The organism is Brevibacillus sp. NPDC058079, assembly GCF_042885155.1.
Lineage (GTDB): Bacteria > Bacillota > Bacilli > Brevibacillales > Brevibacillaceae > Brevibacillus.
Map to the genome: position 1 here is coordinate 57672 of NZ_JBHVSO010000014.1, position 57439 is coordinate 115110.

A 57439-nucleotide genomic window follows, 5' to 3' on the forward strand; every position below is an offset into this window, starting at 1 on the left:
CTGTTTCCATATGTGATACCACTTGGTGATATGTTCGTTTACAGCAGAGCCGAGTTCAATCTCCCATCGAGAGGTCAAGAGTTGATACTGCTCTTCTACAGCCGCATGATCGTCCAAGGAAGCGTACAACTGCATCAGGAACATGTAGCTGTCCTCTTCAAGCGGGTGCAAATGCTGAATGCGTTGATTGACGTTGATCGCCTGTTGGACTCTGCCGTGTCCCAAATAGAAGCTGCTCATTGTTTTGGCGAGCTGCAGCCACATCCTGCGGAGTCTTTCTCGCTCGTACTCTGCCCACAAATAGTCGTAGTCTCCGAAATAATCGCCCGTATACGTCGCGAGCACTTGCTCATACTCTTGCATATTGGCAAGAGAGAGGGGGGGTAACTGTTTGAGACGATTTTCCCATTCTTCCACATCGATCGCAGCTGAATCGATCGTCAACCTATAGCCGCCTTCTAAATTGCCTTTGTTGATCGATATCGTTTGGAGACCATAGCGTTTCAAGGTTTGCCGGATGAGGTAAATCGTCGTATATAGTTGGGTCACGCCTTTGCTTCCATCATAGTCCGGCCACAAAAGCTCGATAATCGAATCCTTGTCGATCATCTTGTTGCGGTGATGCAACAAATACGCAAACAGCTCGCGGGCTTTATTCGTACGCCACTTGATCTCCTGTGGCTCCTGATTCGACTGGTGAAACAAAATACTATTGAAGCATTGGATGGAAACGACTGATTCTTCTTTAACAGGCTCGACTTCTTGCGCGGACTTGATTCTCTCACGAAGACGGTCCATTGTTTTTTGCAAGCGTTGAAGCTGTACGGGCTTCATGATGTAATCCAGCGCGCACAGCTCAAAAGCATCAACGGCGTACTTATCGTACCCTGTGACAAAAACGATCTCTGGGGAGTTATCGATTCCTTGCAGACGTTCTCCGATCTCCAGTCCACTGATGCGCGGCATATTAATATCTAAAAATACGACATCTGGTTGAAGGGATATTGCTTGGTCGATCGCTTCGAGAGGATTGGTGTAGGCTCCGACTACCTTAACGCCGCCAACATCTTTTTCTAGCAATCGTTGCAGATGCATCAAGGGTAGTTGCTCGTCGTCTACCAATAAGGCTCTCATCCACTGTCTCTCCTTCAAAAATCGATAAAATACAACAGATTGTCTTACGAATCTGATTTATCCATACTCTCTACTCTATCATCAAAAGAGAGGTTATCCAAACGTTTACAGTGGAGGGAAATGTGAATTTTTAACAAGTGATGGAGGTCAGAACACGCTCTAGCTCGTCAAATGATACAAACCGGGCTTGCCGAAATACTTCCTTTCCGTCCATAAACAGCAGGATCGCCGGAGCAGTAAATACGAGAAACTCACCGGAAATGTTGGGTATTCTCTCCATAGATACCACGATGCTTTTCACTTGTGGATACTGTTTCAGCAGTTCTATCGTTCTTGCGTAGGTGACATCGCAAACACCGCAGTTTGCCGTTTTTATAAACAACAGACTAGTCGGATGACGTTCAATCTCTGCAAGTAGTTCAGTCAGTTCGAGATACTCCTGCACGGTTCGGTACTCCCACCTTTCGTCGCCGTATTTTTCTACTAGAATAGCACAAAAAAATGTTTGCCTCATGAAACGACAACGGATGTAATCTCCAAGACAATGAAAGCGCTTTTCCAAAAAACACACAAAAATATTGGATATTTTTGCAACAAATTTCCTTAATATACAGTCTGTAATGGTGAAATTTTCCTCAAAAAGCAGGAAGGAGGACATATGGTGTTATCTTGGTATGTCATCATTCCCATTCTTTTCGTAATGGCAGTCGCTATGTATACCGACCTACGCCGCCGTCTCATTTACGACTGGCTGACGCTTCCGGGAATTGTATATTTTCTCGTTCTGCATGCATACCTTCATCCAGAGAAATGGCTGACTTATGCGATGGGAGTTATTGTGCTGGGAGGAATTTCGTTACTGATGGCGGTGATCAGCAACGGCCAAATGGGCGGAGGAGATATTAAGCTGCTCGCTCTGGTTGGCGCAGCGGTTGGATGGCAAGCGGGGTTGGTCGTGCTCATGCTTACGTATTTGCTTGCGGGAGTCAGCGTGCTTCCCATGTGGGCCATCGCCAAAATGACAGGCAGGATAAAGCTGGGGCGAGAAATCCCGTTGGCTCCATTTGTTGCGGGTGGGACCAGTCTCATGCTGGTCATAATCATGTATTCCTAGTGCTTTTCTTATAAGTTGATTGATTCGCAATCTTGGCAATAAAACGACAAAGTATGAACATGAATGGATTTTTCGAAAAAGAGAGGGAATCTTCTGATGTTGGAATCAAAACGTAGGGCAATTATTTTCCTTGTACTATCGTTCCTACTTGCTGCACTTGCGGGCTTTCTATTTCTGCAAAAAATCAAGGATTTGAATGCGCAACTGGGCGAAATGGTGGAAATATACGAAGCAAATGCAGATATTCCATCTCGGGCACTAATTCAACCTGACCAATTGACGGTAAGGGAAATCCCAAAAAAGTACGCGGATGATTCATACGTCATCGATAAAGCTAGTTTGAAAAATCAGGTCACGATCGTTCCCTTGTCAAAGGGAGACATCATTACCAAAAACATCATGAAGCCAGCCAATGTTGTACGGGACCAGAACAACAGGCTCGTAACGGTGTTTTCATCAACCAATGTCGTCTTCGACCAGGAGCTGGAGGCGTTAGACCGGGTGGACATCATCATCTCGCATGAGGTGAACGGGAAGCCGGTGACGGAAGTGTTCATGAAAGACGTGCCAGTCGCCATGGTGGCCAAATCGGAGAACAGCTTCAAGGGGGTAGCTCTTGAGCTGCCGTTCGAGGAAGCGCCGAAATTCATTCACCAGCAGCATTATGCCCAGATGGTTCGCATTTTGAAAGCGAATGTGGGCAAAGGAGACTTGGGTATTCCCGATCCGTTTGTGGAGCCCAATCCGGAACAGACAAAACCGCCTGGCAAATCTGCTGAAGCGAAGCCTGCGACACCGCCTTCAGCAGGGCAGCCAGCAGTACAGACACCACCGACAGTTCCGGCCCAGCCTCCAACGAAACCAACTTCGGTACCACCGCAGCCAACTAATCAACCACCGAAAACCGGAGGGTAAGTCATGAACAAAGATATGAAAATTCTCGTCGTTGCGGATTACGACTCTGTAAAAGACCTGCTGAGGGACATTCTGACCCCGTATGAGCAAGTACGCTATACGACTTCCAGCGAAGTGAAAAAAGAAATTGACCGGATTGGACCCGATGTCGTTTTGCTTGTGCAGCCGGAAGATGGAGCAGGAGTAGAGCTGGTGCAGTACATACAAGGCGAGCTTCCAGAGGGCATACTCATTTATCTCACGGAAAGACAGGACTTTGTCTTGCTGCGAGATGTCGTCCGCGCGGGCGCGGTGGAATACATCGTGATGCCTGATGAGCTCAACCTGTTATCCGATCGTCTGGACAAAATATCAGATTTATCCCAGATCAAACAGAGAAAAAAGGGCACGGATGCATCCAGCAAAGCTTTCGTGCGAGGTCGGGGAAAGGTGTACTCCTTTTACAGTGGAAAAGGGGGAAGCGGACGAACACAGCTGGCAACGGGCTTTGCGCAAGCATTGAAGCTGGAATCTACGGCCAGTGTGCTGCTCATTGATCTCAATCTCCAATACGGTGGAATCGAAACCTTCTTGTCCTTTGACAACAACCGTACATTGGGCGATCTCATGCCGGTTATGGACGAGATCAACGAATTTCATATTCGCAATGTGGCTCAGAGGGAGAACCATTCCAAGCTGGAGGTGCTGGTCAGCCCGCGAGATGCCGAGACGGCGGAGAATATATCCGAGGCATTTGTCACCAGGTTGATCCGCGCTAGCCGCCGCAGTTATGACTTTGTGATTATCGACCTGCCAACGCATATGAACGAGCTTACCTTTGCCGCTTTGTCAGAGTCGGACATGATTTATTACGTGATGAATCTAGACACACCGTCCGTTCAAATTTACCAACTCGTTGAAGACTTGTTCAGACGTCTGCGCATTGATACCGCAGGCAGGCTAGAAGTGGTCGTCAACCAGATAGGAAGGGATAACGAACTGAATGTGTCTGATTTGAAAGGGTTATTCACCGCACCGATTACCGCTGAAATCAGCAGAGATCATCAAGGAGTGCAAGCGGCTGTCAATCAAGGCCGACCGTTGCAAAAGGAAGCGAATGAGAAGAAGCTCTCCCCTGCTGCGAAAGACATCCGAAAATGGGTACTCAAGAAACTGTCATAAAGAGCAAGTTCAAAAAGGTGGGAGTTAGATGGCTTTATTCCGACGAAAGCAAGAGCAGACAGCGCCAGGGGATGAGGCAAAGCAGACGACACTCGCTGCCACATTAGCAGCTCCTTCCTTCAATCCGTACATCGACGAGCTGGCTGAGCACTACAAGACCCGACTCTTGCGGGAGACCAATCTGGAGAGACTGACCAGCCTTCGTTCAGATGAGATGCGCCTCGCAATCGAACGTCTCGTCTCCCAATACATGTCGGAAGAAAAAGTAGTCATTCCGCGAAATGAAAAGGATATCCTGCTGACTCGTCTGATCAATGAATCGGTAGGGCTTGGCCCACTTGAACCGCTGCTCGCCGATCCAGAAATCACGGAGATCTCGATTAACGGACACAACCTGGTATACGTCGAGAAACGAGGAAGGCTGGAATTAACCGATTTAAAATTTCGCGACGAGGAACACTTGCGGCATATCGTGGACAGGATTGTGGCACCGCTTGGACGACGAATCGATGAAAGCTCACCAATGGTCGACGCCCGCCTGAAGGATGGAAGCCGCGTGAATGCCGTCATCCCTCCGATCAGTCTCAATGGCACACTCGTTTCGATCCGTAAATTTCGCAAAGAGCCTTTCTTGATGGATGATCTGATGCAATTTGGTTCTTTCAATGAAGCGATGTCTCAGTTCATTCAAGCCGTGGTGGAAGCCAAAATGAACGTGCTGATCTCCGGTGGTACCGGTAGTGGTAAGACGACGCTGCTGAATGCGACAGCAAAAGCCATTCCGCACTATGAACGTGTCATAACCATTGAGGATTCGGCCGAGTTGAAGCTGACTCACCCCAACTGTATTGGGATGGAGGCCCGCCCGCCCAATATGGAGGGAAAAGGGGAAGTCACGATCCGTCAGCTCGTTCGAAACTCCCTGCGGATGAGGCCAGACCGCATCATCGTCGGGGAGGTACGGGGTCCAGAGGCATTCGACATGCTGCAAGCCATGAATACTGGACATGAAGGATCGCTTACCACCGTCCATGCCAACTCACCACAGGATGCCTTCAACCGTTTGGAAGGGATGGTCGTCATGGCCGGGATGGATTTGCCCTCCACGATTGTCCGTGAATATATCGTCAGTGCGCTGGATATCATCGTCCAGGTCACGCGCCTGTCAGACGGAACACGTAAACTCGTTTCGATTTCGGAAGTAGCGAAAACGGAAGACAAACGGGTGGAGGTCAACGAGATTTTTCGTTTCCAGCGGAAGGGGATCGGCGCGAAAGGGGAAGTCCTTGGCTACTTTACGGCAACCGGGGTAATCCCACGGTGCTTGGAGAGGCTCCAAGTTTTTGGAATCAATCTGGATGAATCCATTTTCAGGGAGGAAGGAGGGAAGCAGCGTGACCATGCCTATTCTGTTTAGTCTCGCGGTGTTATTTGGCATCTGGGGCATCTACGAGTATCTCGGCTATCGGGCCAAGAAGACCGAATGGAAAAAGAAAGCGGAAGAATGGTTCGAGGTGAAGGGAAAACGAAAAAGCGTCGTCATCGTTTGGGGAGACAAATTTGACCAGACGCCGTATGCCAAAGAAATCCAAAAAAAGCTGATCAAAGCGAACTTCCCGCTTGCTCCCTCAGAGTTTTACGGAATTTTGATCGTAGGTACTATGGGGCTCGCCTTCTTGCTCAGTAACGTCGTGAATATTTCTTTTCCTTTTAACATTATTATCGGTGCAGTGGTGATGTATCTCATACAAAACGTGCTGTTCTTTGTCCGACGCAACAAGTACCAGGAGCGATTGAATGAACAGCTGTCTGAAGTGTGTCGCCTTTTGGCAAACTCGCTGCGTGCAGGTCTTACGCTCTCGCAGGGGATCTCACTGGTAGCCAAGGAGATGAACTATCCCGCGGGTGATGAGTTTAGCCGGATGGCGCGTGAGCTGCAGCTAGGCGTCAGTTTTGACCGGGCGCTCTCTGACATGGAAAAGCGAATACCGACGCGAGAATTCCGTATCTTTACTGCTACCCTGCTGATTCAACGGCGTGCAGGGGGGAATTTGAGCCAGGTGCTGCAAGAAATGGCGGAGACATTGGAGGATCGCCGCATCGTGAATCAGGAAATCAAGACGATGACGGCGGAACAGCGATACGTCTCTATCTTGGTGCCGATCATGCCAATTGCCCTGGTGCTGATGATGAACATGATGAACAAAGGCTTCATTGATCCGTTGTTTTCCGGATTTGGTCTTTTTCTTCTGGGGTTGTTTGTAATCGGAACTCTCCTGTCCTATATCCTCGTAAAGAAAGTGACCAACATAAAGGTGTGAAAACATGGATGCTCTCATAATTACATGCGTGTTCTTGTTTCTATTGCTGTTTGCGATCTGTCTGAAGGAGTGGTATCGCTACTCCATCGAGAAGCAAAAACTGCTCGCACATGTCCATGAGATGAGCGGGAACAAAAACTACGGCGTGCGCAAGCAGGAAACCTCTTCCGAGCGCCTGGTCAAACGATTGCTTCGGTATGGAGACGACTATGCTGTCATGGGGCAGCGCATCAACTTTTTCAGTGAGTCGCATGAGGTTGAGGATTGGTTGCTAAGGGCTGGGCGGCCGCTAGATTTGACCGTCGCCCAATTCCAAGGGGTAAAAATTTTCATGGCTCTGCTCGGCATTATTGCTGGCACGCTGTTTTTCATTCTCCGCTTTCCCTTATCGCATCTAGGTTTGATCGCATGGCCGTTGATTGGCTACTTTTTGCCCATCCTTCTGTTGAAGAAAAAAGCGCGCGATCGTCAACATCAGCTTCGCTATGACCTGCCAGAATTTCTCGACACCGTAAGCGTGACTCTTCAGGCGGGGGTGAGTCTTGATCAGGCTTTGCGCGAAGTTATCAAGTTTTTTGATGGGCCGATTCGGGAAGAGTTTTCCCGATTCAATCAAGAGCTGGATCTCGGTGTACAGAGGGAAAAGGCGTATGAACAATTGCTGCGACGCAACGACAATCCGGAGTTTCAAATGCTGATCAAAGCGCTCATTCAGGGGATGCGCCTGGGGGTGCCGATTGCCGTCACGTTCAAAGCGCAGGCGGAAAACATGCGGAGAATCCGCAAAGAGCTGATCAAGGAAAAGGCGGCCAAGGCGTCGCCAAAAGTAACCCTGATCACCACGTTTGTCGTGACTCCTACAGCGATTATCCTGATTGGCGGTTTGATGGTATTGAATATTTTGGAGAACTTCAGTTTGTTCTCCGACATCATGCCATGAACCATGGCCTCACTTTTAGGAGGTGATGCCCGTCAGCGAGATGGGAGTGCACAGTTCTTTATTTATTCATCATCCAAATAATGAGGGGAGTAGATTTTTCATGAAAAGCATGATGCTGAAATGGTATGCAAAAGGTCAAGGAGCTCTGGGAAATGAAAAAGGAGCGCAAGCAATTGAGTGGATCGCATTGGCGGGTGTGGTGATCGCTGTGTTTGGAGCGGTGATTACTTACTTCAATGGTAACCCGGCACTTGTTGGCGAATCGATTGGGGATACGCTTAGCAATATCATCAAAAAATTAGACGGAAATTAATCAACAATTGAATGCTTTTTTGGTGATGAGCATATGGAAAAGAGGTGGTGAAGGAGTGTTTCTTCACCACCTGAACCATACATAGCAAGTCGAAATCAAGCAGGAGGTAGCACTTTGATGAGACTCGTGAAGGGAATAATTGCAGTGATCCTCCTGTTGAGCCTGTTAACGGCGTGTTCGCAGGAGGCCGATAATCAGCCGGATGCACCTCAGAACACAGAGGGGCAAAATCCTTCTGTTCCACCAAGCACGGAAACACCGCCTACGCAAAGCCAACCGCCAGACCAAACAGGAGAGCCAAATGCCGAGATGACGCGAGAAGAGAAAGTAAAAGCGTTGGAGGCAATGACACAGGAAGGAATGCCGCTAAAGCGGGAAACGACAGAGGACTTCGTCAATTCGCCGCCAGGACGTTTTTCTGGGGTTTCGTATGACAACAACAGGGAAGAAGTATTGCCTGAACTTAAAAAGTTCCCTACTGTTGAAAACCCAGACGAAGAAATGATTAACCAATACTATCTTGCCTTGTTGGGGCTGTTTGCCCAGAGCTATCCCGATCCGCAACAGATCATGGATGAATTGAAAATGGCCTCATTTGGGAATCCGGATATCGAAGATCCGCGGTTCAAGTTCAAGGAAAGCTACAATGTGGAGATTATTCTGGATGCGAGTGGCAGCATGGCGGCAAAATCGAACGGCAAGACGAGGATGGATGCTGCCAAAGAAGCGATTCAAGCCTTTGCTGAATCTTTGCCGGAACAGGCGAATGTCGCACTGCGTGTATACGGGCACAAGGGTAGCGGCAAAGAGTCGGATAAAGGACTATCTTGCAGCAGCAGTGAGCTGGTGTACGGGATGCAGACTTACAACAAAGAAAAGCTGCAGCAATCTTTAAATCAGTTCCAACCTACCGGATACACTCCGATTGCTTACTCTTTGCAGGAAGCGAAAAAGGATTTAAGCAAATTGCCTGGAGATAAGAACACCAATATGATCTTCCTCGTCAGTGACGGAATCGAAACGTGCGATGGTGACCCTGCCGAAGCTGCCAAACAGCTGGCCCAATCCGAGATTAGGCCGATTATTAACGTGATTGGATTTGGTGTAGACGGTCCGGGGCAGCAGCAGTTGAAAGAAGTCGCAAAGGTAGCGGGAGGCCGCTATGTTCTGATTCAAGATCAGAAGGAGCTACAGGAAGAATTCAATCGTGGGAAAGAAATCGCGAACAAGTGGAAAGAGTGGAAAGCCAATGCATCCTATCAAGCCGTATCCACTCGTAGTTCTCGATCGATCGACATTAGTCACTTTGCTTTGAAATGGAGTCGTATCGCCAAACGGGAAAATCATGATCTAACATCTGCGATCATGACCATGGATGCAAACAACATGATTTCAGATGAGTTCGCCGATCATCTGCGGAAGTTGAACGATGAGCAACTGGAAATCGCGCAGAAAAAGGCAGAAGAACTGGAGCAATTCCTGGATACCTTGAACGAGAAGTCCTATAAGGAAGCCGTGGATGCGATCAACCAGAAGTTTGCTCAAAATACGAAAACGAACTAGTGACGAAATCTCCAAAAGGAGGTTTGTAAAGTGAGGAAATGGTTAAGAGGCCCAACGGCAGCGGCTACTTTCGCCTTTCTGATTCTTTTGATGAATCTGTTTCCGCTGGTGGGCCTGGCAGCTTCCATTCAGTATCAAGGGCTGCAATACGAGGCACCGAAGTGGGATCAGCCAAATCTGGAGTCGCCACAATGGGAGCAGCTCAACCCACAAGCGCCGCAGTGGGAACAAATAAACCCACAGGCTCCTGATTGGGAAAAGCTGAACCCGCAGGCGCCGAACTGGGATCGAACGAATCCGCAAGCGCCGAATTGGGATCGGTTAAATCCGCAGGCACCTGATTTGCAGGGGCCAAGCGTCAATCACTCGAACCCGCAAGCGCCAAACGCAACCGCACCTGCACCGAATGTACAGATGCCTGCTTCGCAGCAACCCGGCGTCGATCCGGATAGCTCGAAACCGATGACGGAGACGCTTGAATACGGTGCAGTCAAATGGACGTTCAAGGACGTCATGGGCGGAACGCTGGCATACAGCGCTGATTTGCTCATGAATGGCGAAGTAGACATGGCAGCGGGACTTCGTGGCAAAGGCTTGTTCTTGGGAGATCTGGCGATAAAAGGCCTTGATCTTGCCTTCAAGAATACGCCGTATGTAAACACAGTAACTGGCTTGGGTGTCGATTCACTCGACGGGATGAACGCGTGGGCCAACTATCAATTTGTGTTGGCGCAATTGCCAAATAACAGTTTTCGGGATATTTTCCAAGGCGGTCAGCTGACGAATTCGGCAAATCCAACCGGCGTCAGAATGCCGGGAATCGTGAAAGGCTTAAATGTGGGCGTAGCAGCGATTAGCCTTCCGTTTGACATCATGGATACGATCGGCAGCTTTGGCATGGCGTTTGATCCGAGTCAGAATGAAGCTACACAAAATGAGAAATTTGTGGATGGCGCCGGTAATTTCGGCAGTGTGCTGATGGATGCAGGAGTCATTGCTTCCGTCATACCAGGTGGGCAGGCGGTAGGTGGTGTGCTTGTTGTCACTGGTGCGGTTTTGTGGGGATTGAGCAAACTCGTGAAGTACGCTGACAAGCTAGCCGGAGGAGCGATTACCCGTGGAATCCGGGATGGGGTCGGAAAAGCTGTTGGCTGGGTAAAATCCTTATTTGCGTAACGGAGGTCCTTGCTTATGAAAGTCGTGAATACACCACAGGTTCAGGCTCAGATCGAGCGGAATAAGCGTTTTTTAGAGAGGACAGAGCTGTATAATTACCCGGCCTACGTAGACGGAGAATATTACTACCATGTAGCGTACTGGAGATGGGGGAAAAAAGACGCTGTCGGGTACTTGGTGCTGCGACCAGATGGTGAAGTGGTACGCCGCAATGAAGCAGAGCCCATAGTGAAACTGTTTTTGGTGCATGCACATGCGGGGCGCAAGATTAAGAACAATCTGTCCATTGATAAGGATAAGCCGATCGAGATGTACGAGCAAAAATACGAGTATCTGAGGGCGCTTTTGCCCAGCTATCAGGATAAGATGGACACTGTGATACGGCAAGATACAGAGAAGCTGATCGACGTTTGCCAAACCATGATAGAAAGCCGGGACCAGCTGCGTGCCATTTATGCTCGAGGAATGGATCTGCTCAATCAATTTTTCGCGCGCAACTACGTCATCGCGGGAGAAGAAACGGCATTACGGGATGTGTTATTTGAATCCGACTACATTTTGTATGATCGCATTCGCAAGCAGGTACTGATCAAAGACTCGGTGGATCGACTTTACCAGTTTTTCAAATCCGATCGAGTAGAACTGGATCGGGTACAGGAGCAGAAACGAAAAAAGCTGAGCGACTTGCTCTCTGTTTATAAAGACAAAACGCTGCGAAATATTGCCGATGAATCCGTGAAAAGCTTTGAGACGCATACGACAGGGAAACATGAGTCTTTCCATTCGGTTGAACAGTTGCGGGAGGCCCACGAGAAGCTTAATATGACCATCTTGGAAAACGGGCTGATGGATAAGCTGCGAAACCCTTAACAGGAAAGGTGAGAGAAACCCATATGCATCCCTTCAAAGAAAGTATCCGTTTTTATGCACGGAACATCGAATCGTTGTTGCTCTTATCCGCCGTGCTCGTGGTTCCATTTTTTATCATCCACAACTTTACGCTGAATTACCTGAATCTGATCGCTGCGATCACGGGCGCCAAATTTGTCGCAAGCTTTTTCAATCTGTTTTTACTACTTCTGTTCTTGCTGATCCTCCAGATCCCTTTTGCCCAGTATGTCCAAAGTGATCTGGACGGCGATGAACGTCCGATTCGAAAAGCATTTCGGACTTTTTTTGAACACAGCTTTTCCGTATTCGTATTTGGGATCGTGTTTAGCTTTCTTGTCTCTACAGGAATGATGCTGTTCATGATACCCGGGTTGATTCTGATGATCTTGTTCTATTTGACGCCGTTTTTTGTGGTGCTGAAAAAACAATCGGCTTGGCGCTGCTTGCGAGCTGCTATGGAAATGGGCAAAAAGCATTTCTTCCAAATCTTTGGCCTGTTGCTAATGGTGAGTGTGGTGGAATGGCTAATCAGTATGGCGGGCTTGTTCCTCGTCACGTCTATTACGGCGACCTTCGGGGCGGTTATGTTTATTGAGTTGTTGCTCAATGTGATTGTTCTTCCGTTTTTTGCAGTCATGTTCATGATGTACGTGAATAAATGGAAGGACGAGGCGGCAGGAGCGGAAGCGGCTGTGGCAGGGGGATTGCTGCTCGATGAAAGGTAGCTTGCAAATAAGTTCGAGAGGAGATGAGCGAAGAATGCGCCTGAAGAAGATCGTTTCCAATGAAAAGGGCTCGGTCACCGTAGAGTTTATCGCCATACTGCCGTTCGTCTTTCTGATCATGCTGATTTGCTGGCAGTTTCTTGTGGGCGTCTACGGCGTAATCATCTCTCAGTCGGCAGCAAATGAGGCGGCGAAGGTGTACGCCATAACGGGAAACTCGGGAGAAGCTATACAAGCTGCCAAAAACGTGGTGAACGCGGCAGGAGGCTACATTTCCTTCGATGAGGGCGATATCACATGGGATGGCAACGGATATTTTACGGCTAAGGTCGGTGTGCAGATGGAGCTGGGATTTCTTCCTGACTGGCTCTATATCAAAGAGGAAGACCGATATATCTCGTTTGATCGGGAAATGAAGAGCAGGGTGATGAACTAGATGGTACGTATACTGCGTCACTTGCAAAATGAACGTGGAAATATGACGATCTTCACCCTGACGATTTACTGGTTTATGTTCATGCTGGTGTTTGTTGCGCTTTTCAACTTTTCGACCATTTTTGTAGACAAGGAGCAGGCGTCGAACAGTGCGCAGCAGGCGAGTATTGCGGCGGTGAAGGATATTTATGATGAGATGGAAAAAGCTATATTGCTGTATGATACGTCAATCAATGCGCAGTTCAATCCAGATTATGTCTGGCCGAAGGTAAAGCTTGCAATGAATCATCTTGCGGCTGCACATCCGGATTGGTCCAATAGCGAGATCAAATATGGAGCAATTGACAGGGCATTGAACAGTGCATTACCTGGAAATTTTCAGTTGCAAGCTTATGTATATGCAGGGTTATCGAATGCAAAAGCCAAAATTCCGGGCGTAGTGCGCAAAGTGCTAGTGGATAACAAAGCAACGCTCAGCGGTTCGTCTATCAAATTGTTCAATAGTGAAAAGCGGATTGAAGTAAAAACTTCTGTGGAATACAACTCAGAATCGATGGGGTTTGACTTCATTCCCGCTTACTCCGAGCAAATTTATCAGATGGGCGAAAGCAGACGGATCGGGTTTATAGATAAAGTTAATGACTGGTTTTACATCGAGATCCCTATTCTCGGATGATGAGGGCTGGAGGAAATAGTCCTCGCCATCGGTATGCCTTTTATCAAAAGAAACCATCTGGCGTTCATCCGAAAGAAAAACGCGGCGATCTGATCAACATGGCAACAAGGCAAGGAGGATAGGACCGAATGCGTAACACCAAAATGCGGATGTCGCTCATGATCAACAGCATCTTGATCATGCTGCTGCTTTCTGGCTGTTCACTGGGCGCAATAGGAGCGGGTACTGGGATTCGGCAAAATCAATGGCCGCAGACGACACAGGAATTGATTGCTTCACAGCCCGGACCGCTTGCTGGCACACAATTTTTCCACGCAGCTTATCCGCATCGAGCTGAGATCATACAGGTTTTGGATAAAATGCCTACCCTGGTCGACGGGATGAATGAAGCGTACATGGATTTGTACTGGAATCAGCTACTCACTTTGTTTTCCGAGGATTACCTCAGTCCCAAAATGGTTGTAGACCGCTGGAGAATGGCTTCGTATGGGAGTCCGGACATCGAGGACGCCCGCTTTCAGTTTCGGGAAAATTTCAATGTAGAAATCATCCTGGATGCAAGCGGTAGCATGGCTGGGAAAATTGGGGACAAAACGAAAATGCAGCTCGCCAAGGAAGCGATCCAGGAATTCGCGGAAGCACTGCCTGAAGAGGCGAGAATCTCGCTGCGCGTGTATGGACATAAGGGCAGCAATGCGGATGAGCATAAACAGCTCTCCTGTGGTAGCAGTGAGATGGTCTATCCATTGCAAGCCTACGATGCGAAAGGTCTTGAGCAAGCACTTGGCATGTTTGAGCCGACGGGCTGGACATCCATTGCGCACTCCTTGCGTCTCGCTCAGGAGGATTTGGCGGGATTCGAAGCGGATAAAAATACGAATGTCATCTATCTGGTCAGTGACGGTATCGAGACGTGCGATGGCAATCCGGTGGCAGTAGCCAAGGAATTGTCCCAGTCCAAAATTATGCCGTTGTTAAACGTCATCGGTTTTGACGTGAATGCAGAAGGGCAGAAGCAATTGAAGGAGATTGCCCACGCGTCAGAAGGTCTGTATGCAAATGTGACGAACCGCGAGCAGTTCAAGCAAGAGCTGGAACGCGCGAAAGAAATTGCCCAGAAGTGGGAGCAGTGGAAACGAGATGCTTTGACAGAAGCAGACGCCGTGCTGATCGACCGCAAAAAATGGGTGGATGCTTACGACCGGGACTGGTACGAGAAAAACTGGCGGGAGAGCTTGAACATCGGAATGGCGATCGAGCATTTGTCTGCGAGTGGCAAGATTGGCAATGAAGCGAGGGAGTACCTTACTGGGAAAAGGCAAGAAAGAGAAGCGTTGGCTACACAGTCCAAGGAGGAGCTTACCAATTACTTGGTGAGTCTCACAACCGAGACCTATCAGGAAATGAGAGAGGAAATTGAGGATAAATACAGCGGAAACTAACAGCAATGGGTTCTCCGTTACAAAAGCGATTGCGGTCGTAACGGAGAACCCACTGTAATTGTAAAGGATTAGGGTGCGTCAATCATACGTGAACGTAACGACCTGTTGCAGGCCTGGGTCCACTCCGATTGCCACATCATTTAGGCCATCTGTGTAATAAAAGTAACGCTTGGCGTCATTGGAATGAGCGTCAGAAGCTTTCACCAATTGGAAGTCGTTTGTCGCAAGCAGGTTTTTCGAGCGGATGAAATCTGATGCCGTCTTTTCCAAATCTGCTTCTGTCATCGTTTTTGTCGCCATTTCTCCGTTTATTCCAATAACGTCAATCGACAGAGAAAGAATTTGCTTTGACCTCGGTTCGATGATGGCGTGAAAGCCATGGACATCGCCACTCACAGGTTCGCGTTTCAGTACGGCGTGAACAGGTACTCCTCTGTATACCGAATTGGTTGGGTCCTCCAGCGTGATTTCCCGATCAGTCATATCAACATCCATCTGATAATATTGTCTAACAGCGGCTGCAGCGATTTGCGCCGCTTCTTCTTTTCCGAGCCCGTGTACTGTATCTGGTGAACTGGAGGAGCATCCCATTAACAAAAAGACGAGAAGCGCCGTGCCCAGCCATGCGAACTTTTTCATTGTGAACCCTCCAGCCATCCCAAGTCATACGTGTAGTCTTTTTTTATCCTAACAGGGATTGTTTCGACTCCCTATCGATTAACCTTTCCATTACCTTACGATGTTGTAAGCTTCGAGAAAAATGTAGGGAGTGACAGGACTTTGGGCAAAAAAGACGAAAAATTCGGAGTATGAGCATTGCATGTGAAAAACGAGGGGGCAAATGGAATGAACGCTATCGAGCTGAATCAAGCGCTTCAAATGTATGCGAGGACTGAGACCTTTCCTGTAGGAGTTAGCATCCGAAAAGAAGAAGCCGCTCTGCCGTCAAAGGCAAAGCGACCTGTCCGTGATCTGGGTTATCCGATTACCATTTGCCAAGCTGTCGGTTTTTCAAGGCGTTATGGCTGGAGCATCGCGATGAATGGAGCCGATCTGTCCTGTCCGATCGCGCAGGTGGCTTTTGGCTATGAAGAGCAGCCAGCGTTTTATTCAGAGGGTCATCTCGCCTGTGGGATGTATACAGATTCACTGGAAAATGGGGCGAAAAGCGAGCTGGATGTTCCGAAATTTTCAGCAGAAGAAAGCGGCTACTACGTATCATTTCCACTGGAGCGAGCAGAGATCGAGCCAGATGTCGTCGTGATTTACGGCAATGCGGCACAGGTCATGCGATTGGTGGCGGGGATGCTGTACAAGCGCGGTGGGTCGATTCCTTCCACCTTTTCCAGTCGGGCCGACTGTGCGGACATTGCCATCAAACCGATCCAGACGGGACAGCCGCAAGTGATCGTACCGTGTTATGGCGACAGATTGTTTGCCCAGACACAGGATCATGAGATGGCCTTCAGCTTTCATTTTCGCGATGCCGCCGAGCTGGTGGAGGGATTAGTCGGAACGCAAAAAGGCGGAATCCGCTACCCGATCCCGTCTTTCTTGCGTTATCAGGCAGAGTTTCCACCGACCTATCAAAAGCTTGCGGGGATGTTTGGAGAAAAAAACTAACCCTTCAGTCGGTTGAGCTGGAGCAGGTGATGACGATAGTGCATTTCTACGACGGCAAACCATTCCTTGGCCGTCAGCGGACCGAAGGCTGGGTGAGCCGCCGTGTGATGCGCAGGAATTTCGTCTAGAGTCGGTTCCAGCTCTTTCATTTGTGTGAGCACGCTGATGAGTCCATCATGCAATTGCTCCTTGCTCTCCGGTTGTGAGGGTGTGTACTCCGGGGAGGCAGGGACTTTCACGCGAATGGGAGGCAAGGAGCCTTGAGCAAATATCGTCTGCCCGATCTCGGATTTTTCGGTACCTGCTTCTGTGACAGCAGGACCTCCTTGTCTACACTTCTCGATACTTCCCAGTTGAAAATACCGGGCAGATTGGATCAAGTGAAGGTACATTTGACCGATCGACCATTCATCTTCACTTGGTTTTTGCAAGAGTTGTTCCATGGTGAAGCCTTCTAATTCATGCAGGTAGTGGTTTGTCACGTCTTCAAATTTTTTCACGATTTCCTTTGTATTCATGGGCGAATCAGCTCCTCTTGGTTTTCTTGCTTTTATCATATTCGAACGCTACTGACAGCAGTATGTCAGTAGCGTTCGAATAATTGTTTGGCTTCTTCGCGCATTCGGCTACGCAAGGATTCAGGCGTAAGAACAACCGCATCAGCCCCCAGCCCCAGTACCCAAGACAATATTTCTTCGATTTGTCTGACGCGCAATCTGACGAGAAAGCCGTCCGGATGCTCTGTAATCTCTTCTATAAAAAAATAGCCCGATTCTTTTACCCGATCAGCGACAGCTGTGCTGATGATGATCTGCACCTCCAGGGATCGATCGTCGAGAGGCTTGTATTCTTCAAAATTGAAATGGTCAGGGAGGATAAAGCGGTCTTCCAATACAATCAGGCCGCTCATGCGTGACAGGCGGAATCGACGAATAGCCTGTCGCAGATCGCAATGAGCGAGTAATGTCCAAGAATCACGAACCAGCACTAGACCATATGGAGCAACGTCACGCACTGTTTCACGATCGTCACCCTCCCCAGGTGTGCCCCTCCGATAGCGAAACCGCACCTTCCGTTCATTGATGATCGCATCGTGGAGGAGTTGTGCATGCGCTTTTTCCTGCTCGCGCAAATTGTTCGCTCTGGGGCTTATGAGGCGAAAGGTTGAGCGGATACGGCTGGCTTGTTCGCCTACATCGGCAGACAGGATCGCTTCTACTTTGCGCTGTACGGCTCTTGCGCTATTGCCAAAGTTTTGGTCAAATGCTTGCTCGACCAAGTCTGCTCCGATCAAGAGTGCAACGGCTTCTTCTACCGAAAAACTGACGGGCGGCAGAAAATATCCTTCCATTAACGAATAGCCCTGACCCGGTGCCCCAACGATGGGGACGCCTGCTTCGCTCAATGCCTGCATATCACGATAAATCGTCCGGATGCTCGTCTCGAAGGTCGCGGACAAATCTTCTGCGCGTAACGTACCTTTGCGCTGCAGCTCCAGAACGATTGCCAACAAACGGTCTGTTTTGTTCATGCTCTGACCCCCTCTCTATCCAGCTAGCATCTTTATAAAAATGAATGGCCAACTTTAAAATTATTTTATATTTACCCTACTTTTTATTTTAACAGTTTTCCCTATCCTACATGTGTAAGTGAAGGAGGAACTGTAAATGAAAAAGAGGGTTTTTTGGCTTGTGATGCTTTTGCTGTTTGGATATATCGTGATTCAAAAAATAGCAGATGGACCACCTAATATTGGGGGACACACTGAAGCGTTGGGAGAGGCTACCGAGGTGGAGCACCAATCGATACAAATAACAAAGGATCAAATTTATCAAGGAGACCTTCTCTTGGTCAATAAAGAGTATCCGGTTCATGAGGCAGGGGTAAAAAACGATGTGGTTCGGTTGTCTGAGAATGAAGAACTGTTACAAGGCTATCGTTTGCTCGATCACAGAATCGAAGTGTCAGAGAGTGTAGCCAAAGAATTTTTGGAGATGATCAAAGCTGCGCAGCAAGATAACGTGAGCCACTTTATCCTGAACAGCGGTTATCGAGGCAAGGAAGAACAAGATCAGCTATATGCAGAAATGGGGCCAGCGTATGCGATGCCGAGCGGTTACAGCGAACATAATGTAGGTTCCGCGCTTGATATTGGATCGACGCAAATGAAAATGGAGCGCGCCCCTGAAGGCAAGTGGTTGAAAGATTATTCATGGAAATACGGTTTTATTTTGCGCTACCCAAAGGACAAGGTAGCCATTACAGGAACGGAATTCGAGCCTTGGCATTTCCGATATGTTGGTTTGCCGCATAGTGCGATCATGAAGCAGAATAACTTTTCGCTCGAGGAATACTTGGATTACCTAAAAGACGAAAGAAGGATCTCCGTGACAAACGATGGGAAGATCTATGAAATTAACTACTACCCTGTCGATCAAGAGATGACGCTCAAAGTACCGATTGCTAGCAACTATGAGATTTCGGGTGACAACATGAGCGGCGTGATTGTAACAAGCTACGTGAACAGAAAAGAAGGAGTGAATGAGTATGAATAAATTGACTGTAGCGATTTTGTTTGGGGGATGTTCTTCGGAGTATGAAGTATCTCTTAAATCTACGAGTTCGGTGCTGGAGAGTTTGTGTCTGGAAAAGTATGAGGTGATTTTGCTAGGAATTACGAGGGAAGGGCAATGGCTGCGATATACCGGCAACATCGAAAGTATTCGAAATGACAGTTGGCATCAAAGTGAGAAGTGTGTGCCTGCCTTCCTTTCTCCTTGCAGACAGGTGCGGGGAATTGTTTCACAGGAGAACGGTACCATGACGGTCACGAAGGTTGATGTGGTGTTCCCGATTTTGCATGGAAAAAACGGAGAGGATGGAACGGTGCAAGGGCTATTGGAGCTCGCCGGAATTCCTTATGTCGGTTGTCACACGCTATCCTCTGCGATTTGTATGGATAAGGATATCGCCCACACGTTGGCGGAAAGCTCCGGTATCAAAACGCCAAGATCCGTTACCGTTTATCCAAATACTGATCTGGCAACTGTTCAATCTGCCACCGAAGCACTGGGATTCCCTTTATATGTCAAACCGGCAAAGGCAGGGTCTTCCATTGGGATTACGAAAGCATACAGCCCATCAGAATTGGTCATCGGGATAGAAAACGCCCTTTTGCATGATGACAAAGTAGTCATCGAGGAAAACATCGTGGGATTTGAGGTAGGCTGCGCGGTACTAGGAAATCGTGAGGTTATTGTGGGGGAAGTGGATGAGATCGAATTGCTCCAAGGCTTTTTCAATTATACAGAAAAGTATTCATTGGAGACTGCCCATATCCATGTTCCAGCAAGAATTGACGAAGAGCTCGCTCATAAAATCAAGCAAACAGCGACCCATCTCTATCAGGTTTTTGGCTGTCGTGGCTTCGCTCGCGTGGATATGTTTGTCACACCAGACGGAGACATTGTGTTTAACGAAGTGAATACGATCCCCGGCTTTACCTCGAAAAGCAGGTATCCAAGCATGCTGCGTGCTGCGGGGATTTCCTATAAAGAACTTCTTGATACATTGATTATGCTAGCGTTGGAGGAGGACTAATCGATGACACAACTTCACGTCTCGACGATTTCTTTGAACAGCGACAATCTGCATCACGGCCATCTGATTTTGGTGAATCGCCAGTACCCGATCCGCTGGCAAACAGACGACGGTATCCTACTGAACCGCATGCGGCTGATCGATGGAGCACACAACAATATGATGCTGGAAAACACGGCTGCGAAGATGTTTGCCAAACTGCTGAAAGCCTGCAACGCAGAGCATACAATCGTACCTGTCAGTGGCTTTCGCAGCAAGACGGAACAAAAGGATATTTATGATCAATCCTTGCTCGAAAATGGACAGGTGTTTACTAGTCAATTTGTTGCGCGTCCGAATGAAAGTGAGCATCAGACAGGGCTTGCGATAGATGTAGGGGAGAAGAGAGAAGAGATCGATTTTATTTGCCCTTCTTTTCCCGATCATGGCGTATGCCGAATGTTTCGCCAACGTGCCAGTCAATATGGGTTTATCAAACGCTACGACAAAGACAAGGAACAGCTGACAGGGATTTCGGATGAGCCTTGGCATTTTCGGTATGTGGGCTATCCACATGCTGTTTTAATGGAAAAGCTTCAGCTTTGTCTGGAAGAGTATATCGAGTATGTGAAAAACTACGAATTTCATCAGGAGCATTTGCTAGTGGATGATGAGAGCATTGAAATCTACTATGTAAAGGCTAGCGATACAGTTACGCACATCCCGATTGTTGCTGGTGAGAAATACGAAATATCGGGCAACAACGTGGATGGATTTATCATTACAGTGTTTCATCAGGAGGCACGTAATGAACGTGGGGAGTGAAAAACAGTATGGCGGGCTGGATCAATTCCGCATCATTGCAGCGATCCTTGTCATCGCAATCCATACTTCTCCCCTGCTGTCCATTAGCGAATGGGCTGACTTTACACTGACACGAACAATTGCCAGGGTTGCGGTTCCATTTTTCTTTATGTGCACAGGATTTTTCTTCTTGCAAAAGCTTGGCACAGATCGCAACAGAAATGCGTCTATGCTGAAGCAGTTTTTATGGAAAGTAGGAAAGCTATATTTGCTTTCGATTCTTCTCTATCTTCCAGTGAATGTGTATGCAGGGTATTTTACAGATCAACTTACCGTATTTTCAGTCGTGAAAGACCTCTTGTTTAACGGGACCTTGTATCATCTGTGGTATTTCCCTGGCATTATGTTGGGGGTGTGTATTAGTACCTTTTTGTATACAAGACTATCCGCATGGAACACGTTTTGGGTGACTTTGCTGCTGTATGGCATCGGGCTATTGGGAGACAGTTACTATGGATTTGCACAGATGAATCCATATGTGGACAGTATCTATCAATCGATGTTTACCCTGTTTGATTACACGCGGAACGGTATATTTTTTGCCCCTGTGTTTATTGTCATGGGAGGGATGATTGCCAATACCCGCAGACGGAAAAAGAAAAAGGTCGCACCGTATGCCATCGGGTTTGTTTTGTTCGGAAGTATGCTGGTAATGGAAGGCTTGCTTTTACACGCTTATCAGCTGCAACGTCATGACAGTATGTATATTTTTTTGATACCGTGCATGTATTTTCTCTTTCAACTACTGTTGTTCTGGAAAGGCAAAAATCGCCCAATCTTACGAAAGCTGAGCCTGTATGTTTATGTCATTCATCCGCTGTGTGTTGTGCTCATTCGCGGAGCGGCCAAAGTAACGGGACTGACAGGGCTGCTTGTTGAAAACAGCTTGGTGCATTTTACATTGGTCACGGTGCTGTCGTTTGTTCTTTCTGTGATAGCGATGAGGCTGATCCAGCGCTTTCGAGGTGGGAAACCGGATCAAACAGGAAGAGCATGGGCTGATATCCATCTTCCTCATCTCCAACATAATGTCAGGGAAATCGAGCGGGTTCTCCCGAAGGATTGTGTAGTGATGGCAGTCGTCAAGGCGCAGTCATATGGCCACGGCGGATGGCAAATCGCGAGGTTCTTAAACAAGCTCGGGATTGATCACTTCGCAGTTGCCACAATCGATGAAGGAATCGAGCTACGGAAGAAAGGCGTAAAAGGGAAGATTCTGGTGCTTGGCTATACCGATGAACGACGGATACGCCAAATCGCCCGTTTCAGACTGACGCAAACCGTAGTAGATGACGAATATGCCCAAAAGCTGAATGGCTACAACGTGAAAATCCCTGTTCATATCAAGATCGACACGGGGATGGGGAGACTCGGGGAATCTTGGGAACACACAGAAAAAATTGCGGCCATGTATCGTTATAAAAATTTGCAGGTATGCGGTACCTTTACGCATCTGAGTGTGGCTGACAGTTTGGAAGCTTCGGATATCGAATACACGAAAAATCAAATCGCCCGTTTCCAAAAAGTGATCGAACAGCTGAAAGAAAAGGGGATCGATCCACAGAAGCTGCACGTTCAGAGCAGTTACGGCGTGCTGAATTACGGGGAGCTGCAATACGATTATGCTCGGATTGGGATCGCTCTCTACGGGATGTTGAGCAAGCAGGGCGATAAGGTAAAAACAAGCGTCGACCTACGGCCTGTGTTATCACTGAAAGCAAGAATTGTACAGGTGAAACAGGTGGAAAAAGGAGCATATGTGGGCTATGGACGCGCCCACACAGCGCAGAAAGACAGCAAGATTGCCATCGTATCCATCGGATATGCAGATGGGGTTCCGCGTATGCTGTCACAATCGGGCGCTACCTGCTTGATCAGAGGAAAAAGGAGACCGATTATTGGGTTTGTCTGCATGGATCAGCTTATTGTAGATATTACAGACATGGAAGAGGTGCAAAAAGGGGATGTTGTTACCTTTATCGGCAGAGATCAAGAAGAGGGTATCACTGCCGAGGAAATGGCCCATCAATGTAAAACCATTACGAACGAGCTGGTAAGCTGTTTGGGAGAACGTGTTAAACGAGTCTATCATGATTGATCTCTGGACGAAAATTGGGATAGGGAGTGGTTCATTTTTTCCATGGTGAAGAGGAGACATAGCTTTCGTTCCAAAATGCTTGGGCTTCTTGGGCTTGGCATGCTTCTGGCCGGTATCGTAACCTTTCTGCTTTATAAAGTACTCCAGTTTTACTATCGGATGGAGGTTAAGTACGAAGATCCGCTCGCCCAGGTTCGCCGTTTCATCAGGGAGATGGGGGATATCAATTTCTTTTTGCTTGTCTTTGCTCCCATTGCGATCTTGTATTTCTATCACCTGACCAAACGGTATGCGAGCTACTTTCGGGAGATTTCCACGGGCATTCATTATCTCGCCAGTGGAGACTTTACTCGGCATGTCCATATTCCATCCAATGATGAGTTCGCAGATATCGCCAAGGATATCAATCTGGCAAGTGAAATGCTGCAAAAGGCGGTAGAAAGAGGAGATTTCGCCGAAAGCAGCAAGGATCAGCTTGTTTTGAATCTGGCGCACGATTTACGCACACCGCTGACATCCGTACTGGGTTATTTAGATTTAGTTTTACGAGACGAGCAGATGCCAAAAGAACAAATGCGGCATTATGCGACGATTGCTTTTACCAAGTCGCAACGATTGGAAAAGCTGATTGATGAGCTCTTCGAAATTACGAGAATGAATTACGGCATGGTCAACCTCGAGCAAAAGGTCATTGATTTGAGTGAATTGCTTGTCCAGTTAAATGAAGAGATGTATCCTTCCTTTGAGAAAAATGAGCTAGTCGCACGATGTACGATTGCTGCTCAGTTAGTAATCGTGGGAGATGGAGAGCTGTTGGCGCGCGTATTTGAGAATATCCTGACCAACGCGATACGCTACGGGGGCGATGGCCAATTTATCGATTTGAACGCTTATCGTGAGGGCGATGAAGTGGTCGTACAAATCATGAATTACGGTGACCAGATACCTGAGGAGGCGCTGCCGCATATTTTTGAAATGTTTTTTACGGGCGATAAAGCGCGAACGCATCAAGGGGGAGGCACAGGACTCGGCCTGTTTATTGCAAAAAATATCGTCGAGAAGCATCGGGGAACGATTTCTGTTCAAAGTGATTTGATTCGTACATGTTTTGAGGTCAGGTTGCCGTATGGATGAAATGATCGCAAAAAAATGGAGACGCTTCAATGTCTCCATTTTTTTTATTGCATGATTCATGGGAATTCAAATTTTAACAGAATATTCTTATAACGAAACGAATTAACTTTGGGGGAGTTATGAATAAATACACATGGACATTGATAGGTGCGGTAATTGTTGCTGGAATATCATTGGCTACTTGGGCTGGGGCCATTAACCAAGGGGATAAGGAAGCACTACAGGCATATAAAAAAATGGAACAGGCACGTAACCAAGAGAACAAACCCTTAAGAAAATCGAGTAGGAATGTAACCCTGTCAGACTTTTCAATTCAGGGAGCTGTTTTACCAGAAGCAGATAAAATACGTAAATACAACGATACGAATATGCAAGGACTAAGACAAACCAACTAGAAATGGGAAGTAAATCTGAATAAAGCGTATAAAGCTAGCTGTTGGCTTTTCACGGAGATAGATGTTCAAGGGCCACTCCAGACAAGGCTTCGAAAAAACAAGAAAGCCGGGTCCCCGCTAGAGGACTCGGCATTTATATCCAATTTCATTATCCGATGAATTCTTGTACCCAGTATCCATTCACAAAGCCTACACCGATTTTGGTGAAGGAAGGATTCATGATGTTTTGACGGTGTCCTTCACTGTTCATCCATTGGTTCATGACTTCCTCAGCGGTGCGTTGACCCATGGCGATGTTCTCACCCGCGGTCATAGAAGATACACCGAATTGTTTCATCATGTCAAATGGAGAGCCATACGTAGGGCTTGTATGGTCAAAGTAGTTGTTGTTGGACATATCAGCCGCTTTTGCTTGTGCAACTTTGTTCAGGGAAGCATCCAGTTCCACTGGCTTCAGACCTGCTTTTGCACGCTCTTGGTTTACCAAATCAGTTACTTGCTTCCCAACAGAGGAAGCATCCACTTGTTGGTTAGCTTGTTTTACTGGCTGTTGAGCTGGCTGCTGTTGATTCGCTGGTGCTGCGTAAGGTGCTTGCATTTGCGGTTGGACAGGTTGCATATATGGTTGATACCCGTATTGCGGACATGTGGTAGCGGCAGAAGCTGTGTTAGAAAAGCCGGAAAGAACAAATCCCAATCCCAATGTCGCGATTGCAATAGTACCAAGGCGTTTCATATTCACATCGTCTCCTTTTTTTTGCCTACGAGGTTAGTTGACGGATTCGGATTGAGGAAACAACCCTACGCACTTTGGCGATTCACCCCATGCAGATCTCTCATCTGCAAGTAAAAAAGATCCCCCGCACTTCCATTCGAGAGGAAGTTTCGGCTGTTTTGTTTGGCATGACCTAGAATAACAGAGATTCACCGGTGAAAGAAACCCGTAAAATTTGGTAGGATTAATAAGAATATCTCTTGTTTTATTGAGAGGGTGGAGTCCGACACTCACTTGTCTTGCATCGGCAACGCCAGACCGCTCGAACAAGCGCTTCAGCACGCAGCTACTGAAATGCTCTCCTTGCTAGTCGAAGACTATCGGCTCTCGGTAAATGAAGCAAGCCTGCTGCTCGGCCAAGTCGTCGAATATGAGGTGGCCAACGTGTTCAATCCCGCTTACAGTGTCGCCTGTAAAATTCCAAAAGCATATTTACCTGTTCGCAAATCCTAGCCGCTCAATCGCTTAAGTGGGGTCTGACGTTAAAAGTTGAGTCAGAAAAAGGGATGCGCATATGATCGGCGGCTGCTCCGAATGCTTCCCGAGCTGATTCAGCATACCTCATAGACAGTGCAGGTGGATAGGGCCTCTTATGCGAGGCTCCTTTTTTTATTGTTTTTCGTTAGTCAGGAAGTGACGAGTTTGTATAAAGCTGGTCGTAGAGAATGTGTATTGAGCATGCAATCCAATTTGGGGTAAAATTTACTCAAGTAAGATGATAATGATTATCACTATAAATCAACGAATTGTTTTGCTACAAAACATAAAACTTATTGGAGTGAATTTAATCATGGCAAGATCGGGATTTATGAAAACAGGATGGATATCGCTTATAACGGCAGCAATGATTACGGTGACAGGTTGCGGCTCGACAGGCGATCAAGCTGTGGCCACGGTGACTACCGATCAGCCTGCACAGGCAACGGCAGCGCCAAGCGAAGCTCCGCCTCAGACGGAAACGCGCGTCGTAACCGATGGCTTCGGAGAGGTAGAGATTCCGACAAATCCAAAGCGAATCTCAGCTCTTTATCGTGAAGATTATTTGGTTGCGCTTGGGGTAACGCCTATTGTCCAATATTATAACCCGATGTGGGGCAAGCAGGATTATTTGAAGCTGGAAGTGCCGTTGTTCGACGTGACCGGCAGCATCGAAGCCATGCTTGTGTCCGAGCCGGACTTGATCATCGGCGCCGGAGAGGTCGATGTAGCACAATACGCGCTCTATTCCAAGGTTGCGCCGACGTTCCGCTTGCCGGACGACGTACTTGCGGATTCGCGCAAAACATTGACCTTAATCGCCGAATTGCTTGGTCTCAGCGACAAGGCGGAGCAGGTTCTTGCCGATTACGAAGCCCGTATTGTCGATGTGAAGGCGAAGCTGAACGCGGCGATCGGCGATGAGAAGCTTGTTGTTCTGCGGATGAACGTCGTAGATAAATCGATTAATATTTTCGGCATTCATAACACGTTTGTCGGACAAATCTTGTATGAGGATCTTGGGCTGAAGGCGCCGAGGTTCGCCGAGGCGATGACGGAGGGCAATATCGTCTTGTCGAAGGAGGTCATTCCGGAGCTTGACGCGGACCATATTATTTTGCTTCCGTCCAACGGGACGTGGGAGGATGAGAGCAACACGAAAGCGCTTGAGGAAATGAAGGCAGATCCGTTATGGCAGACCGTTCCTGCATTTAAGAACGGCCATGTATATCCCGTAGAGAGATCGTATTGGCAGACGGGAGCCATTACGGCCAACGGGTTGAAGATGGATGATTTACTTCGATTATTGGCTTCTTAGCAGGAAATAAGAGTGATTAAGTTCATTGGCGGGACTCATCGCCATAATTGAGAAAGAGCCGCTTTTCAACGAAGGTTGATGGGTGGCTCGATTTGATTTACACTATATTCATTGAGAATGAATATCAATTAAAAGGCGGTTGATAGTAACGATGGATATTGAACAGCGCAAACAAGCTGGGACTGCTCCTTTAGTCCAATATGCGCTGCGATCGATCCGCTTAGTCGTTGCGGGCGAGCAAGCAGAAATGAGTGATTTGGACGGCAGCGATAGAAACGATAAGGAAAGCTTTGAACTGCTCATTATAATGAGCGGGACGGGACAAGGAAAATGCTATTTGCAGGGGCCAGGAAGATCTTTATATGTTGATCAAGAGGTTATGAGCTGCAGCTATTACCAAGTGTGCTTCGAAACGAGCGGCTATGAAGCAGCTTCGAGCTTGCTGCCGGATAAGCAAGAGCTTGCCTGCGCACCCTTCGCGAAGACGATGGAGCTGCTTGATGAGTTATATGAGCTCCGCGGGGCGAGCGACGAGCTCGAGCTGTTCCAACGATTTGTGAGATTTCAAGAGCTGCTGCTCTTTCTATTCCGCCAAAATGCACCTGCAGCCGAGGATAAGGGAACGGATATCGAGCGGAATGGGGTAGAGCTTAGCATACGGCATATTCATCAGTATTACCGTGAGCTTCTGAACTTGGAGGAGCTGTCCTCCCTCGCAGGCATTGATCGCTGGAAGTATACCCGTCTGTTCAAAGAGGCTACGGGTCAAGTACCGCTTCAGTACTTGAATGAAGTACGGATTAATCAAGCCAAGAAGTGGCTGGCAAGCGCCGATGACAAGCTGCTCGATATTGCGCTGAATGCAGGTTTCAACAATGAATATTATTTCAATCGTCGTTTCAAGCAGACGGTAGGCATATCGCCCGGACAATACCGTCGCAGCCGCAAGGGACAGCTTAGAGTAGTAGCGCCGTATTTGGAGGATTTCATAGTCGCGCTGGATATGCAGCCTATCGCCCAGTATTGGCATGCGAAATGGGGAAAACAAGACTATCTAGGCTTAAACCATATTCCGACGTTCGACGAGAACGGCGGCAACTTTGACGCGCTTTCCGGTTATAAGCCGGATTTGATATTGCTTATAGATCGTTACGAGCAACTGCAATATTCTCAGTGCCGACGCATATCCAACACGTGCATCCTGCGTGAGCAGACAAGTAATTGGCGTACGCTGCTGCGTACCGTCGCTGATTATTTCGGTCGGACGGAGTTGGCCGACGATGCTATCGCAAAGTATGATTTCAAAGCACGGAGCACGAGTCATACGCTGAGTCAGGTTATGAAAGGTGAAACGGTCGCTTTTTTACGTATCTCGGCGGACCACATCATCCAATATGCGGGAGAAGGGCAAGGCTTTGTTTCGACTGTTCTCTATGGCGATGTTGGCTTGCGCTCCCATTCCGCAGTAGGTGTAGCTTCAAAAGCGAATAGGCCGGGCATGTTCAATCTCTCTGTAGAGGACCTGCGTACGTTAACCGCGGATCATCTGTTCATTACTTTCGATAAGTGGCATAGTCAGGCAGAAGGAAAGGAGAGGGAACTGCTGGAGCAGCCAGAGTGGCGTGATCTGCCTGCTGTACGAAACAACCGCGTTTACGAGGTTGATTTTCTAACTTGGATGAATAACGGAATTATTTCCAACGGCAAAAAAATCGATGATATACTGCGATCGTTAGCTTGATTTGGTTTTGCTTGCGACTGAATGGTCTGCATCTGTACAGAGATAACAAAGTTTTAGACCAGGACCGTTGAACTAACGGGCAGTTACGCTCAACGAATTTGGATTATAATAGAATGATTAATTTGATGCAGAGGTGATAGGAGTGCTAGGACTACCCAAAGGTAAAGTCTTTCTTATCGCTTGGACGGCAGAGTGGGAGAAGGAATTTATATGGGAGAAAACACAGATAGAAAATGAACTTGGCGAACTTATCTTGGCAGTCCACCATATAGGCAGTACGGCTGTGAAAAACTTATCGGCGAAACCTATAATTGATATTGGAATTGAATTAAAAGATTATCAACATGGGAGTGAATGTGTCCAAGGCTTAGAGAGGCTTGGATATGCTTATAGGGGAACAAACATACTTCCCGACAGACATTATTTCAGTAAGGGTGAGCCAAGAACTCATCAAATTCACATGTTCCAAACAGGCAGTTTGTATCTAGAAAAGATACTTGCATTTAGAGACTATTTATTGAAAAATGACGCAGCACTAAACGAATATCAAGAGTTGAAAGTGAAACTCTCCCAGAAACACGAAAAAGATAAACTACTGTATACGGATGAAAAAACTGAGTTTATAAATTCAATTTTGGACAGTTTAGGATTCAACTAACGGGTACGATAGCTCAATGGACCAGGCCAGTCTAATACTTTATTTTCTCTGAACAATAGAAAATGGGCTAGGGAACCTCATTCCCTAACCCATTTTTTCATTCATTTCATTTAAATCAAATTCTCCGGATTCAAGCCTTCCAGCTCTGGCAACACAAAGATCCCGTCTTTTCTGATCAGCACATCGTCAAACCAGATTTCGCCGCCGCCGTATTCAGGGCGTTGGATTTGGACCAAGTCCCAGTGAATGGAGGAGCGGTTGCCGTTGTCTGCTACTGTGTAAGCATTCCCTGGCGTGAAGTGGAAGCTGCCCGCGATTTTTTCGTCAAACAGGATGTCCAGCATTGGGTGGAGGATGTGCGGGTTGAAGCCGATCGCGAATTCTCCGATATAGCGTGCGCCCTCGTCAGTGTCGAGGATGTCGTTCAATGCTTTGGTATTGGAGCTGGTCGCTTCCACGATTTTTCCTTCTTTGAAAGTGAACTGAACATCATTGAAGGTAACGCCGTTGTAGATCGATGCCGCGTTGTAGAAAATCGTTCCTTCCACGGAATCGCGCACAGGAGCGGTGTATACTTCACCATCCGGGATATTGCGTTTGCCGTCGCATTTGATGGCATTGATTCCTTTAATGGAGAATCGCAGGTCAGTTTTTGGACCGACAATGCGTACACGATCGGTGCGCTCCATCAGCTCTTTCAACGGAGTCATGGCAGCGGACATTTTTGCGTAGTCTAGATTGCAGACGGAGAAGTAGAAGTCTTCAAAGCCCTCGAGACTCATTTTGGACAGTTGCGCCATCGACTTGTTCGGGTAGCGCAGTACAACCCAGCGTTTGTTCGGAACGCGCTCGTTCGTATGTACAGGTTGATACAGGACGCGAGCATAAATGCCCATTTTGTCTTCCGCTACGTCGGCATACTCGTTGATGTTGTCGTAAGCGCGGATAGCGATGTAAGCGTCCATGTCTTTCATCCGGTCATACTCGTATTTTGCCATCAGAGCCATGTGTTCTTCGCTCGTGCCTTGATAGAGTGCACGCATGATTTCCTGGTCTTTCAAGGTGACCAAAGGCAGAGCCCCAACTGCAAATGATTCACGCACAAGTGCACGAACGAGTTCAGGTTGCAGGCCTGTATTTTCAATCAGAACTTTTTCGCCTTTTTGCAAATGGAGTGAGTAACGGACGAGACGGCTTGCCAGTTCATTAATGCGTGGATCTGCCATAGGTGGTAACCTCCGTAGTAAAATAATTTTGATTAATGATTAATTTGTATTATTACATAACTGAGCGAAGGCTCGCCAGTGTGTTTGATGCTTCGATTACAGGCAAGCCTCGTAGATCGCGATCACATCGGATTCATTCAATTTTCGTGAGCTAGGCAGATACCCGATTCCGCGTCCGCCGATGCGAACCGCTTCTTCAGCCATTTGTGCCAGCGATTGTTTGTTCACGCCGAAGTCAGACAGACGTTCTGTGATTCCCATGCGCTCATACCAACGGCGAACGACTTCAATCGTTGCTCGTGCTGCTTCGCCGTCGTCCTCCACGGTAACGCCAAAGCAATGACGTCCCATACGGGCTAGTCTCTCGGGACGGTCTTGCAAAATCACCTGTTCAAAATAAGGAAGAGACAGGAGCGCCAGTCCACGACCGTGAGCCATATCGTAGATTCCGCTCAGCGGATGTTCAATTCCGTGCAACGGCATACCAGCACCACGACCGCCAGCAGCGAATGGACTGATGCCCAGCGTACTCGCCCACAAAAGGGTGGCTCGTGCTTCTGCATTGTCTGGTTGCTGGATCGCTGTGATGGAGTGCTCGACGACGAGACGAATGAGTGTTTCGGAAATCCCATCCTGAACGTGGGTTCCTTCCGCGCTAATCAAATAGTTTTCAAACAGATGGGAAAAGATATCGGCGCAGGATTCCGCTGTGACCCGAGCTGGAACGGTAAAGGTGACAGACGGATCAAGAATGGCAATCTTCGGGTAAAGTGCTGGGCCGTTGATCGAAGATTTTTCATGCGTGTCCCAATGAGTCAGGACACTGATATGGTTTGCTTCCGAACCTGTAGCGGCTACTGTCGGGACGGTCATAATTGGCAATGCTTCCTGAACGGGTACCAGCAATTGACCAGAGCCGCTCGGATTTCCCCGCATGTAATCGTAAATCGGGCGTCCAGAAACGGCTGCTGCCGCAATCGCTTTGGAGGCATCCATCACGGAGCCGCCACCGATAGCCAGGATGAAGTCACACTGATGCTCACGAGCAAGAGCAGCTCCGGCATCAACCGTTGCTGTACGCGGATTTGGTTCGATTTTGTCAAAAACAAGATACGCCACTTGAGCTTCCTGCAACAGAGCCTTGGCGCGGTCCAAAATTCCTGTACGTTTGGCCGCATTGCCGCCTGTGACGAGCAATGCTTTTTGGCCCATCGATTTTGCTTCTTGGCCCAAACGTTCCAGTTCGCCCATGCCAAAGTAAATTTTGGTAGGAAAAGACACTTCAAATGGAAACATCTGAAATTCCTTCTTTCACGTATTGGTTGTACCACTGACAAGTTTACCTTGAACACTCCCTCCACCTACGCTACTGCTTGGAGGTGGGGGATTCTTGGGTAGTCACCTCTACCGAAGTGAAATGCGCCAAGCTATCCCTGTCGTCCCGACAGTTAAGTTGTGAGACACAACAAACGAAGTCCTTCTCGCTCAATATTGATCGCGGCATTCTCGTCACGGTCATGCCGTGTTCCGCAGTTCGAACATGTCCATTCTCGCAAGTTCAGATTCTTGACATCTTTGCTGCGGTTCCCGCAGTTTGGTGTGGAGCAAAGTTGGCTGGAAGGAAATTGTTTACCGACAAAGGAGAGCGTTCGTCCATACCATTCGGCTTTGTATGTCAGCATGGAGCGAAAAGTAGACCATGACGCATCGGCAATACTTTTGGCCAGCTTGTGATTTTTGATCAGGTGGTTTACTTGCAGGTCCTCCAAACAGATCACTTTGTTTTCGTGAATCAGCCGGGTGGACAGTTTATGCAGGAAGTCGTTTCGGGTGTTGACTACTTTTTCATGCAAGATGGCTACTTTTCTTCTCGCTTTTTCGTAATTTTTCCCGCCTTTTTGCCTATGTGAAAGCTTCCTTTGCCATTGGTTCATTTTCTTTTCATACAGAAGAAGGTACTTGGGATTCCCGATCTTTTCCCCCGTTGAAAACGTAGCAAATTTTTTGAGACCCAGGTCAATGCCAATGGTTTTCTCTTTTTCAACAGGAATATACGGAGAGTAAGGTACCTCACAAAGCACCGAAACAGAATACTTCCCACTTGGATTCCGTCTAACCGTTGCATTCAGAATCCGCCCTTCTACCTCTCTGGATTTTGCAAATGTCACCCAGCCAAGTTTCGGCAGTTTGATTTGATTACCGTCGATTCTGATGTTTCCATTCGTGTGTTTCGTGGTATATGACTGGACTTTATTCTTCTTACTTTTAAAACGTGGCACTTCATTTTGTTTCTTGAAAAATCGTGAGAAAGCATCTGCGAGGTTGTCGAGGGAAGATTGAAGGGCTGTGCTGTCTACTTCTTGGAGCCAGGGCTGTTCCTTTTTTAACTGCGGTAATTGAGCAGAACAAGAATGGTAGGTTAACCCCTTGCCAGTTTGTTTGTAGGTTTCGTTCCAACGTGCCAGAAATCGATTGAACACAAACCGACTGCAACCCAATGTTTTCTCGATGAGTACTGTTTGTTCATGATTGGGAAAAATGCGTAATTGAAACGATTTTTTACGTAGCATCATGATTCACCTCCTCCCATAAAAAGTTTACCACAAAAGGAACGTACGTTCTACAAAAGTGTTGGGAACAACCGAAAAAGCAGGGGTCCTTCCTTAGCAGCGCCGATTCATCCCCCACTTTCGTCAAGCTATGCAAGGCTGAGAAGTGGGGTCTTCTCGGCTATTATAATAAAGCCAGTATGAAGGGCATGTAAACGAATGTTAAAGAATGTATGTGTGAAAATATAGTGTAAATCCCGAACGTTTGTCGAAGTGTATTCCAGCATTTTTCGTTGATAAATGCGTATGTTTGTGTTTTAATGTAGTTGAAACGTTCGTGAATTAACCTAAACTCAACCTTTTTGACTGGGAAGGTGACTCCTACGGTGGAAAAACAGGAACAACTCTACGAAGGTAAGGCAAAACGTATTTATCGGACATCTTTGTCTGATCAGTACTGGGTAGAGTACAAAGACGACGCAACAGCATTCAATGGAGAGAAACGGGCGCAAATCACCGGAAAAGGTGAGCTGAACAACCGCATTACGGCAATCTTTTTCACCATGCTGAAGGAGCGGGGCATCGACAACCATTTTGTCCGTTTGCTGTCCGCCACAGAGCAAGTTGTTCGCAAAGTGGAGATTATCCCTTTGGAGGTAGTCGTTCGCAATATCGCAGCAGGCTCATTGGCCAAGCGTCTTGGCATGGAAGAAGGGACTGTGCTCCCGCAGCCAGTTGTCGAGTTTTACTACAAGGATGACGCACTGGGAGATCCATTGGTGAATGCCTCCCATATCAAAGTGTTGGGGATTGCGAGCGAGAGTGACCAAGCGACATTGGAGCGCATGGGTCTTGCTGTAAATGAGGTCCTCGTGCCTTACCTGCGCGAGCGCAACATTACCTTGGTCGATTTCAAACTGGAATTTGGAAAAACAGCGGACGGGGAGATTCTCCTCGCCGATGAAATATCCCCGGATACATGCCGTTTCTGGGATTCAGTAACGAATGAAAAGCTCGACAAAGACCGCTTCCGCCGTGATTTGGGCAATGTGGAGGAAGCTTACAAAGAAATGCTTACGAGACTAGGAGGAGACGTACATGTTTAAAGCTGTTGTTTATGTAACATTGCGCGAGAGTGTTTTGGACCCGCAAGGACACGCTGTAAAAGGTGCTCTGCACACCTTGGGTTTTGATGAAGTAAACAATGCGCGCATCGGGAAGTACATGGAGCTGGAATTGAACACTTCTGACCGTGCGCAAGCAGAAGAGCGTGTACGTGAAATGTGCGAAAAGCTGTTGGCCAATACGGTGGTAGAAGACTATCGCTTTGATATCGTGGAGGGCTAAGGATATGCGAGTAGCCGTTATCGTCTTTCCAGGCTCGAACGCCGACATTGATTTGTTTAACGCAGTTGAAGATGTAATGGGAGTGCCTGTGGATTACGTATGGCATTCCGATACGGATCTTTCTAAATATGATGCGATTCTCTTGCCAGGCGGATTCTCTTATGGAGATTATCTGCGCTGTGGTGCAGTCGCTCGTTTTTCACCCGTCATGGAGCAAGTGGTGAAGGCAGCAGAAGAAGGCAAGCTGATCATGGGAATCTGTAATGGCTTCCAGATCCTGACCGAAGTCGGACTATTGCCAGGAGCACTCTTGCGCAACCGTTCACTGAAATTCCGTTGCAAGCTGTCCGAATTGCGTGTGGAAAACAACGCTACCTCCTTTACCCGTGATTTCGCGGCAGGGGAAGTCATCCAAATTCCGATCGCGCATGGCGAAGGAAACTACTACTGTGATGAAGAAACGCTGGCGAAGCTGAGAGTGAACAATCAGATCGTTTTCCGCTATCATGGCGAGAATCCGAATGGTTCACTAGAAGACATCGCGGGCATTTGCAACGAACGTGGAAACGTACTTGGCATGATGCCTCACCCGGAGCGTGCCGTCCACTCTTGGATGACTTCCGATGACGGACGCCGCATGTTTACCTCGATCCTGAAGACTTGGAGGGAACAGAACAGTGTCACAACTCACGCATAAAGAACCGACAGCCGAACAAATTGCCGATCAAAAACTATACAAAGAAATCGGTCTGACTGACGAAGAATATCAGCGTGTCGTAGAAATTCTCGGCCGCAAGCCGAACTGGACGGAGACTGGTCTGTACAGCGTCATGTGGTCGGAGCACTGCTCCTACAAAAACTCCAAGCCTGTCCTGCGTCGTTTCCCGACAAAAGGACCTCGCGTTTTGCAAGGACCAGGGGAAGGTGCGGGTATTGTCGACATCGGTGACAATCAGGCGGTTGTTTTCAAAATCGAAAGCCATAACCACCCATCTGCGATCGAGCCGTACCAAGGGGCTGCGACTGGCGTGGGCGGTATCATCCGTGACGTATTCTCGATGGGTGCGCGTCCGATTGCGCTGCTCAACTCGCTTCGATTCGGGGAGCTCAAGTCTCCTCGCGTCAAATATTTGTTTGAAAACGTCGTTGCAGGTATCGCAGGCTACGGGAACTGCATCGGGATTCCGACTGTGGGTGGCGAAGTGAATTTCGACCCTACGTATGAAGGTAATCCGCTTGTTAACGCTATGTGCGTCGGCTTGATCGACCACGAGAAGATTCAAAAAGGGGTAGCATCCGGTATTGGCAACCCTGTTATCTACGTTGGTTCCAGCACAGGGCGCGACGGTATTCACGGAGCGACCTTTGCATCCGAGGAGCTCACAGAAGAGTCGGAGAAAAAACGCCCGGCAGTACAAGTCGGCGATCCATTCATGGAAAAGCTCTTGCTGGAAGCGTGCCTGGAGCTGATCGACACGGGTATCGTCGTCGGGATTCAGGATATGGGAGCGGCTGGCTTGACGAGCTCCAGCTCCGAGATGGCGTCCAAGGCGGGCAATGGTATCGAAATGAATCTGGACCTCGTGCCGCAGCGTGAAGCTGGCATGTCTGCATACGAAATGATGTTGTCTGAATCGCAGGAGCGCATGCTCGTCGTCGTGGAAAAAGGCAAAGAGGCAGAAGCGATTGCGATTTTTGACAAATGGGGTTTGGCGTCCGCTGTCGTGGGCAAAGTAACGGAAGACAGCCAGCTGCGCCTGTTGCACCAAGGTGAGGTAGTAGCAGAGGTGCCAGTAGACAGCTTGGCAGACGACGCACCTGTGTACCATCGTCCATCTGCGGTGCCTGCTTACTACGAAGCAAACGCGAATGTAGATGTGTTGGCAGCCATCCAAGAACCGAAAGATCTGAATGTTACGCTGAAAAGCTTGTTGGCTCAGCCAACAGTGGCGAATAAAGCGTGGGTATACGAGCAATACGATCACATTGTGCGTGCAAACACAGCTGTAAAGCCTGGTTCTGACGCTGCTGTTGTCATGGTGCGCGGTACTCGCAAGGCCCTTGCCATGAGTACGGATTGCAACGGTCGCTATGTGTACCTCGATCCAAAAGTGGGCGGTGCCATTGCGGTTGCAGAATCTGCGCGTAACGTCGTCTGCTCCGGTGCAGAGCCGCTGGCGATTACGGACTGCTTGAACTTCGGAAGTCCGGAAAAGCCTGAGGTGTTCTGGCAATTTGAAAAATCGTGCGAGGGCATGAGCGAAGCGTGCGTAGCACTCGATGCTCCGGTTATCGGCGGAAACGTATCCTTTTACAATGAACGCAGCGGTGACGCGATCTATCCAACCCCAACGGTGGGAATGGTAGGCTTGATCACTGATGTTGACCATATTACGACCCAGGATTTCAAAAACGAAGGCGACGCGATCATCTTGTTGGGCGAGACCTTTGCTGAACTGGGCGGCAGTGAGTATCAAAAGATGGCTACGGGCAGCATTTCCGGACGTCCTCCACAAATCGATCTGACTAAGGAAGCGGCAGTACAAAAGCTGGTTCTCACAGCGATTCGCCAAGGTCTGGTGAACTCCGCACACGATTTGTCCGAAGGTGGTCTGGGTGTCGCACTGGCTGAATCTGGCTTCGGCAAAGGCTTCGGTGCGCAGGTGGCTCTTGCGTCCGAACTGCGTGCTGACGTGCTCTTGTTCAGTGAATCTCAATCTCGCATCTTGCTCAGTGCTTCTGGGGAGCAAGCGGCGGCGATTCTCGCATTGGCAGGTGAACATGGCGTACCTGCCGAGAACATCGGTACGGTCGGCGGCGATCGTCTGGTAGTGAACGTGAACGGTACAGAAGCGATCAACGCTTCGACTCAAGAGGTGAAAGCAGCCTGGAAGGATGCGATTCCATGTTTGATCGGGTAATCTGGGACAAATTGAACGAAGAATGCGGCGTCTTTGGCATCTACAACCACAAAGAAGCATCCCAATTGACCTATCTGGGTCTGCACGCCCTTCAGCATCGCGGTCAGGAGAGCGCAGGTATCTGCGCCTCCGACGGCGAGAAATGGTATAAGCACCGCGGAATGGGTCTCGTGTCAGAGGCTTTTGGCAAGGGCGATCTGGAGAAGTTCAGCGGTCATATCGCAATCGGCCATACCCGTTATACAACGGCTGGCTCGAGCAAGATTGAAAATGCCCAACCGCTCTTTTTCCGCTATGCACAAGGCAGCATGGCTGTTGCCCACAACGGGAATCTCGTAAATGCCGCTGTGCTTAGAAAAGAACTGGAAGCAAAGGGCTCCATTTTTCAGACGACCAGCGACACTGAGGTGATCGCACATCTGATCGCCCGCTCTGAGTGCAAGGATTTGCCGGGAGCGGTAAAGGATGCCCTGCAATACATCAAGGGAGCGTATGCACTTCTCGTCATGAACGAGAATCAGCTCGTGATCGCCCTCGATCCGAATGGCTTGCGTCCGCTGTCATTGGGACGTCTCGGCGACGCGATCACTGTCGCTTCCGAGACCTGTGCATTTGATATTATCGGCGCGCAATATTGGCGTGACGTGCAACCGGGCGAGTTGATCGTTATCGACAAGGATGGCATTACGGAAAGCAAGTTTACCGAAACGACACAGCGTTCGATTTGTACGTTTGAATACATTTATTTTGCCCGACCAGACAGTGACATCGACGGAATCAATGTCCACATGGCGCGCAAACGTCTGGGCAAGCAACTGGCATTAGAATCCGCTATTGATGCTGATGTCGTCACAGGTGTACCGGATTCGAGTATCTCTGCTGCTATCGGATTTGCGGAAGCGACAGGAATTCCGTACGAAATCGGCTTGATCAAAAACCGCTATGTCGGACGTACCTTCATTCAGCCGAGTCAGGAGCTGCGTGAGCGCGCTGTCTATCTCAAGCTGTCTGCGGTTCGCAAGGTAGTGGAAGGCAAGCGCGTAGTCATGATTGACGACTCCATTGTTCGTGGTACGACGAGTAATCGGATCGTCCGCATGTTGCGAGAGGCTGGCGCCAAAGAAGTGCATGTGCGCATCAGCTCTCCGCCCGTTATGAATTCTTGCTTTTACGGCATCGACACCTCGTCGCGTGAGGAACTGATTGCATCGACAAAATCCGTAGAGGAAATTCGTCAAATCATTGAGGCTGATTCGCTGTCGTTCTTGTCTGTTGAAGGAATGATCGATGCAATTGGCCGCACCGATTCGGCTCCTAATAGAGGACACTGCCTCGCATGCTTTAACGGAGAATATCCGACAGAGATTGAATTCGAAGAAGCGCTACCTGCGCTTAAATGCTAAAACAAGCAACCTCTTGTAGGGGGAGAAACGATGAGTGAAGCATATAAACAAGCTGGCGTAGACATCGATGCGGGCAACGAAGCCGTCGAACGTATGAAAAAGCACGTCAAACGAACATTCCGACCGGAAGTTATGACTGATTTGGGCGGGTTCGGAGCACTGTTTCGCCTGGATACCAAAAAATACGAGAAACCGATTCTCGTTTCTGGCACAGATGGGGTAGGAACCAAGCTGAAGCTCGCTTTTGCCATGGACAAACACGATACAATTGGCATCGATGCTGTCGCCATGTGCGTCAATGACGTAGTGGTTCAAGGGGCAGAGCCGCTCTTTTTCCTCGATTATCTGGCAGTAGATAAGGTCATTCCGGAAAAAATCGAAGCGATTGTCAAAGGGATCGCGGAAGGTTGCTCCCAGTCCGGCTGCTCGCTGATTGGCGGGGAGACTGCCGAGATGCCTGGTATGTACGCTGAAGGCGAATACGACATCGCAGGCTTTACCGTAGGTGTCGTGGACGAGAGCAAAATGATTACAGGAGCGTCCGTGGCAGCTGGAGATGTACTGATCGGTCTGGCTTCCAGCGGCGTACACAGCAACGGATTCTCGCTCGTTCGCAAGGTTCTTTTGGCAGACAAGGGCATGTCCTTACATGATCATGTTGACGTATTGGGCAAAAAGCTCGGCGAAGAGCTGCTGACACCGACCCGCATTTACGTGAAGCAAGTGTTATCCGTTCTTGAGTCACATGAAGTGAAAGCTCTTGCACACATCACAGGTGGCGGCTTTACTGAAAACATTCCGCGCGTGCTTCCAGAAGGAATGCAGGCTGTGATCAACGTTGGTTCCTGGCCGGTGCTGCCGATCTTCGAGCTGGTACAAGGGGCGGGTAATATCTCTTACCCGGATATGTACAAAACGTTCAACATGGGCGTTGGCATGATGCTCGTCGTGAAGCCGGAAGATGCAGTGTGTGTTATGGAAAAGCTGCAAGAGCTGGGAGAACAGGCGTATTTGATCGGACATATTCAAGCGGGAGAGCGCAAAGTCGTATACAACGGGGTGGAATGGTGAGAAAGCTGGCCATTTTCGCCTCAGGCAGCGGCTCCAACTTTGAAGCGATCGTGCAGGCTGTACAGGACGGCAGGCTCACAGGTGTAGAAGTTGCCTTGCTCGTGTGCGACAAGCCCGGTGCCAAGGTCTTGGAACGCGCAGAGCGTTTAGGGATCGACGCCTTTGTTTTTCAACCGAAGGAGTATGCAGACAAGGCTGCTTTTGAGCAGGAAATAGTGGCACAGCTCCAAAAACGTGATATATCGCTGGTTGTGCTGGCAGGCTACATGCGTTTGGTGGGCGACACTCTTTTGTCTGACTACGAAGGAAAAATCATCAATCTGCATCCATCTCTTTTGCCTGCTTTCCCAGGAAAAGACGCGATTGGTCAAGCACTCGCTTACGGGGTAAAGATAACGGGGGTAACGGTACATCTGGTTGATGCCGGTCTGGACACAGGACCGATCATTGCCCAGATTCCCGTAGCGGTGCAAGAAGCAGATACGGCTGAGACTTTGGCGGCTCGCATCCATGCTGTGGAGCATGAGCTTTTGGTGAAGGTCATTGGCTATTTAGCAGAAGAGAGAGTGAAGCTGGAAGGACGGCTTGTCCAGCTGACATAAATCGAGAGATCAAAAAGAAACCGACATCCTTTTACGATGTCGGTTTTTTGGTTATTCGTTTTAGAAATACTTCTTTCTCCAAAACAAGAGGGCTGTTACGGACGTAATGGCGGTAGACATGATCATAATGATCGTGAATGCGTGCGGATGATCCTGAAAAGGAAGCGGGACGTTCATCCCGTAAAAGGTGCCGATCACCATAGGTAAGGTGATGACAATGGTAATGGCGGTCAACAGCTTCACTACGCGATTCAGATTGTTGGAGATGACGGAGCCAAAGCCATTCATAATGTTCCCTAAAATGGCGGTATAGATTTCCGTCATTTTGATGGCCTGTTTGGTTTCGATTTTTACTTCTTCCAGCAGTTCCTTATCTTCTTCGTACATTTTCAAATAACTGCCACTCCGAAGCAGCGAGATCAACAGACTGTTCGTTTCCAGGGACGTCGAAAAATAAACGAGGCCTTTCTGCAATTCAAGCAAGGTAAGCAGTTCATTGTTTTTCGTCGATTGTCGCAACGATTTTTCCAGGGTTCCTGTCTGCTTGTTGATTTTTTTCAAGTACTGCAAATAATCATGCGACGTATTCGATAAAATTTGTAGGACGAATCGGTTTCGCATATGCGTGTGAAAGTTTTTCACTTTCCCTTGGACGAACTCATTCATGACAGCCGTTTCTACCAGGCAAACGGTTAAGATATAATCTTCCATCACCATGATTCCCAGCGGAACCGTCGTATAGTTGTCCTTCGCCCCTTCCTTCGTGGAGATAGGGATGTCCACGTAGAGCATCACGCGGTTTCCGTCCTTGTCGATCCGTCCGATTTCTTCGTCATCAAGGGCATCCTGCAAAAAATGAAGGTCAATCGACAACTCCCTGACGACTTGTTGCTTTTCTTGCTCAGAAGGATCGGTTAGATGGATCCAGCAGCCTTTTTCAAATTGATGCAGTTCTTCTATTTTTCCCATGGCATTCGTTTTGTAAATGTTCAACATGGTTTTCTCATCCTTTCGCAAATAAGGATCGGAGGGATACGACCATGTTGCGCAAGCATGTCTACATAAAGATACTTACATACACTCGTCCCATAAAAAGGGAGAATGTCAAATAAGGTATGGGGAACATGCCGCAGCGCCACAAGGTCGGAAAATTCTCCGTACACAATATTGATTCCAGTTATTCATTCCGCAACTTGGACTACTGTCCATTAAAACGTTCCCCCTTTCAAAAATAAAAACCCTCTAGCGAAATCTAGAGGGTTAGAAAAGTGCACAAAATAACACCACTTTTTCTCCCCCTACCAGAGCTTTGGCACTATACAACGTAAAGGAAACATTCCTTAGCCACCTTAAGAAAAGCCTTAGTTCGGCAGTTCCTGTTCTACCCATTGGCATCTTTCGATATTTCCGGGCAGTGGCCTATGTTTGTATAGGAGCCTCACCTAACGAGGATGAATGATTGACTTTGTCATCGTATTCCTGTCACCAGTATTTGTCAATCACGTTTTCTCGTCCTACATGCATGTTATTCATGTCCTTTCATACGGTGTCGGCTTCTAACTATGACCGACTCACCCTATTTTGCTGCGATGTTTGCCAACAACCACTCACATTCCGTTGCCGGAATAGGTTTGCTGAAAAAATAGCCTTGGAAAGTGCTACAGCCAAGCGAGCGTAAAAATTCCAGCTGCGCTTCTGTCTCCACGCCCTCGGCTACTAGAGAAAGACTCAAGCTATGGGCCATGGCAGCAATCGCGGACACGATGGACGTATTTGATGTGTTGGTGGACATGTTACGCATGAAAGACTGATCAATTTTCAAAGAGTTGATCGGGAGCGACTGCAAGCAGCTTAACGAGCTATAGCCTGTCCCGAAATCATCAATGGAAATATGAATCCCCATGTCTTGAAGTGCCTGAAGACGCGGGATGACTGTATCGAGTCGATGCATGGCAATGCTCTCGGTAATTTCAAGCTCAAGGTAAGCAGGGGAGAGTTCTGTCTTATGCAACGTTTGCTGGACCATTGTCACCAGATGCTTGTCTTGCAACTGGCGCATGGACAAGTTTACGGCGAGACGTACAGGTGGCAAGCCTTGCTGCTGCCATTCTACGCATTGTTGGCAGGCTTTTTCCAGCACCCATTGACCGATTGGGATGATCAAGCCCGTCTCCTCGGCTAGGGGAATGAAATCAAGAGGGGACACGATTCCGTATACAGGATGCTGCCATCGAATCAAGGCTTCCAGGCCAACAATCTTTTCATGATCGTACTGCGGCTGGTAATGCAGCTGAAACTCGTTGTTATCCAATGCGGTTCGAAGTCCGGCTTCCAGCATCATTTTTTTGGCGAGAGCAACATTCAGTTCGGGGCAAAAAAATTGATAGTTGTTTCTGCCGTGTTCCTTGGCTTGATACATTGCTGTGTCCGCATTTTTTATCAAGGTTTCAGCGTCGGTCCCATCTTGAGGGAAGAGACTGATGCCAATACTGGTAGTGATCACGAAGCTTTGGTTGCCCAAAAAGATCGGCGAGATGAGCTTTTGCATGAGCTTTTCAGCAAAATCCATCGCTTCATCGTGAGCCATTCCTGGCAGGATGATCGTAAATTCGTCCCCGCCTAGACGGGAAACGGTATCATGAGGACCGACGCTGTCTCGCAAGCGCTCGGCAATTTGCGTAAGCAGACTATCCCCGGTGGAATGGCCGAGTGTATCGTTGATGTATTTGAAGCGATCCAAGTCCAGAAACAGGATCGCAAGCGGTTGTGCCTGGTGAGAGGCATGGAGTAGCGAATCTTCCAGCTTGCTTTGGAATAAGGAGCGATTGGGCAGCCCGGTCAACGTATCATGGTAGGCAAGGTAGTGAATCATTCTCTCAGTTTCTTTGCGTTTGGTAATATCTTTGGCAATGACAAAATAGCCGACAGTGGTCTCGTTTACGACAATAGGAACGACGGTGGCGTTTAGCTCAATTCGCGCTCCAGTTTTATGGAACACAGACAGATCGTAATTATCGGATTCGCCTTTTTGTGTATGACGTGACATCGAGAGGACGCGCTTGACGCCTTCTCTGTCCATCAACTGTTGAAAGGACTGGTTGCGCAGATCGTTCAGGCTGTAGCCGATGACGATTTCAAACGCAGGATTCAGATTCAAGAACTTGCCTGCCAGATCCAGCCAGCACACGATGTCCGGGTTGTGCTCAAACAGTGATTTGTAGCGCTGTTCGCTAACCTCCAGCCGTTGCTCAGCCCATTTGCGCTCCGTAATATCGTGTGTAACGATCAGGGCCCCAACAGGCTCACCAGATGCTTGGGTGAGGAGCTTCCCATTGGCTACGAGAATCGAAACGGCTTTTCCGCTCGGTTGTGTCCATAATTCCTGGCCATTGACGATTTCCCCGCGTAATACTCGAACAGACGGCAACTCCCCAAAAGCTACAGGAGTAATGCCGTCTGGATGATAAAAGGCAGAAGAGCCGTATGTTTGCTCGTGCAGATTTATCGGTTCGGACATGCCGAATTGTTTGGCAGCTTTGTTGAAAAAAAGGATATTGCCGTCAAGCCCGTAAACGGTCACCCCTGCTTCCATATGCTCCAAGATCGGTTGTAAAAGGGTTTCATGAAGGGTAGAGGACGAGAAGCCACCCAAAGAACCGTCAACAGGCGGAGAAAACAGAGAATTTCGAATAAAGTTCATGTGGGCCCCCGGACTGTTGGATTTTGTTTGGTATCATTCAAATGTTATATGAAACTGAAAATCATTGTCAATATTTGGACAGCTTTCCTTCCTCCGCGAATCATGACAAACCAAATCAACTCTTGTGACATACAGTAAGAGAGGGATATTCCCACAAAGGGAGGGGCCGACTTGAGCGGAGATTTTGTTTCGAACTTGCTCGATAAGCTAAGCCAAAAAACAGGGCGGCAATGGACGCTTAACGATATTATGAAGCTAGCGGAAAAAATGCCGAAGGGCGGAGCCAATGTAGATACGTTGCTCGATGAGCTGGGAAACATGGGATTCGAAGTGCCAGAGGAGACGAAAGAGCGCGTCAGGGATCGTGTAAAGGACGGCGAATCCATCTCTATGGAAGAGTTAGGGAACTTAATGCCCAAAGAAGTAAAGGCGAAGAGCCGCAAGTCGAAGAAGCCGATCAAGCCAATCAGGGCGACTGCCAAAAGCAAATCAGTCTCACTGTCGGGTCGCATCAAAAAGCTATCAGGCAAAGGCAAGAAAAAACGATAACTTCATCAAAGCAAATGCAGGTGTATGCAGTCGCAAGTGCCGAACAGGCATGGGCGGCTGCGTTTGTTTTCCTGACGAAGTTATTGATAATAGCGTACAATTATTTTATAATATGTAAGTATTGTTCGTGTTTTGGTCGATAGTTACTCATGTTTTCACTAAAATTCAGGAGGTTCTATCCGTGAGTGTGAAAAAAGCGTTGATCAGCGTTTCTGACAAGACAGGATTAATTCCGTTTGCCCGTCGATTGGTAGCCGCAGGGGTACAGATCATTTCTACCGGAGGTACGGCTTCTCTCTTAAAAGCAGAGGGAGTTCCCGTCATTGGCATTTCTGAAGTGACTGGATTTCCAGAAATTTTGGATGGCCGCGTCAAAACGTTGCATCCCAATATCCACAGCGGCCTCTTGGCTGTAAGGGACAGTGAAGCACATGTGCAGCAACTAAAGGACCTAGGGATTGAAACCATTGATCTGGTTGTCGTGAACCTTTATCCTTTCAAGGAAACGATAGCGAAGCCAGACGTGACATATGAAGATGCCATTGAGAATATTGATATTGGTGGACCAACGATGCTGCGTTCTGCTGCGAAAAATCACGCGTTCGTCAGTGTAGTGGTCGATGCAGCCGATTATGAAAAAGTAGCAGAAGAAATTGAAGCAAATGGCGATACTACGCTAGAAACCCGTCGCAAGCTGGCTGCAAAAGTTTTCCGTCATACAGCTGCCTATGATGCTTTGATCTCTCGCTATTTGAGTGAGCAGGTGGGCGAACTGTTGCCTGAGAGCTACACGGTGACTTACGAGAAAGCACAGGATTTACGCTATGGAGAAAATCCACATCAACGTGCGGCATTTTACCGTGAGCCGTTATCGGATCAGTTGAGCATCGGGAATGCGAGTCAACTGCAAGGAAAAGAGCTTTCCTATAACAACATCAATGATGCAGATGCAGCGTTGGCGATTGTACGTGAATTCGCTGAACCTGCTGTCGTTGCGATCAAACACTCCAACCCTTGTGGAGTAGGGATTGGCACTGATATTCGCGCTGCTTACCAAAAAGCGTACGAAGCAGACCCTGTCTCTATTTTCGGTGGGATCGTGGCAGCAAACCGCCTGATTGACCGTGACACCGCCCTCGCGATGAAAGAGATTTTCTTGGAAATTATCATCGCACCAGACTTCAGCGAAGAGGCGTTGGCTGTTCTGGCTGAGAAAAAGAACCTGCGTCTCTTGCGTATTCCTGCGCTGAATGAACCAGCCAAAAAAGTGGACAATCTGTTCCGCGTGGCTCCTGTTGCAGGCGGGGCACTCATTCAAGATTTCGACTACAAGCAGCTCGAAGAAAGCGAGATTCAAGTGGTTACAGACCGCAAGCCTTCGGAAGAGGAACTGGCACAGTTGAAATTCGCGTGGAAGGTCGTCAAGCACGTCAAATCGAATGCGATTCTCTTGGCAAAAGATAATATGACTATCGGCGTGGGTGCAGGCCAGATGAACCGCGTTGGCGCAGCGAAAATCGCCATCGAGCAAGCAGGTGCATTGGCAAGTGGCGCGGTAATGGCTTCGGATGCGTTTTTCCCAATGGGAGATACCGTGGAAGCGGCAGCTAAAGCAGGAATTACCGCTATCATCCAGCCAGGCGGCTCCATTCGCGACCAAGAATCCATTGATGCATGTAACCGAGCGGGCATTGCAATGATCTTTACCGGCACTCGTCATTTCAAGCACTAAAAGAGGCTATTCGGGGAGTAACGTTCGCTTTTTTAAACACGTACTAAAGAGTGGATCACCTCTCACACAGGAGGAAATACGATGAAAATATTAGTGATCGGCGGCGGCGGTCGAGAACACACGATTGCCTGGAAGCTGTTGCAGAGCTCTAAAGTGACAAAGGTATACTGTGCGCCAGGAAATGGGGGCACCGCCCAAATCGCACAAAACGTACCAATTGGCGTCCATGATTTTGCTGCACTGGTTCAATTCGTCAAGGATGAGGGAATCGATCTGACTGTCGTTGGCCCGGAAGATCCTTTGCTGGCGGGGATTGTGGACTTTTTCGAGGAGCGCAATCTGCCGATCTATGGCCCGAACCAAAAAGCGGCCATGATCGAGGGCAGCAAGTCTTTTGCGAAAAGTTTAATGAAACGCTACGAGATTCCGACGTCTGCCTATGAATCGTTCCTGGATTTCGAGTCGGCGAGTGCGTACGTGAGAGAGCAGGGGGCTCCTATCGTTGTCAAAGCGGACGGCTTGGCGGCGGGGAAAGGGGTCGTTGTCGCAGAGACGGTGGAGGAAGCAGAAGAGGCACTCCGTCAGATCATGCAGGAAAGCGTTTTTGGTGAAGCGGGAGCCCGCGTGGTCATTGAGGAGTGCATGTTCGGCGAAGAGCTGTCGCTGCTGTCTTTCGTCGATGGAGAGACGGTTAAGCCGATGATTACTTCTCAGGATCATAAGCGAATTTTCAATGATGACCGTGGCCCTAATACAGGCGGCATGGGAACATACGCCCCGGTACCGCAAATGTCTGCTGAGCTGGTGGACGAGATTGTCAAAACGATTGTCCAGCCGATGGCGTCAGGGATGGCCAAGGATGGCATTCCGTTCAAAGGCATTCTCTACACAGGTCTGATGATTACGGAGCAAGGACCAAAAGTCGTGGAGTTCAATGCGCGTTTTGGTGATCCAGAGACACAAGTGCTCTTGCCGTTGCTCAAAACAGATTTGCTCGATATTTTTGTCGGAACGGTCAATGGCGAGCTCGATGCAGTCGATGTGACATGGCAAAAAGGAAGTGCTGTCTGTGTCGTCATGGCAGCGCCGGGTTATCCGGGAGAATATCCAAAGGGTGCGTTGATTCACGGACTGGGTCAGGCAAACGAGGGAGCTACGGTATTTCACGCAGGTACGAAGGCAACCGAGGAAGGTATCGTTACGAGCGGTGGCCGTGTGCTTGGTGTCGTGGCAACCGGAGCGGATTTGGCGCAAGCGCGTGAGACAGCGTATGCGAAGGTGCAAGGGATCTCGTTTGATGGGGCGCAGTATCGCACGGATATTGCGGCACGAGCGATGAAGTATCAGCAAAAGGGATAAAAAAGAACAAGCTGTTTCTTAGGTAGAAATTTCTACTTGGGGGACAGCTTGTTTTAATGTGCGGGAGGGAGGAACGAACGAGGAGGAGCAATTGTGCAGTACTTTATTTAGGAAAACTTCCTGTTGTAGGTTGTGTCACAGACAATGAGCCTGGTTTTAAGGTAGTGGAGAAGACATCACCTTTCCTTTTCATGAGCCTCTGGAACGGATACAGAGAATTCCATAGAATCTCGTTTACTTGCACATTTGCTAGGGGGGGAGGGAAAAAGGAGCACACAGAAATCTTGCGTGCACCTGACTGGATCCTATGTCTATCGGGATTCCCCGACCCGGCGGTGTGGGACACATCGAATTGCGTAACGCTAAAAATAAGACTTATAGTCGGACGCACGGAAGTTTTGAAGAAGGAACTTCTATTTATGAAATCAGAATTTTTAAAATGTTTATTTTTATAAGAGAGAAACTAAGTTATTTTGTTAATATAAAGAATATATGGTAAAATATTACAATAACGAAAAACGGAGGTTATTGAAATGTTAGTAAAAAAATCTCTACTTACTACCGTAGCAACTGCTTTTTTATTAGGTATTTCGATTACTGGGAGTGGCACAAGTACTGTAATTGCAGCAACTGAACAACAGTACCCTCAACAACAAATAATGAGAGAAATTGGGGATAAATACAAGGTTGGAGAAATACTTAGTGATGAGGATGCAAAATTAGTAAAAAAGCATGCCATTCATGCATCTGAAGCTCAATCTTTTGCAGATGCCCAACCAGATAATTGGACAATTACTGGTAGTAATAAAAACTCAACTTTTACTGGTGCGTTGTCGGGGACTGTATATGTTGGTCTAAATTTGTGGGAAAATAATTTCAGTGGAACAATAACAACTTACGCGCAAAAAGGAACACCCACACATTATAAAAATTCAGTCCAGATGGAGGCTTACGGTCCTGTAGGTGCAGGCGGAACAAAGATTATAAAGGTTGCTGATTTTACGGTAACAAATGATTGGACAAAGAGTAGTAAGATGATGTATTCTTACACGTTTGATCAGCCGTTTAATGCAGCAGTAACTTATTACTATGTGACTCCAAAAGGAGCTATAAAAAACGATTCTGGATCCTTAGAGATTATAGGTGTCGGTAAGAAAAAATAGCACATTAATTAATAAAACTATTCCTTACAAAAGGAGTAGTTTTATTTGTATAATACAAATTATAGTAAAATTTAGGAAAGTGAGGGATATTTATGGGGAGTGTAGGTTACCCTGTTCTTATAGTTATGGTAGTTTTGATAATTGTCGCTGCAGTAATCGTATATAGCTTAACTGCACCGAAGAAAAGAAAGAGGCGCTAAAAGGTGCCTAATTCTATGGGGTTCAGTTTATAAGAAATAGTGTAAGCTAATTAGCTACTCAAGATCCAAGAAAAACACTAGAAACATACTACTGGCACCAAACTTCTTATACAATGCAATCGATTTGGTTTATACCACCTTGCATGGCTTGGTGCCGCTGACAATAAATGAACGTATAGCAGGAGGACAAGAGTGGGTCAAGATGCTCGTCGTCCAACATGCAAGGTGCTCCGCCATACGGTAAGCACGGAGTAGTAAGCTCCTATTACATACCAACGTTCTCACTCGCAACCGCCGCTTTTTTCGCTTTTGCCGCAGCAAACTGTGAGAGGAAATAAAAGATGAGAACATTCGGCGTAACATTATTTTCTGTTACGCCCTTTCTTGATATGATTGTGAAAAATAAGGAGATACCATGCGACTAAAGGTTGTTGACGTTGAAGCATTTTTTATAGTTGGTATTGAAGTAGATTGTTACTATGATCGGGACGAGTTCTTACAAGCGCCAGATTCCATATTGTGCGAAATTAATAATGTCGTTGACAGTCATTTATACTATGAAGTTTGGAATTCGATTACGGAAAAGAAAATGATAGGTAGACGAGTAAGTATCATCACTCATGTTCCTGACGGGTGTGTCGTGGTGACCATTCCCACTGGTCCCTTTGCAATGATCCATAAGAGCCAAACCAATGATGAACACGATCTGTTTGCAATGACGAATTATGAGGATATCGAAAAGGTTGAATTTAGAACTCTCATGCTAAAAGACGAGAATGCAACTGTTGTGCACATGTATCGTCCAGTTGAGTATAGAGAAGATGTGTTGAACATTCGTAACATACCTATCCTTTCTAAAGAAGTGTCAATCCAATTGAGAGGGCAATACATTCAAACATTTTTTAACGTCAAGGGTGATTGTGTAAGGGAGTTTTTTTACAAACGGTACGTAAAACTAGACAAAGGTTATTTATGGGGATTTATCCAGGGAGACAGAACCACAGGGTTAACAGCTTCAGAAGCAATGGATTATCTTCATGACAAAGAAGAAGTATTATTTTTCTGGGATTCTGTTAGTTCGATTGGAAGAGACTTCACCCGAAATAAAGTATTCAGGCTGAGTACCAAGCGATTATTACAATCATACACCCGCTTTACTTTTGATCTGTATATCTTTGACTCTACATTGACTTGGACGATTATTTTTCATCATGAGCCGGATGCAGAAGGTTACAAATGTTGTTTGGTTACTAGTCCATAGGTGTTATAACGAAGTAGCTGTTCCCCATGAAGAAATTTGTTCATAGGGAGCAGCTTTTTTATGTGGAAAATAGGTTGCTTCAACTACACACCAACGTTTTCACTCGTCAGCGCCGCCTTTTTCGCTTTGGCCGCAGCCAGCTGCGAATGGAAATAAACAATGAGGAACAGCAGCAAGCACGCTGCCGACCAGCGGTACATGACAGAGTAGCTCGAATGTGTCGCGATGATGCCGAGGAGCACAGAGCCGACCGCGATACCCAGATCGATGGAATTAAAGAACAGTCCGTTCGCCATGCCGCGTTGCTCAGGTGTGACGACCTTTACCATCCACGCCTGGATAGATGGCTGAATCATGCCGTAGCCAAGCCCGTAGAAGGCAGCAGAGACGAGAAGCAGGGACTCTGTCGTTGTCAGGGACAGGAGCAAGAGGCTGACCCCGACGAAAATCGCACCGGGAGGCAGGACGGCAATGTGGCCTTTGCGATCATACAGCTTGCCGGAAAACGGCCGAACCAACACCATCGCTAGTGCATTCGTAAGGAAAAACCAGCCGACATTCTCAATGTGGGCTTCTTTTCCGTACAAGGCCAAAAAGCTGAGAATCCCGCCATACGTAATAGACAAACAAAAATTCAATCCAGCCGGAAGCAGCAGTTTTTTATCATAAAAACGTCGAATGCCTGTGACAGTTTGGGCGTTCCCGGACGACACAGGAAGCTGATTGTAGGCGCGGATAAAATGCATCAACGGAAAAATAATGGCAACTAACAACACGAGAACCATGAGCATCGATCCAAATCCAAACCAATTCAACAGGCCAAGTCCAATCAACGGACCGAGTGCCATTGCCAAGCTGGTCGATAAGCCGAAATACCCCATGCCTTCGCCGATCCGTTTGGTAGGAATCACATTGGAGACAATCGTCGGAAAGGTCGTGCTGCCCATCCCAAAGCCGATGCCGACCAAGATTCGCAACAGAAGAAAGAAAACAAGGCTTCCCGCCCAGTAATAGCCTGCGCTAAAAATCGCGACGAATCCAAGTGCTACGATCGCCAAGAGCTTACTGCTTTTCGTTTTCAATGCTTCCCCAGTAAACACCCTTGCGATTACTGCTGCAAGTGAAAACAAGCTAATGACCAGGCTGACGACAAAATCATTGGCCTGATACGCTTCCTTCACATAGGCAGGAAAGGTAGGGGTCTGCATTTGAACAGTGAGAAACAACAACAAATTGCATACAGTTAACAGGACAAAATCTCTCGTCCACAGTCTCTCTCTACTCTCTCCCAATGCTGTCACTCCTAGTCTGTCGTTTTTCTATTGATGTTTTCGTTAATCTCCAGCAAGATTTCTCGCAAGAAGGCCAGCTTTTCAGGAGAGATCCCTTCCAAAATGTCTGCAACGGCATGAGCCTCTACAGGAATCGCCTGCTCAATCCATTCCCGTCCTTTCGGGGAAAGGGTAATGATGTAGGCGCGGCGGTCTTGTTCGCTCAATGTCTTTTCAATAAAGCCTTTTTTGGCGAGTGTGTCTAAAATACGTGTCATGGAAGGCTGATCCTTGGCCGAGCGCTGGGCCAGCTCTTTTTGATTGATGCCCTCTTCTTCTCGTAGCCGATAAAGGACAGCAAACTGCTCCGTGGTCAAATCAAACTCCTTTAAAAAAAGGGAAACATGATGAATCATTCTCCGGTATGTATTTCCAATGAGAAATCCAACCGGTTCTTTTTGCCAATGATCGATCAGGGACATGACCCTCTTTCGTTCAAAAATACTTGCAATGACAATTATATTCATAACAAGTAATTATGTAAATGGAAAAAACCGCCCGATGACAGGCGGTTGGTTGTTTCTCCTTTACTGACGATATCTTCCTTTTCTTCTCGACGTTCGAAAGAAGTAATATCCCATCACGCCGATGACGCCAATGATCGTGGCAATAACAAAGAAGTTATGGGACATCCATTCATACATCTGGGAGCCGACAAGCATATGCAGTGCCTCCTCTCCTTATGTGTACGTGGGGTAGCGAGTGCTGCTGTTGTTATTTTCTTGGGAACGAAAAGAGATGAACTCTCTTGCCGCCTTTTCGAGAAGTTGATCCTCAGGGGTAAGCTCCGTGTTTTGCTGATTGTTGATTGGTTGTTTTTTCTGGTTCGCTGATAATTGTGGGCTTGCAGAATACTGTATGTTTGTCTTATTGGTGGTTGATGGAGTATTGCTCGCATCATCTTGGTTGTTGCTCGTGTCTTTGATGGGCGCAATATTCATGGAGCGCGTGAACTGATTGACCGCCATCTGCACGCCTTTTTTCTTGAGCTGATCCATCATGCCCTGCATGCCATTCCCTTTTGTCGTATTGATGCCCATCGCAGCGTACATCGGACAAAAGCGCGTAGCTCCTTCTGCTACTTTCATTGCTGAAAAAGCCATGAGCAGCCATGGTGCATTGTATGGGCGACGACTCATTCTTCCGATGCCGTATGCCAAGCCTAAGAGACCGCCAGTCATGCGAATCATCGCGTCAGTTCTACCTACGTTTTTATGCATGAGAGTTGTCCTCCTGTCGCAATTACTTCTATTCGATAGTCTGCGATGAAGGGCGACAAGACACCCGTGGGAATTGTTACTACACTCATCAAGCTTGCAGGGGAATGATTTATGGGCGGCGAAGCTGTAGAGAGCAATGAATGATCGTTCATTTTTTAAAAACATCGGCAGACCGACAAGGAGAGAAGAAATGATGCGCGTACGAGCCATATCAGATCATGATTACTTGCACATGATTCGCGTGAGCAGACGTCAGGCACCGGCAAGCCTCTGGATAAAAGGCGCAAGCGTTCTGAATGTGTATACAAAAGAATGGCAAGAGCATCATGTCGTAGTGGCAGGAGAACGTATTGCTTATGTAGGAGAAAAAGAGCCGTTGGTCGATGATCAGACCGTGATCATGGAGGCGGCTGGGCAATATCTCGTGCCGGGTTACATCGAGCCACACGCGCATCCGTTTCAATGGTACAACCCTTACACGTTGGCTGACTTTGCTCTACAAACGGGAACGACTGGAATGATGTCGGATTCGTTAATGCTCATGCATTTGCCTTTTTCGGAAACAGCAGCGATCATGGATTCTCTGGTAGCACATCCGGTAAAGCAATTTTTCTGGGGCAGACTCGATCCGCAGACAGGGAAAGCTCATCCGGCGTTCACCAAGGAAAGCTTGGCGCGAATGCTGGAGCATCCACGCGTGATTCAGGGTGGGGAGTTGACGAATTGGGGCGGTGTTTTACAAGAGGATGAGACGCTGCTTTTTGGTTTGAAACATACGCGGGACTTGGGGAAAAGGATGGAGGGGCATCATCCGGGAGCTTCTTACGAGACCTTGAACATTGCCGCTGCAGCCGGCGTAACAGCTTGTCATGAGGCCATCCATGCAGAAGATTTGCTGTCGCGTATCCGTTTAGGTATGTATGCGACACTGCGCCATTCCTCCATTCGCCCTGATCTGCCGGAGCTGGTGAAAGGGTGGCTTGCGCTGGGGGTGCCATGGTCATCACAGATGATGCTGACATCAGATGGAAGTACGCCGCCGATGCATCGTGACGGGTTCATGAATAGTACGATCCGCGTGGCCATCGAAGCGGGGATGCCGCCAGAGGAAGCGTATGTTATGGCGACGCTGAACCCGGCTGTCTATTACGGGCTGGACGCGGAGATCGGAGGAATTGCTCCGGGCCGAATCGCGGATATGCTGTTGTTGACGGCAAAGGATCAACCGACACCATCCATCGTGATTGCAAATGGACAACGGGTGGCAGAAAAGGGAACCCTACTCGTCCCAACCGTTCAGCCACAATGGGATGAAGCTTCGTTACGTTTGACAGATCCGTTGAAAAAGCAGGCACATCCTGATTGGTTCCGCCTGCGGCCAGATGAAGATGGAAAGGCCTCTGTGTTACAAATGCTGAATGCCGTTATCACACGGTTGTCGCTAGAGGATATGCCCGTTGATAAGGATGGTTATGTATCTTTGCAGCACGATTCGCAGTTGGCGCTGATTGCCACCATCGATGCGACTGGCGGCAAACGAACATTAGCAGTGCTTCGTGGCTTCGGTGAGCATCTTGAAGGGCTGGCTAGCACCTATTCCGCGTCTGGCGACTGGATCGTAATCGGACGCAATCCCCAAGCGATGGCGCAAGCATTGGAGCGTATTCGGGAAATAAAAGGCGGGGTCGTCCTGATCGATGAAGGAAAAATTATTTGCGAATGCCCATTGCCTCTTGCTGGAAAATTCTCGTCTGCGCCCATGGAGGAAGTGATCAGTATGGGTGAAAATTTGGTAAATCAGCTCCGGTCCAAAGGCCATGTCCATCTCGATCCGATTTATTCGATTTTGTTTTTTACCGCTACTCACTTGCCGTATGCGCGTCTTACAGCAAATGGCATTGTCGACATTAAGAGTGGGCAAATCGTCGTTCCGGCACTCCCTTTACCTTGAGGGGGGTGTTTTTTTGAGTGAAAAACGTCTCGACGTTTTTCATAAAACTCAATATGATCGTTTGTGAATCAATGATATATGTATATAAAATATATTTTACTTCTTGTAAATTATCAGATTTATTTTAAAATAAAATCAACCAAGCCTCATCTATCTTTGATCCCCGAAGAGTTATCGTTTTTGAAAGTCGCAACCTGGCTAGCAAGGTAGATGGACTAGGTAACAAGAACAAAGAATGATAAAAGGGGGATTCATTCTGAATGAAAAAGCGTTCTTATGTCGGGGTTTTATCTGCGGTATTGGCTGCGAGTATGGCATTAACAGGTTGCGCAGGAAACAGTAATTCAAGCGGCGGAAGTAACGCAAGCGGGGGGCAAAGTCAGCCAGCTCCAGGCAACAGCGGTGGCGGAACAACCGAGGGAGGCCTCATCAAGATTGCCACACAATCCCCACTGTCCGGGAGCAATTCCGCTGTAGGAGATGCGATTAAAACAGGCGCTGGTTACGCTCTCGAAAAGCGTAAGGAAGAGTTTAAAGCACTTGGCTTTGATCTCCAGCTTTTCCCTCAGGATGATCAAGGCGACCCGAAAATCGGGGTATCCAATGCGGAGATGCTTATCTCTGACCCTGATGTGTACGGTGTAGTTGGGCACTATAACACAGGTGTTGCCATTCCATCGTCTGTGAAGTACGAGGAAGGTAAGCTGGTCATGGTATCCCCAGCAAACACAGGGGTGAAGCTCACGGAGGAAGGCAAGAAAACCGTTCATCGAATCTGTGCTCGCGATGACGCGCAAGGACCAAAGGCTGCTCTTTATGCAAAAAATACACTTGGTGTAAAAACGGCCTATATTATCCATGATAAGACAGCATACGGCCAAGGTCTGAGCGATCAAGTGAAGATGCAATTCGAAAAGGACGGGGTCCAAATCCTTGGCTTCGAGGGCATAACCCAGGGCGAAAAGGACTACAGCGCGGTACTTAACCAGGTAACGGTGAAAAACCCGGACATCATCTTTTTCGGCGGCCTTTATCCAGAAGGTGGAATTATGATCAAACAAGCTCGTGAAAAAGGATTTAAGGGTTATTTTATGGGTGGCGACGGCTTGGATTCTTCTGATATGATAAAAATAGCCGGTGATGCTGTCGAAGGTGTAGTCTTTACGTCAGTAGCAGGGGACGTAACGCAAACCGAAGAGGGCAAGAAATGGGCTGAAGAGTACAAAAAAGTCACAAACAAGCCTCTGGAAACTTATTCCGTTTACGGTTTCGACTCCATGAACGTCATCCTCAATGGTGTCTTGGAAGCTACCAAAGCGAACGGAGGCAAAAAACCAACCCGCGAGCAAGTCCTTGATGCAGTCCACAAAACCAAAGATTTTCAGGGTCAATTTACCAAGGTTACCTTTGATGACAAAGGTGACAACACAAATGCAGATGTATTCATTTACAAGTTTGACAAAGACAAATCCATTTTCGTAGGCAAGGCCGAGTAATCACACCACACAACGCTGCACACACTCCCATGCCTCATACCAGGATAGGGGCTGCACGCCGGTGTTGGCCCCTTTTCCACGAGAAAACAAGTCCAGTCAACGGAATGAATGCAGAAAATTTGTACAAGTTTACAAGAGAAATGAGGGATGGGAAAGCATGATCAACATTTTGCCTCAAGTGTTGGTTGACGGATTGACACTTGGATTTATGTACGCAGTCGTTGCTTTAGGCTACACAATGGTTTACGGGATTTTGGAAATTATCAACTTTGCCCATGGAGACATTTTCATGGTCGGAGCCTTTATCGGTACAGAGGTACTATTGATCTCTGATGCGCTAGGGGCACTTGAAGGTATGAATCCATTTGTCGCACTTTTCACAACACTCATAATTGCCATGGTATTAACTGGTGCTTTGGGGGTAGGAATTGAGAGGATTGCCTATCGACCATTGCGCGGAGCACCTCGTCTTGTGCCGTTGATCTCGGCGATTGGCGTTTCGTTTTTGCTGCAAGACCTCGTACGGTTTACAGAAGCACTAGCTCGTAATGAGTTTTATCTGAACAGTCCCGCTCTTTTTACAGGTTCGATTCCATTAGGAAGTATTGCTACGATTCCAACAAAAGGATTGATCGTAATTGTAATTGCGATCGTCATGATGATTGCATTGACGTTGTTTGTGAATAAAACAAAGTGGGGAATCGCCATGCGCGCCGTCGCACAAGACCAGAGTACGGCTTCGCTGATGACCATAAATGTAAACAAAGTAATCATGCTAACGTTTTTGATTGGATCCAGTCTGGGTGGCGCGACAGGTGTTCTGTTTGCGCAAAACTACGGGACGATCGATCCGTATATCGGTTTTATCCTCGGTCTAAAAGCATTTACAG

General features: G+C 47.9%; 55 protein-coding genes and 2 riboswitches (2 of these 57 only partly in view). Of the genes, 40 read left to right on the top strand and 15 right to left on the bottom strand.

The features are described 5' to 3' along the window. Together ACFVS2_RS29285 and ACFVS2_RS29290 are read right to left on the bottom strand one after the other, a co-directional pair. Positions 1–1134, bottom strand: partial view of a response regulator gene (locus tag ACFVS2_RS29285; RefSeq protein ID WP_390239845.1) — the 5' portion only. The gene continues 18 nt to the left of window position 1, outside the view; 1134 of the gene's 1152 nt are visible here — the first part of the coding sequence; it begins with the start codon at positions 1132–1134; its stop codon lies off the left edge, out of view. A 130-nt stretch (positions 1135–1264) separates the two neighbouring features. Continuing rightward, positions 1265–1579 (bottom strand): thioredoxin family protein, encoded by a 315-nt coding sequence (locus ACFVS2_RS29290; RefSeq protein WP_390239847.1) that lies wholly within the window; start codon positions 1577–1579, stop codon positions 1265–1267. A 213-nt stretch (positions 1580–1792) separates the two neighbouring features. Here ACFVS2_RS29290 and ACFVS2_RS29295 point away from each other — a divergent pair, with 213 nt between their 5' ends. The 14 genes from ACFVS2_RS29295 (at position 1793) to ACFVS2_RS29360 (ending at position 14806) form a co-directional block, all read left to right on the top strand. Beyond that, positions 1793–2248 (top strand): prepilin peptidase, encoded by a 456-nt coding sequence (locus ACFVS2_RS29295; protein WP_173618388.1) that lies wholly within the window; start codon positions 1793–1795, stop codon positions 2246–2248. 96 nt (positions 2249–2344) lie between these two features. Continuing rightward, complete coding sequence (locus ACFVS2_RS29300) at positions 2345–3163, top strand: CpaB family protein (RefSeq protein ID WP_390239849.1); 819 nt, start codon at positions 2345–2347, stop codon at positions 3161–3163. Between the two features lie 3 nt (positions 3164–3166). Further along, positions 3167–4324 carry a CpaE/TadZ family protein gene (locus ACFVS2_RS29305; RefSeq protein WP_390239851.1) on the top strand — a complete coding sequence of 386 codons (1158 nt, stop codon included), beginning with the start codon at positions 3167–3169 and terminating at the stop codon, positions 4322–4324. Between the two features lie 28 nt (positions 4325–4352). Next, a complete protein-coding gene (locus ACFVS2_RS29310; RefSeq protein ID WP_390239853.1) occupies positions 4353–5741 on the top strand; it encodes a TadA family conjugal transfer-associated ATPase in 1389 nt (462 codons plus the stop codon). Continuing rightward, positions 5719–6645, top strand: a complete 927-nt coding sequence (locus ACFVS2_RS29315; RefSeq protein WP_017249685.1) for a type II secretion system F family protein — start codon at positions 5719–5721, stop codon at positions 6643–6645. The genes ACFVS2_RS29310 and ACFVS2_RS29315 overlap by 23 nt, the downstream gene beginning before the upstream one ends. Before the next feature lie 4 nt (positions 6646–6649). After that, entirely contained in the window at positions 6650–7585 is a 936-nt protein-coding gene (locus ACFVS2_RS29320; RefSeq protein ID WP_390239855.1) for a type II secretion system F family protein, read from the top strand. A 100-nt stretch (positions 7586–7685) separates the two neighbouring features. Continuing rightward, positions 7686–7898: a hypothetical protein gene (locus ACFVS2_RS29325; protein ID WP_007717266.1), complete on the top strand. Its 213-nt coding sequence runs from the start codon at positions 7686–7688 to the stop codon at positions 7896–7898. Positions 7899–8015: 117 nt separating this feature from the next. Continuing rightward, the gene (locus tag ACFVS2_RS29330; RefSeq protein WP_390239857.1) at positions 8016–9461 is read left to right on the top strand and encodes a vWA domain-containing protein; all 1446 of its coding nucleotides are present in this window, start codon (positions 8016–8018) and stop codon (positions 9459–9461) included. 30 nt (positions 9462–9491) lie between these two features. Then, the gene (locus ACFVS2_RS29335) at positions 9492–10637 is read left to right on the top strand and encodes a hypothetical protein (protein WP_390239859.1); all 1146 of its coding nucleotides are present in this window, start codon (positions 9492–9494) and stop codon (positions 10635–10637) included. 15 nt (positions 10638–10652) lie between these two features. Beyond that, entirely contained in the window at positions 10653–11507 is an 855-nt protein-coding gene (locus ACFVS2_RS29340) for a hypothetical protein (protein WP_390239861.1), read from the top strand. Positions 11508–11530: 23 nt separating this feature from the next. Beyond that, positions 11531–12253: a YciC family protein gene (locus ACFVS2_RS29345; protein WP_390239863.1), complete on the top strand. Its 723-nt coding sequence runs from the start codon at positions 11531–11533 to the stop codon at positions 12251–12253. A gap of 34 nt (positions 12254–12287) precedes the next feature. Then, positions 12288–12689 (top strand): TadE/TadG family type IV pilus assembly protein, encoded by a 402-nt coding sequence (locus ACFVS2_RS29350; protein ID WP_390239865.1) that lies wholly within the window; start codon positions 12288–12290, stop codon positions 12687–12689. Then, positions 12690–13364 carry a Tad domain-containing protein gene (locus ACFVS2_RS29355; RefSeq protein ID WP_390239867.1) on the top strand — a complete coding sequence of 225 codons (675 nt, stop codon included), beginning with the start codon at positions 12690–12692 and terminating at the stop codon, positions 13362–13364. Between the two features lie 128 nt (positions 13365–13492). Continuing rightward, on the top strand, positions 13493–14806 hold the full coding sequence (locus tag ACFVS2_RS29360; RefSeq protein ID WP_390239869.1) for a VWA domain-containing protein: 1314 nt from the start codon (positions 13493–13495) through the stop codon (positions 14804–14806). Positions 14807–14884: 78 nt separating this feature from the next. On the opposite strand, the gene ACFVS2_RS29365 is transcribed toward ACFVS2_RS29360, so the two are convergent. Continuing rightward, positions 14885–15445 (bottom strand): hypothetical protein, encoded by a 561-nt coding sequence (locus ACFVS2_RS29365; protein WP_173618387.1) that lies wholly within the window; start codon positions 15443–15445, stop codon positions 14885–14887. A gap of 207 nt (positions 15446–15652) precedes the next feature. Between ACFVS2_RS29365 and ACFVS2_RS29370 the strand changes: the two genes are divergently transcribed. After that, positions 15653–16429: a DUF169 domain-containing protein gene (locus ACFVS2_RS29370; protein WP_173618386.1), complete on the top strand. Its 777-nt coding sequence runs from the start codon at positions 15653–15655 to the stop codon at positions 16427–16429. Here ACFVS2_RS29370 and ACFVS2_RS29375 read toward each other — a convergent pair. Together ACFVS2_RS29375 and ACFVS2_RS29380 are read right to left on the bottom strand one after the other, a co-directional pair. After that, positions 16426–16947: a DinB family protein gene (locus ACFVS2_RS29375; RefSeq protein ID WP_390239871.1), complete on the bottom strand. Its 522-nt coding sequence runs from the start codon at positions 16945–16947 to the stop codon at positions 16426–16428. The two genes, ACFVS2_RS29370 and ACFVS2_RS29375, sit on opposite strands and share 4 nt — an antisense overlap. A gap of 65 nt (positions 16948–17012) precedes the next feature. After that, positions 17013–17960, bottom strand: coding sequence for a helix-turn-helix transcriptional regulator (locus ACFVS2_RS29380; protein ID WP_390239873.1), 948 nt, complete (start codon positions 17958–17960; stop codon positions 17013–17015). 136 nt (positions 17961–18096) lie between these two features. Between ACFVS2_RS29380 and ACFVS2_RS29385 the strand changes: the two genes are divergently transcribed. The 6 genes from ACFVS2_RS29385 to ACFVS2_RS29410 all read left to right on the top strand — a co-directional run bounded on the left by ACFVS2_RS29385 (position 18097) and on the right by ACFVS2_RS29410 (position 24499). Next, a complete protein-coding gene (locus ACFVS2_RS29385) occupies positions 18097–18984 on the top strand; it encodes a M15 family metallopeptidase (RefSeq protein WP_390239875.1) in 888 nt (295 codons plus the stop codon). Then, a complete protein-coding gene (gene vanG / locus ACFVS2_RS29390) occupies positions 18977–20029 on the top strand; it encodes a D-alanine--D-serine ligase VanG (protein WP_390239877.1) in 1053 nt (350 codons plus the stop codon). Before ACFVS2_RS29385 ends, vanG begins: the two co-directional genes overlap by 8 nt. Positions 20030–20032: 3 nt before the next feature. Next, positions 20033–20833: a M15 family metallopeptidase gene (locus ACFVS2_RS29395; protein ID WP_390239879.1), complete on the top strand. Its 801-nt coding sequence runs from the start codon at positions 20033–20035 to the stop codon at positions 20831–20833. Next, positions 20817–22970, top strand: a complete 2154-nt coding sequence (gene vanT / locus ACFVS2_RS29400; RefSeq protein ID WP_390239881.1) for a serine racemase VanT catalytic subunit — start codon at positions 20817–20819, stop codon at positions 22968–22970. The genes ACFVS2_RS29395 and vanT overlap by 17 nt, the downstream gene beginning before the upstream one ends. A gap of 42 nt (positions 22971–23012) precedes the next feature. Continuing rightward, positions 23013–24104 (top strand): HAMP domain-containing sensor histidine kinase, encoded by a 1092-nt coding sequence (locus ACFVS2_RS29405; protein WP_390239883.1) that lies wholly within the window; start codon positions 23013–23015, stop codon positions 24102–24104. A gap of 119 nt (positions 24105–24223) precedes the next feature. Continuing rightward, entirely contained in the window at positions 24224–24499 is a 276-nt protein-coding gene (locus ACFVS2_RS29410; RefSeq protein WP_390239885.1) for a hypothetical protein, read from the top strand. 148 nt (positions 24500–24647) lie between these two features. Here ACFVS2_RS29410 and ACFVS2_RS29415 read toward each other — a convergent pair whose 3' ends face one another. Beyond that, positions 24648–25235, bottom strand: coding sequence for a CAP domain-containing protein (locus ACFVS2_RS29415; protein ID WP_007717300.1), 588 nt, complete (start codon positions 25233–25235; stop codon positions 24648–24650). A 7-nt stretch (positions 25236–25242) separates the two neighbouring features. Beyond that, positions 25243–25400: riboswitch (cyclic di-AMP (ydaO/yuaA leader) on the bottom strand. Positions 25401–25508: 108 nt separating this feature from the next. Between ACFVS2_RS29415 and ACFVS2_RS29420 the strand changes: the two genes are divergently transcribed. The 4 genes from ACFVS2_RS29420 (at position 25509) to ACFVS2_RS29435 (ending at position 29468) form a co-directional block, all read left to right on the top strand. Continuing rightward, a complete protein-coding gene (locus ACFVS2_RS29420) occupies positions 25509–25727 on the top strand; it encodes a hypothetical protein (protein ID WP_390239887.1) in 219 nt (72 codons plus the stop codon). A 337-nt stretch (positions 25728–26064) separates the two neighbouring features. Then, complete coding sequence (locus ACFVS2_RS29425) at positions 26065–27069, top strand: ABC transporter substrate-binding protein (RefSeq protein WP_390239889.1); 1005 nt, start codon at positions 26065–26067, stop codon at positions 27067–27069. Between the two features lie 151 nt (positions 27070–27220). Beyond that, entirely contained in the window at positions 27221–28810 is a 1590-nt protein-coding gene (locus ACFVS2_RS29430) for a helix-turn-helix domain-containing protein (protein ID WP_390239891.1), read from the top strand. A gap of 142 nt (positions 28811–28952) precedes the next feature. Further along, on the top strand, positions 28953–29468 hold the full coding sequence (locus ACFVS2_RS29435; protein ID WP_173618374.1) for a GrpB family protein: 516 nt from the start codon (positions 28953–28955) through the stop codon (positions 29466–29468). 110 nt (positions 29469–29578) lie between these two features. Here the strand turns inward: ACFVS2_RS29435 and ACFVS2_RS29440 are convergent, their stop codons facing one another. From ACFVS2_RS29440 to tnpB, 3 genes are all read right to left on the bottom strand, one after another. Continuing rightward, entirely contained in the window at positions 29579–30694 is a 1116-nt protein-coding gene (locus tag ACFVS2_RS29440; RefSeq protein ID WP_173618373.1) for an aminopeptidase, read from the bottom strand. 96 nt (positions 30695–30790) lie between these two features. After that, positions 30791–31990, bottom strand: a complete 1200-nt coding sequence (locus ACFVS2_RS29445) for an iron-containing alcohol dehydrogenase (protein ID WP_390239893.1) — start codon at positions 31988–31990, stop codon at positions 30791–30793. Between the two features lie 152 nt (positions 31991–32142). Further along, a complete protein-coding gene (tnpB, locus tag ACFVS2_RS29450; protein ID WP_390239895.1) occupies positions 32143–33267 on the bottom strand; it encodes an IS200/IS605 family element RNA-guided endonuclease TnpB in 1125 nt (374 codons plus the stop codon). Positions 33268–33629: 362 nt separating this feature from the next. Here tnpB and purC point away from each other — a divergent pair, with 362 nt between their 5' ends. Genes purC through purN form a run of 7 tightly spaced genes read left to right on the top strand, consistent with a single transcriptional unit; the run spans position 33630 to position 40587 of the window. Next, positions 33630–34349 (top strand): phosphoribosylaminoimidazolesuccinocarboxamide synthase, encoded by a 720-nt coding sequence (purC, locus tag ACFVS2_RS29455; protein ID WP_173618370.1) that lies wholly within the window; start codon positions 33630–33632, stop codon positions 34347–34349. Continuing rightward, a complete protein-coding gene (purS, locus tag ACFVS2_RS29460) occupies positions 34342–34590 on the top strand; it encodes a phosphoribosylformylglycinamidine synthase subunit PurS (RefSeq protein WP_007717324.1) in 249 nt (82 codons plus the stop codon). The genes purC and purS overlap by 8 nt, the downstream gene beginning before the upstream one ends. A 4-nt stretch (positions 34591–34594) precedes the next feature. Next, positions 34595–35287: a phosphoribosylformylglycinamidine synthase subunit PurQ gene (purQ, locus tag ACFVS2_RS29465; protein ID WP_173618369.1), complete on the top strand. Its 693-nt coding sequence runs from the start codon at positions 34595–34597 to the stop codon at positions 35285–35287. Next, positions 35268–37511: a phosphoribosylformylglycinamidine synthase subunit PurL gene (purL, locus tag ACFVS2_RS29470; protein ID WP_390239898.1), complete on the top strand. Its 2244-nt coding sequence runs from the start codon at positions 35268–35270 to the stop codon at positions 37509–37511. The genes purQ and purL overlap by 20 nt, the downstream gene beginning before the upstream one ends. Next, a complete protein-coding gene (gene purF / locus ACFVS2_RS29475; RefSeq protein WP_106841037.1) occupies positions 37496–38914 on the top strand; it encodes an amidophosphoribosyltransferase in 1419 nt (472 codons plus the stop codon). The genes purL and purF overlap by 16 nt, the downstream gene beginning before the upstream one ends. Before the next feature lie 30 nt (positions 38915–38944). Then, positions 38945–39985 (top strand): phosphoribosylformylglycinamidine cyclo-ligase, encoded by a 1041-nt coding sequence (gene purM / locus ACFVS2_RS29480; RefSeq protein WP_390239900.1) that lies wholly within the window; start codon positions 38945–38947, stop codon positions 39983–39985. Then, positions 39979–40587, top strand: coding sequence for a phosphoribosylglycinamide formyltransferase (purN, locus tag ACFVS2_RS29485; protein WP_390239902.1), 609 nt, complete (start codon positions 39979–39981; stop codon positions 40585–40587). Before purM ends, purN begins: the two co-directional genes overlap by 7 nt. A 60-nt stretch (positions 40588–40647) precedes the next feature. On the opposite strand, the gene ACFVS2_RS29490 is transcribed toward purN, so the two are convergent. Both ACFVS2_RS29490 and ACFVS2_RS29495 read right to left on the bottom strand, forming a co-directional pair. Next, complete coding sequence (locus tag ACFVS2_RS29490) at positions 40648–41583, bottom strand: magnesium transporter CorA family protein (RefSeq protein WP_173618365.1); 936 nt, start codon at positions 41581–41583, stop codon at positions 40648–40650. Between the two features lie 292 nt (positions 41584–41875). After that, positions 41876–42044, bottom strand: a riboswitch (M-box (ykoK) riboswitch). Between the two features lie 119 nt (positions 42045–42163). Continuing rightward, positions 42164–44287 carry a sensor domain-containing protein gene (locus ACFVS2_RS29495; protein WP_390239904.1) on the bottom strand — a complete coding sequence of 708 codons (2124 nt, stop codon included), beginning with the start codon at positions 44285–44287 and terminating at the stop codon, positions 42164–42166. A gap of 171 nt (positions 44288–44458) precedes the next feature. On the opposite strand from ACFVS2_RS29495, the gene ACFVS2_RS29500 reads away from it, so the two are divergent. The 5 genes from ACFVS2_RS29500 to ACFVS2_RS29520 all read left to right on the top strand — a co-directional run bounded on the left by ACFVS2_RS29500 (position 44459) and on the right by ACFVS2_RS29520 (position 50551). After that, a complete protein-coding gene (locus ACFVS2_RS29500; protein ID WP_173618363.1) occupies positions 44459–44836 on the top strand; it encodes a hypothetical protein in 378 nt (125 codons plus the stop codon). Between the two features lie 181 nt (positions 44837–45017). Beyond that, the gene (gene purH / locus ACFVS2_RS29505) at positions 45018–46568 is read left to right on the top strand and encodes a bifunctional phosphoribosylaminoimidazolecarboxamide formyltransferase/IMP cyclohydrolase (RefSeq protein ID WP_173618362.1); all 1551 of its coding nucleotides are present in this window, start codon (positions 45018–45020) and stop codon (positions 46566–46568) included. An 81-nt stretch (positions 46569–46649) separates the two neighbouring features. Further along, positions 46650–47927: a phosphoribosylamine--glycine ligase gene (purD, locus tag ACFVS2_RS29510; RefSeq protein WP_390239906.1), complete on the top strand. Its 1278-nt coding sequence runs from the start codon at positions 46650–46652 to the stop codon at positions 47925–47927. 533 nt (positions 47928–48460) lie between these two features. Further along, positions 48461–49090 carry a hypothetical protein gene (locus ACFVS2_RS29515; RefSeq protein ID WP_390239908.1) on the top strand — a complete coding sequence of 210 codons (630 nt, stop codon included), beginning with the start codon at positions 48461–48463 and terminating at the stop codon, positions 49088–49090. Between the two features lie 615 nt (positions 49091–49705). Beyond that, positions 49706–50551 carry a hypothetical protein gene (locus ACFVS2_RS29520; RefSeq protein ID WP_390239910.1) on the top strand — a complete coding sequence of 282 codons (846 nt, stop codon included), beginning with the start codon at positions 49706–49708 and terminating at the stop codon, positions 50549–50551. An 83-nt stretch (positions 50552–50634) separates the two neighbouring features. Here ACFVS2_RS29520 and ACFVS2_RS29525 read toward each other — a convergent pair whose 3' ends face one another. From ACFVS2_RS29525 to ACFVS2_RS29540, 4 genes are all read right to left on the bottom strand, one after another. Then, positions 50635–51843 carry an MFS transporter gene (locus tag ACFVS2_RS29525; RefSeq protein WP_390239912.1) on the bottom strand — a complete coding sequence of 403 codons (1209 nt, stop codon included), beginning with the start codon at positions 51841–51843 and terminating at the stop codon, positions 50635–50637. 11 nt (positions 51844–51854) lie between these two features. Beyond that, positions 51855–52238, bottom strand: a complete 384-nt coding sequence (locus tag ACFVS2_RS29530) for a MarR family winged helix-turn-helix transcriptional regulator (protein WP_390239939.1) — start codon at positions 52236–52238, stop codon at positions 51855–51857. 171 nt (positions 52239–52409) lie between these two features. After that, positions 52410–52544, bottom strand: coding sequence for an EYxxD motif small membrane protein (locus tag ACFVS2_RS29535; RefSeq protein WP_007717348.1), 135 nt, complete (start codon positions 52542–52544; stop codon positions 52410–52412). 18 nt (positions 52545–52562) lie between these two features. Next, a complete protein-coding gene (locus ACFVS2_RS29540) occupies positions 52563–53102 on the bottom strand; it encodes a YgaP family membrane protein (protein WP_390239914.1) in 540 nt (179 codons plus the stop codon). Positions 53103–53295: 193 nt separating this feature from the next. Here ACFVS2_RS29540 and ACFVS2_RS29545 point away from each other — a divergent pair, with 193 nt between their 5' ends. The 3 genes from ACFVS2_RS29545 to ACFVS2_RS29555 all read left to right on the top strand — a co-directional run. Then, on the top strand, positions 53296–55053 hold the full coding sequence (locus tag ACFVS2_RS29545) for an adenine deaminase C-terminal domain-containing protein (RefSeq protein ID WP_390239941.1): 1758 nt from the start codon (positions 53296–53298) through the stop codon (positions 55051–55053). A gap of 260 nt (positions 55054–55313) precedes the next feature. After that, a complete protein-coding gene (locus ACFVS2_RS29550; protein WP_173618358.1) occupies positions 55314–56549 on the top strand; it encodes a branched-chain amino acid ABC transporter substrate-binding protein in 1236 nt (411 codons plus the stop codon). 157 nt (positions 56550–56706) lie between these two features. Next, positions 56707–57439, top strand: the 5' portion of a protein-coding gene (locus tag ACFVS2_RS29555) for a branched-chain amino acid ABC transporter permease (RefSeq protein ID WP_390239917.1). Its footprint extends 218 nt past the window's final position; 733 of the gene's 951 nt are visible here — the first part of the coding sequence; the start codon lies at positions 56707–56709; its stop codon lies beyond the right edge, outside the window.

What these genes read in the sequence shown, in the direction of transcription:
- ACFVS2_RS29295 (WP_173618388.1), top strand. Translation starts at nt 1,793, where the DNA reads ATGGTGTTATCTTGGTATGTCATCATTCCCATTCTTTTCGTAATGGCA.
- ACFVS2_RS29300 (WP_390239849.1), top strand. Translation starts at nt 2,345, where the DNA reads ATGTTGGAATCAAAACGTAGGGCAATTATTTTCCTTGTACTATCGTTC.
- ACFVS2_RS29305 (WP_390239851.1), top strand. Translation starts at nt 3,167, where the DNA reads ATGAACAAAGATATGAAAATTCTCGTCGTTGCGGATTACGACTCTGTA.
- ACFVS2_RS29310 (WP_390239853.1), top strand. Translation starts at nt 4,353, where the DNA reads ATGGCTTTATTCCGACGAAAGCAAGAGCAGACAGCGCCAGGGGATGAG.
- ACFVS2_RS29320 (WP_390239855.1), top strand. Translation starts at nt 6,650, where the DNA reads ATGGATGCTCTCATAATTACATGCGTGTTCTTGTTTCTATTGCTGTTT.
- ACFVS2_RS29325 (WP_007717266.1), top strand. Translation starts at nt 7,686, where the DNA reads ATGAAAAGCATGATGCTGAAATGGTATGCAAAAGGTCAAGGAGCTCTG.
- ACFVS2_RS29330 (WP_390239857.1), top strand. Translation starts at nt 8,016, where the DNA reads ATGAGACTCGTGAAGGGAATAATTGCAGTGATCCTCCTGTTGAGCCTG.
- ACFVS2_RS29340 (WP_390239861.1), top strand. Translation starts at nt 10,653, where the DNA reads ATGAAAGTCGTGAATACACCACAGGTTCAGGCTCAGATCGAGCGGAAT.
- ACFVS2_RS29345 (WP_390239863.1), top strand. Translation starts at nt 11,531, where the DNA reads ATGCATCCCTTCAAAGAAAGTATCCGTTTTTATGCACGGAACATCGAA.
- ACFVS2_RS29350 (WP_390239865.1), top strand. Translation starts at nt 12,288, where the DNA reads ATGCGCCTGAAGAAGATCGTTTCCAATGAAAAGGGCTCGGTCACCGTA.
- ACFVS2_RS29355 (WP_390239867.1), top strand. Translation starts at nt 12,690, where the DNA reads ATGGTACGTATACTGCGTCACTTGCAAAATGAACGTGGAAATATGACG.
- ACFVS2_RS29360 (WP_390239869.1), top strand. Translation starts at nt 13,493, where the DNA reads ATGCGTAACACCAAAATGCGGATGTCGCTCATGATCAACAGCATCTTG.
- ACFVS2_RS29365 (WP_173618387.1), bottom strand. Translation starts at nt 15,445, where the DNA reads ATGAAAAAGTTCGCATGGCTGGGCACGGCGCTTCTCGTCTTTTTGTTA.
- ACFVS2_RS29370 (WP_173618386.1), top strand. Translation starts at nt 15,653, where the DNA reads ATGAACGCTATCGAGCTGAATCAAGCGCTTCAAATGTATGCGAGGACT.
- ACFVS2_RS29375 (WP_390239871.1), bottom strand. Translation starts at nt 16,947, where the DNA reads ATGAATACAAAGGAAATCGTGAAAAAATTTGAAGACGTGACAAACCAC.
- ACFVS2_RS29380 (WP_390239873.1), bottom strand. Translation starts at nt 17,960, where the DNA reads ATGAACAAAACAGACCGTTTGTTGGCAATCGTTCTGGAGCTGCAGCGC.
- ACFVS2_RS29385 (WP_390239875.1), top strand. Translation starts at nt 18,097, where the DNA reads ATGAAAAAGAGGGTTTTTTGGCTTGTGATGCTTTTGCTGTTTGGATAT.
- vanG (WP_390239877.1), top strand. Translation starts at nt 18,977, where the DNA reads ATGAATAAATTGACTGTAGCGATTTTGTTTGGGGGATGTTCTTCGGAG.
- ACFVS2_RS29395 (WP_390239879.1), top strand. Translation starts at nt 20,033, where the DNA reads ATGACACAACTTCACGTCTCGACGATTTCTTTGAACAGCGACAATCTG.
- vanT (WP_390239881.1), top strand. Translation starts at nt 20,817, where the DNA reads ATGAACGTGGGGAGTGAAAAACAGTATGGCGGGCTGGATCAATTCCGC.
- ACFVS2_RS29405 (WP_390239883.1), top strand. Translation starts at nt 23,013, where the DNA reads ATGGTGAAGAGGAGACATAGCTTTCGTTCCAAAATGCTTGGGCTTCTT.
- ACFVS2_RS29410 (WP_390239885.1), top strand. Translation starts at nt 24,224, where the DNA reads ATGAATAAATACACATGGACATTGATAGGTGCGGTAATTGTTGCTGGA.
- ACFVS2_RS29415 (WP_007717300.1), bottom strand. Translation starts at nt 25,235, where the DNA reads ATGAAACGCCTTGGTACTATTGCAATCGCGACATTGGGATTGGGATTT.
- ACFVS2_RS29425 (WP_390239889.1), top strand. Translation starts at nt 26,065, where the DNA reads ATGGCAAGATCGGGATTTATGAAAACAGGATGGATATCGCTTATAACG.
- ACFVS2_RS29430 (WP_390239891.1), top strand. Translation starts at nt 27,221, where the DNA reads ATGGATATTGAACAGCGCAAACAAGCTGGGACTGCTCCTTTAGTCCAA.
- ACFVS2_RS29440 (WP_173618373.1), bottom strand. Translation starts at nt 30,694, where the DNA reads ATGGCAGATCCACGCATTAATGAACTGGCAAGCCGTCTCGTCCGTTAC.
- ACFVS2_RS29445 (WP_390239893.1), bottom strand. Translation starts at nt 31,990, where the DNA reads ATGTTTCCATTTGAAGTGTCTTTTCCTACCAAAATTTACTTTGGCATG.
- tnpB (WP_390239895.1), bottom strand. Translation starts at nt 33,267, where the DNA reads ATGATGCTACGTAAAAAATCGTTTCAATTACGCATTTTTCCCAATCAT.
- purS (WP_007717324.1), top strand. Translation starts at nt 34,342, where the DNA reads ATGTTTAAAGCTGTTGTTTATGTAACATTGCGCGAGAGTGTTTTGGAC.
- purQ (WP_173618369.1), top strand. Translation starts at nt 34,595, where the DNA reads ATGCGAGTAGCCGTTATCGTCTTTCCAGGCTCGAACGCCGACATTGAT.
- purF (WP_106841037.1), top strand. Translation starts at nt 37,496, where the DNA reads ATGTTTGATCGGGTAATCTGGGACAAATTGAACGAAGAATGCGGCGTC.
- purM (WP_390239900.1), top strand. Translation starts at nt 38,945, where the DNA reads ATGAGTGAAGCATATAAACAAGCTGGCGTAGACATCGATGCGGGCAAC.
- purN (WP_390239902.1), top strand. Translation starts at nt 39,979, where the DNA reads ATGGTGAGAAAGCTGGCCATTTTCGCCTCAGGCAGCGGCTCCAACTTT.
- ACFVS2_RS29490 (WP_173618365.1), bottom strand. Translation starts at nt 41,583, where the DNA reads ATGTTGAACATTTACAAAACGAATGCCATGGGAAAAATAGAAGAACTG.
- ACFVS2_RS29495 (WP_390239904.1), bottom strand. Translation starts at nt 44,287, where the DNA reads ATGAACTTTATTCGAAATTCTCTGTTTTCTCCGCCTGTTGACGGTTCT.
- purD (WP_390239906.1), top strand. Translation starts at nt 46,650, where the DNA reads ATGAAAATATTAGTGATCGGCGGCGGCGGTCGAGAACACACGATTGCC.
- ACFVS2_RS29515 (WP_390239908.1), top strand. Translation starts at nt 48,461, where the DNA reads ATGTTAGTAAAAAAATCTCTACTTACTACCGTAGCAACTGCTTTTTTA.
- ACFVS2_RS29520 (WP_390239910.1), top strand. Translation starts at nt 49,706, where the DNA reads ATGCGACTAAAGGTTGTTGACGTTGAAGCATTTTTTATAGTTGGTATT.
- ACFVS2_RS29530 (WP_390239939.1), bottom strand. Translation starts at nt 52,238, where the DNA reads ATGATTCATCATGTTTCCCTTTTTTTAAAGGAGTTTGATTTGACCACG.
- ACFVS2_RS29535 (WP_007717348.1), bottom strand. Translation starts at nt 52,544, where the DNA reads ATGCTTGTCGGCTCCCAGATGTATGAATGGATGTCCCATAACTTCTTT.
- ACFVS2_RS29540 (WP_390239914.1), bottom strand. Translation starts at nt 53,102, where the DNA reads ATGCATAAAAACGTAGGTAGAACTGACGCGATGATTCGCATGACTGGC.
- ACFVS2_RS29545 (WP_390239941.1), top strand. Translation starts at nt 53,296, where the DNA reads ATGCGCGTACGAGCCATATCAGATCATGATTACTTGCACATGATTCGC.
- ACFVS2_RS29550 (WP_173618358.1), top strand. Translation starts at nt 55,314, where the DNA reads ATGAAAAAGCGTTCTTATGTCGGGGTTTTATCTGCGGTATTGGCTGCG.